48 protein-coding genes, 1 pseudogene and 1 riboswitch (2 of these 50 running past the window's edge) are annotated in these 57,366 nt (G+C 73.0%); of the genes and pseudogenes, 17 read left to right on the top strand and 32 right to left on the bottom strand.

The window, feature by feature from the left end; all coding sequences use genetic code 11:
- From pgeF to rsmH, 12 genes are all read right to left on the bottom strand, one after another.
- On the bottom strand, nt 1–316 hold the 5' portion of the coding sequence (pgeF, locus tag AB0G74_RS12485) for a peptidoglycan editing factor PgeF (RefSeq protein WP_361144107.1). 449 nt of this gene lie to the left of the window's left edge; only the first 316 of its 765 coding nucleotides appear in the window; the start codon lies at nt 314–316; the stop codon falls past the left edge of the window.
- Nucleotides 313–1,518: a cell division protein FtsZ gene (ftsZ, locus tag AB0G74_RS12480; RefSeq protein ID WP_361144103.1), complete on the bottom strand. Its 1,206-nt coding sequence runs from the start codon at nt 1,516–1,518 to the stop codon at nt 313–315. Before ftsZ ends, pgeF begins: the two co-directional genes overlap by 4 nt.
- Before the next feature lie 277 nt (nt 1,519–1,795).
- On the bottom strand, nt 1,796–2,584 hold the full coding sequence (locus AB0G74_RS12475; RefSeq protein ID WP_361144101.1) for an FtsQ-type POTRA domain-containing protein: 789 nt from the start codon (nt 2,582–2,584) through the stop codon (nt 1,796–1,798).
- A gap of 48 nt (nt 2,585–2,632) precedes the next feature.
- A complete protein-coding gene (gene murG, locus AB0G74_RS12470; protein WP_358823770.1) occupies nt 2,633–3,721 on the bottom strand; it encodes an undecaprenyldiphospho-muramoylpentapeptide beta-N-acetylglucosaminyltransferase in 1,089 nt (362 codons plus the stop codon).
- A 6-nt stretch (nt 3,722–3,727) separates the two neighbouring features.
- Nucleotides 3,728–5,161: a putative lipid II flippase FtsW gene (gene ftsW, locus AB0G74_RS12465; RefSeq protein WP_361144097.1), complete on the bottom strand. Its 1,434-nt coding sequence runs from the start codon at nt 5,159–5,161 to the stop codon at nt 3,728–3,730.
- An 81-nt stretch (nt 5,162–5,242) separates the two neighbouring features.
- Nucleotides 5,243–6,664 (bottom strand): UDP-N-acetylmuramoyl-L-alanine--D-glutamate ligase, encoded by a 1,422-nt coding sequence (gene murD / locus AB0G74_RS12460; protein WP_361144094.1) that lies wholly within the window; start codon nt 6,662–6,664, stop codon nt 5,243–5,245.
- Nucleotides 6,661–7,731 carry a phospho-N-acetylmuramoyl-pentapeptide-transferase gene (gene mraY / locus AB0G74_RS12455; RefSeq protein ID WP_361144091.1) on the bottom strand — a complete coding sequence of 357 codons (1,071 nt, stop codon included), beginning with the start codon at nt 7,729–7,731 and terminating at the stop codon, nt 6,661–6,663. The genes murD and mraY overlap by 4 nt, the downstream gene beginning before the upstream one ends.
- Nucleotides 7,728–9,158 carry a UDP-N-acetylmuramoyl-tripeptide--D-alanyl-D-alanine ligase gene (gene murF / locus AB0G74_RS12450; protein WP_361144088.1) on the bottom strand — a complete coding sequence of 477 codons (1,431 nt, stop codon included), beginning with the start codon at nt 9,156–9,158 and terminating at the stop codon, nt 7,728–7,730. Before murF ends, mraY begins: the two co-directional genes overlap by 4 nt.
- 4 nt (nt 9,159–9,162) lie before the next feature.
- A complete protein-coding gene (locus AB0G74_RS12445) occupies nt 9,163–10,848 on the bottom strand; it encodes a UDP-N-acetylmuramoyl-L-alanyl-D-glutamate--2,6-diaminopimelate ligase (RefSeq protein WP_361144169.1) in 1,686 nt (561 codons plus the stop codon).
- A 65-nt stretch (nt 10,849–10,913) separates the two neighbouring features.
- Nucleotides 10,914–12,917, bottom strand: a complete 2,004-nt coding sequence (locus AB0G74_RS12440) for a penicillin-binding protein 2 (RefSeq protein WP_361144085.1) — start codon at nt 12,915–12,917, stop codon at nt 10,914–10,916.
- A gap of 4 nt (nt 12,918–12,921) precedes the next feature.
- Complete coding sequence (locus tag AB0G74_RS12435; RefSeq protein WP_361144166.1) at nt 12,922–13,452, bottom strand: cell division protein FtsL; 531 nt, start codon at nt 13,450–13,452, stop codon at nt 12,922–12,924.
- 301 nt (nt 13,453–13,753) lie between these two features.
- On the bottom strand, nt 13,754–14,719 hold the full coding sequence (gene rsmH, locus AB0G74_RS12430; RefSeq protein WP_361144082.1) for a 16S rRNA (cytosine(1402)-N(4))-methyltransferase RsmH: 966 nt from the start codon (nt 14,717–14,719) through the stop codon (nt 13,754–13,756).
- Between the two features lie 408 nt (nt 14,720–15,127).
- Between rsmH and AB0G74_RS12425 the strand changes: the two genes are divergently transcribed.
- From AB0G74_RS12425 to AB0G74_RS12410, 4 genes are all read left to right on the top strand, one after another.
- On the top strand, nt 15,128–15,670 hold the full coding sequence (locus AB0G74_RS12425) for a carbonic anhydrase (protein ID WP_361144079.1): 543 nt from the start codon (nt 15,128–15,130) through the stop codon (nt 15,668–15,670).
- Between the two features lie 338 nt (nt 15,671–16,008).
- The gene (locus AB0G74_RS12420; protein ID WP_361144076.1) at nt 16,009–17,052 is read left to right on the top strand and encodes a MoxR family ATPase; all 1,044 of its coding nucleotides are present in this window, start codon (nt 16,009–16,011) and stop codon (nt 17,050–17,052) included.
- Nucleotides 17,052–18,488 (top strand): DUF58 domain-containing protein, encoded by a 1,437-nt coding sequence (locus AB0G74_RS12415; protein WP_361144074.1) that lies wholly within the window; start codon nt 17,052–17,054, stop codon nt 18,486–18,488. The genes AB0G74_RS12420 and AB0G74_RS12415 overlap by 1 nt, the downstream gene beginning before the upstream one ends.
- The gene (locus AB0G74_RS12410) at nt 18,485–20,902 is read left to right on the top strand and encodes a DUF3488 and transglutaminase-like domain-containing protein (RefSeq protein WP_361144071.1); all 2,418 of its coding nucleotides are present in this window, start codon (nt 18,485–18,487) and stop codon (nt 20,900–20,902) included. Before AB0G74_RS12415 ends, AB0G74_RS12410 begins: the two co-directional genes overlap by 4 nt.
- A gap of 273 nt (nt 20,903–21,175) precedes the next feature.
- Here AB0G74_RS12410 and AB0G74_RS12405 read toward each other — a convergent pair whose 3' ends face one another.
- The 3 genes from AB0G74_RS12405 to AB0G74_RS12395 all read right to left on the bottom strand — a co-directional run bounded on the left by AB0G74_RS12405 (nt 21,176) and on the right by AB0G74_RS12395 (nt 23,462).
- Nucleotides 21,176–21,592 carry a DUF3040 domain-containing protein gene (locus AB0G74_RS12405; protein WP_361144068.1) on the bottom strand — a complete coding sequence of 139 codons (417 nt, stop codon included), beginning with the start codon at nt 21,590–21,592 and terminating at the stop codon, nt 21,176–21,178.
- A gap of 256 nt (nt 21,593–21,848) precedes the next feature.
- Nucleotides 21,849–22,631 carry a methyltransferase gene (locus tag AB0G74_RS12400; protein ID WP_361144065.1) on the bottom strand — a complete coding sequence of 261 codons (783 nt, stop codon included), beginning with the start codon at nt 22,629–22,631 and terminating at the stop codon, nt 21,849–21,851.
- 267 nt (nt 22,632–22,898) lie between these two features.
- A complete protein-coding gene (locus AB0G74_RS12395) occupies nt 22,899–23,462 on the bottom strand; it encodes an SAV_6107 family HEPN domain-containing protein (RefSeq protein WP_361144062.1) in 564 nt (187 codons plus the stop codon).
- A gap of 175 nt (nt 23,463–23,637) precedes the next feature.
- Here AB0G74_RS12395 and AB0G74_RS12390 point away from each other — a divergent pair, with 175 nt between their 5' ends.
- The 4 genes from AB0G74_RS12390 to AB0G74_RS12375 all read left to right on the top strand — a co-directional run bounded on the left by AB0G74_RS12390 (nt 23,638) and on the right by AB0G74_RS12375 (nt 29,395).
- Complete coding sequence (locus AB0G74_RS12390; RefSeq protein WP_361144059.1) at nt 23,638–24,465, top strand: ATP-binding cassette domain-containing protein; 828 nt, start codon at nt 23,638–23,640, stop codon at nt 24,463–24,465.
- Complete coding sequence (locus AB0G74_RS12385; RefSeq protein ID WP_361144057.1) at nt 24,437–26,524, top strand: YhgE/Pip domain-containing protein; 2,088 nt, start codon at nt 24,437–24,439, stop codon at nt 26,522–26,524. The genes AB0G74_RS12390 and AB0G74_RS12385 overlap by 29 nt, the downstream gene beginning before the upstream one ends.
- 180 nt (nt 26,525–26,704) lie before the next feature.
- Nucleotides 26,705–27,313: a TetR/AcrR family transcriptional regulator gene (locus AB0G74_RS12380; protein WP_361144054.1), complete on the top strand. Its 609-nt coding sequence runs from the start codon at nt 26,705–26,707 to the stop codon at nt 27,311–27,313.
- 588 nt (nt 27,314–27,901) lie between these two features.
- Nucleotides 27,902–29,395, top strand: coding sequence for an NAD(P)/FAD-dependent oxidoreductase (locus tag AB0G74_RS12375; RefSeq protein WP_361144051.1), 1,494 nt, complete (start codon nt 27,902–27,904; stop codon nt 29,393–29,395).
- Between the two features lie 375 nt (nt 29,396–29,770).
- Here the strand turns inward: AB0G74_RS12375 and AB0G74_RS12370 are convergent, their stop codons facing one another.
- From AB0G74_RS12370 to AB0G74_RS12345, 6 genes are all read right to left on the bottom strand, one after another.
- Complete coding sequence (locus tag AB0G74_RS12370; protein WP_361144049.1) at nt 29,771–30,778, bottom strand: hypothetical protein; 1,008 nt, start codon at nt 30,776–30,778, stop codon at nt 29,771–29,773.
- A 39-nt stretch (nt 30,779–30,817) separates the two neighbouring features.
- Nucleotides 30,818–31,735, bottom strand: coding sequence for a methylenetetrahydrofolate reductase [NAD(P)H] (metF, locus tag AB0G74_RS12365; RefSeq protein WP_358823791.1), 918 nt, complete (start codon nt 31,733–31,735; stop codon nt 30,818–30,820).
- Between the two features lie 69 nt (nt 31,736–31,804).
- Nucleotides 31,805–32,485 carry a thiamine phosphate synthase gene (gene thiE / locus AB0G74_RS12360; protein WP_361144163.1) on the bottom strand — a complete coding sequence of 227 codons (681 nt, stop codon included), beginning with the start codon at nt 32,483–32,485 and terminating at the stop codon, nt 31,805–31,807.
- Nucleotides 32,486–32,849: 364 nt separating this feature from the next.
- A complete protein-coding gene (locus AB0G74_RS12355) occupies nt 32,850–33,215 on the bottom strand; it encodes an Rv2175c family DNA-binding protein (protein ID WP_358823792.1) in 366 nt (121 codons plus the stop codon).
- 119 nt (nt 33,216–33,334) lie between these two features.
- Nucleotides 33,335–34,615 (bottom strand): FAD-dependent oxidoreductase, encoded by a 1,281-nt coding sequence (locus AB0G74_RS12350; RefSeq protein WP_361144044.1) that lies wholly within the window; start codon nt 34,613–34,615, stop codon nt 33,335–33,337.
- 317 nt (nt 34,616–34,932) lie between these two features.
- Nucleotides 34,933–35,274 carry a hypothetical protein gene (locus AB0G74_RS12345; RefSeq protein WP_361144041.1) on the bottom strand — a complete coding sequence of 114 codons (342 nt, stop codon included), beginning with the start codon at nt 35,272–35,274 and terminating at the stop codon, nt 34,933–34,935.
- 81 nt (nt 35,275–35,355) lie between these two features.
- Nucleotides 35,356–35,468, top strand: a riboswitch (TPP riboswitch).
- Here AB0G74_RS12345 and thiO point away from each other — a divergent pair.
- The 5 genes and pseudogenes from thiO (at nt 35,466) to AB0G74_RS12320 (ending at nt 41,043) form a co-directional block, all read left to right on the top strand.
- Complete coding sequence (thiO, locus tag AB0G74_RS12340) at nt 35,466–36,662, top strand: glycine oxidase ThiO (RefSeq protein WP_361144039.1); 1,197 nt, start codon at nt 35,466–35,468, stop codon at nt 36,660–36,662. It overlaps the preceding riboswitch by 3 nt.
- Entirely contained in the window at nt 36,659–36,874 is a 216-nt protein-coding gene (thiS, locus tag AB0G74_RS12335; protein WP_361144036.1) for a sulfur carrier protein ThiS, read from the top strand. The genes thiO and thiS overlap by 4 nt, the downstream gene beginning before the upstream one ends.
- 6 nt (nt 36,875–36,880) lie before the next feature.
- Nucleotides 36,881–37,717: pseudogene (locus AB0G74_RS12330) on the top strand (thiazole synthase); the annotation flags it as partial.
- A gap of 340 nt (nt 37,718–38,057) precedes the next feature.
- On the top strand, nt 38,058–40,106 hold the full coding sequence (pknB, locus tag AB0G74_RS12325) for a Stk1 family PASTA domain-containing Ser/Thr kinase (RefSeq protein ID WP_361144033.1): 2,049 nt from the start codon (nt 38,058–38,060) through the stop codon (nt 40,104–40,106).
- A gap of 67 nt (nt 40,107–40,173) precedes the next feature.
- On the top strand, nt 40,174–41,043 hold the full coding sequence (locus AB0G74_RS12320; protein WP_361144029.1) for a deoxyribonuclease IV: 870 nt from the start codon (nt 40,174–40,176) through the stop codon (nt 41,041–41,043).
- A gap of 92 nt (nt 41,044–41,135) precedes the next feature.
- Here AB0G74_RS12320 and AB0G74_RS12315 read toward each other — a convergent pair whose 3' ends face one another.
- The gene (locus AB0G74_RS12315) at nt 41,136–41,768 is read right to left on the bottom strand and encodes a sulfite oxidase-like oxidoreductase (RefSeq protein ID WP_361144026.1); all 633 of its coding nucleotides are present in this window, start codon (nt 41,766–41,768) and stop codon (nt 41,136–41,138) included.
- Nucleotides 41,769–41,926: 158 nt separating this feature from the next.
- On the opposite strand from AB0G74_RS12315, the gene bfr reads away from it, so the two are divergent.
- Nucleotides 41,927–42,406: a bacterioferritin gene (bfr, locus tag AB0G74_RS12310; RefSeq protein ID WP_361144023.1), complete on the top strand. Its 480-nt coding sequence runs from the start codon at nt 41,927–41,929 to the stop codon at nt 42,404–42,406.
- Between the two features lie 138 nt (nt 42,407–42,544).
- Here the strand turns inward: bfr and AB0G74_RS12305 are convergent, their stop codons facing one another.
- Both AB0G74_RS12305 and AB0G74_RS12300 read right to left on the bottom strand, forming a co-directional pair.
- Nucleotides 42,545–42,925, bottom strand: a complete 381-nt coding sequence (locus AB0G74_RS12305; protein ID WP_361144020.1) for a (2Fe-2S)-binding protein — start codon at nt 42,923–42,925, stop codon at nt 42,545–42,547.
- A 253-nt stretch (nt 42,926–43,178) separates the two neighbouring features.
- Complete coding sequence (locus tag AB0G74_RS12300; RefSeq protein ID WP_361144160.1) at nt 43,179–44,525, bottom strand: class II 3-deoxy-7-phosphoheptulonate synthase; 1,347 nt, start codon at nt 44,523–44,525, stop codon at nt 43,179–43,181.
- Nucleotides 44,526–44,987: 462 nt separating this feature from the next.
- Between AB0G74_RS12300 and AB0G74_RS12295 the strand changes: the two genes are divergently transcribed.
- Nucleotides 44,988–46,964: an anthranilate synthase family protein gene (locus tag AB0G74_RS12295; protein ID WP_361144017.1), complete on the top strand. Its 1,977-nt coding sequence runs from the start codon at nt 44,988–44,990 to the stop codon at nt 46,962–46,964.
- A gap of 382 nt (nt 46,965–47,346) precedes the next feature.
- On the opposite strand, the gene AB0G74_RS12290 is transcribed toward AB0G74_RS12295, so the two are convergent.
- The 5 genes from AB0G74_RS12290 to AB0G74_RS12270 all read right to left on the bottom strand — a co-directional run bounded on the left by AB0G74_RS12290 (nt 47,347) and on the right by AB0G74_RS12270 (nt 52,743).
- The gene (locus tag AB0G74_RS12290) at nt 47,347–48,354 is read right to left on the bottom strand and encodes a 2-hydroxyacid dehydrogenase (RefSeq protein WP_361144014.1); all 1,008 of its coding nucleotides are present in this window, start codon (nt 48,352–48,354) and stop codon (nt 47,347–47,349) included.
- A gap of 164 nt (nt 48,355–48,518) precedes the next feature.
- Nucleotides 48,519–49,547, bottom strand: a complete 1,029-nt coding sequence (locus tag AB0G74_RS12285; protein ID WP_361144011.1) for a 6-phosphofructokinase — start codon at nt 49,545–49,547, stop codon at nt 48,519–48,521.
- Nucleotides 49,548–49,872: 325 nt separating this feature from the next.
- Nucleotides 49,873–50,607 (bottom strand): response regulator transcription factor, encoded by a 735-nt coding sequence (locus AB0G74_RS12280; protein ID WP_361144008.1) that lies wholly within the window; start codon nt 50,605–50,607, stop codon nt 49,873–49,875.
- Complete coding sequence (locus AB0G74_RS12275) at nt 50,604–51,851, bottom strand: DUF5931 domain-containing protein (RefSeq protein ID WP_361144005.1); 1,248 nt, start codon at nt 51,849–51,851, stop codon at nt 50,604–50,606. Before AB0G74_RS12275 ends, AB0G74_RS12280 begins: the two co-directional genes overlap by 4 nt.
- Before the next feature lie 151 nt (nt 51,852–52,002).
- Nucleotides 52,003–52,743 carry a lysophospholipid acyltransferase family protein gene (locus tag AB0G74_RS12270; RefSeq protein ID WP_361144002.1) on the bottom strand — a complete coding sequence of 247 codons (741 nt, stop codon included), beginning with the start codon at nt 52,741–52,743 and terminating at the stop codon, nt 52,003–52,005.
- A 263-nt stretch (nt 52,744–53,006) separates the two neighbouring features.
- On the opposite strand from AB0G74_RS12270, the gene AB0G74_RS12265 reads away from it, so the two are divergent.
- Complete coding sequence (locus AB0G74_RS12265) at nt 53,007–53,786, top strand: alpha/beta fold hydrolase (protein ID WP_361143999.1); 780 nt, start codon at nt 53,007–53,009, stop codon at nt 53,784–53,786.
- The gene (locus tag AB0G74_RS12260) at nt 53,779–54,360 is read left to right on the top strand and encodes a hypothetical protein (RefSeq protein ID WP_361143996.1); all 582 of its coding nucleotides are present in this window, start codon (nt 53,779–53,781) and stop codon (nt 54,358–54,360) included. The genes AB0G74_RS12265 and AB0G74_RS12260 overlap by 8 nt, the downstream gene beginning before the upstream one ends.
- Nucleotides 54,361–54,375: 15 nt before the next feature.
- Here AB0G74_RS12260 and AB0G74_RS12255 read toward each other — a convergent pair whose 3' ends face one another.
- The 3 genes from AB0G74_RS12255 to AB0G74_RS12245 all read right to left on the bottom strand — a co-directional run.
- Entirely contained in the window at nt 54,376–55,146 is a 771-nt protein-coding gene (locus AB0G74_RS12255; protein ID WP_361143993.1) for an endonuclease/exonuclease/phosphatase family protein, read from the bottom strand.
- A 547-nt stretch (nt 55,147–55,693) separates the two neighbouring features.
- Nucleotides 55,694–56,644, bottom strand: coding sequence for an ROK family glucokinase (locus AB0G74_RS12250; RefSeq protein WP_361143990.1), 951 nt, complete (start codon nt 56,642–56,644; stop codon nt 55,694–55,696).
- A 212-nt stretch (nt 56,645–56,856) separates the two neighbouring features.
- Nucleotides 56,857–57,366 carry the 3' portion of a DUF5304 domain-containing protein gene (locus AB0G74_RS12245; protein ID WP_361143987.1) on the bottom strand. It continues 18 nt past the right edge of the window, so only the last 510 of its 528 coding nucleotides appear in the window; its start codon lies beyond the right edge, outside the window; its stop codon occupies nt 56,857–56,859.

The raw sequence follows: 57,366 nt of genomic DNA, 5'->3' as shown, positions 1-57,366 counted from the left end.
CGGTCAGTACGGCGAGCGCCAGCCCCGGGCGGGCGGTGACCACCGCGTCCACCGAGGGCACCGGGCCCTCGCCCCAAGGGCCTTCGACCACGGCCACATCACGGCCGTGGACCTGGTTCATCCAGACCACCCGGGCCGGGTCGAGCCCCAGCGACTTCGCCGCGATCGCCCGGTTGGCCGTGACGGCCGCCGGGTCGTCGCCGACCGCGCCGCCGAGGTTCAGCTCCTCGTACGGAACGGCGCTCACCCCGCCCCACCGGTCGGTGAAGGCGAAGCGCGCGCCGTTCTCGTCTATCGCGTCGTGCCCCACGGTCACTTCAGGAAGTCCGGCACGTCCAGCTCTTCGGCGGAGGTGTCGCTGTAGGAACGGGTCGAGGGGACCTGCGGCGCCGGGGCCGGGGACTCGTCGCGGACCGGGACCGGCTCGGGGGCCGGGGACTCGTCCCGGACCGGGACCGTACCGAGGCCGCCGGAGCGGACGGCCGACTCGGCCGGACGGGACGGAGCCGGGGCGGGCTCGTCGCGCTTGGCGGAGGACGAGCCGAGTACGGTGTCACGGCGGGCGGGCGGCTGGCCGCCGTCGAATCCGGCCGCGATCACGGTGACCCGGACCTCGTCGCCCAGCGCGTCGTCGATCACCGCGCCGAAGATGATGTTCGCCTCGGGGTGGGCGGCCTCGCTCACCAGCTGGGCCGCCTCGTTGATCTCGAAGAGACCGAGGTCGGAACCGCCGGAGATGGAGAGCAGCACCCCGCGGGCACCGTCGATGGACGCCTCCAGCAGCGGCGAGGAGATGGCCATCTCGGCCGCGGCCACCGCGCGGTCGTCGCCGCGCGCCGAGCCGATGCCCATCAGCGCCGATCCGGCCTCCGACATCACGGACTTGACGTCGGCGAAGTCGAGGTTGATCAGACCCGGGGTGGTGATCAGGTCGGTGATCCCCTGGACGCCGGAGAGCAGTACCTGGTCGGCCGACTTGAACGCGTCGAGCACGCTGACCTGGCGGTCCGAGATGGAGAGCAGCCGGTCGTTGGGGATGACGATGAGGGTGTCGACCTCTTCGCGGAGTTCGGCGATGCCGTCCTCGGCCTGGTTGGCCCGGCGCCTGCCCTCGAAGGTGAAGGGGCGGGTCACCACACCGATCGTCAGGGCGCCCAGGGAGCGGGCGATATTGGCCACGACGGGCGCGCCGCCGGTGCCGGTGCCGCCGCCCTCGCCCGCGGTGACGAAGACCATGTCGGCCCCCTTGAGGACCTCCTCGATCTCCTCCCGGTGGTCCTCGGCGGCCTTGCGGCCGACGGCCGGGTTGGCCCCGGCGCCGAGCCCGCGGGTGAGTTCCCGGCCGACGTCGAGCTTGACGTCGGCGTCGCTCATCAACAGCGCCTGGGCGTCCGTGTTGATCGCGATGAACTCGACGCCCTTGAGGCCGACCTCGATCATTCGGTTGATGGCATTGACACCACCGCCGCCGACACCGATGACCTTGATGACTGCGAGGTAGTTCTGCGGTGCTGCCACGTCGAAGGCCTCTCGCCTCGAAAATATGTGTTGCCGTGGTGCGGTCGCGCACCCCGGCGACGGATGCCGATGGGACGGTCCGGAGCGCCGACCCGAACCCTAACGTTGAAGTTTAGGGTTATCTGTGTGTCCGTTCCCTGGACTCCTCCGAACAGGACACTAAGTCGACACGTGGCGCGCGTTCAATGAACACGCCGAACGTCCCGTTTTTCTTTTCACCCTATGTGATCAGCCGTTGCGCGCACCACCCAGGGGGCCGGGCCTGGGCATTTGTGCGTCAACTCCCGGACACCGCCGGTGCGGTGGGAGCGCTGACGTCGTACTCGCGGGCCTTCGGCGCGGCCTTCATGAGCGCCGTCAGGGCACGGGCCTTCTGCTCGCCCTGTTCGGGGCCGCCCCAGAAGACGCTCCGCCCCCCGGCCAGCTCCGCGGTGATGTCGTCGTATGAACGGACCACCAGGGTACGGAGGTCGGCGGCGGCCTTCGGCGGCAGTTCGCCCCGGACCCGGACCGCCTCGGCGACCAGCCGGTCCGCGCCGAACCGCCGCAGACTGGGCGATCCGGACGCTTCCAGGCGTAGCCGGGGTACGCCTCCGGGCGCCCGGTCGACGGTGGCGAACCGTACGCCCTTCTGGTCCACTTCGACGAACCGCGCGCCCTGTTCCAGGACCAGGACGGGCCGTCGTTCGACCACGTCGAGGACGATCCCGTCCGGCCAGGACCGGGAGACCACGACCGAATCGATCCGGGGCAGCCGGTCGGCCAGCCGGGCCTCGACCGCGTCGGTGTCCACGGAGACCAGCGGCCCGCCGGTCGGCACCCGGGCCGCCTCGACGACCTGTTCCGGGGTCAGCACCCGGACCCCGGTGGCCTCGACGGTACGGACCCGGAGCCAGGAGGAGCCGTAGAGGGCCCACAGCACCCCGCCGGCCAGGGCGAGGACCAGGAGGGCGATCAGCAGGGTCCTGGGGCCGCCGGGGATCCGGGCCAGCCGGCCGGGCGGGCGCTCCGGCGGTCCCGTCGGCGGTGTGCGCACCCCGCGGTCCGCGGTGGTCGGTCCGGCCACGCTCCCCGTCTCCTTCCGGCTGGCTCCCAGCCCCGGCGGCGGCGACGCCTAACGGCGGGCCGCGATCGCCTCGTACACCATGCCGACGAGGAGGTCGTCGGCGTCCCTGCGGCCGAACTCGGCGGCTGCACGGGACATCTCGTACAGCCGGTGCGGATCGGCCAGTACCGGAAGGACGCTGTCCTGGACCCACTGGGGCGTCAGTTCGGCGTCGTCGACCAGCAGTCCGCCGCCCGCCTTGACCACCGGCTGGGCGTTGAGCCGCTGTTCGCCGTTGCCGATGGGCAGCGGGACGTAGGCGGCGGGCAGCCCGACGGCGGACAGCTCGGCGACGGTCATCGCGCCCGCGCGGCAGAGCATCATGTCGGCCGCGGCGTACGCGAGGTCCATCCGGTCCACGTACGGTACCGGGATGTACGGCGGCATTCCGGGCATGTTCTCGGCGCGCGGCAGTTCGTTCTTGGGGCCGACCGCGTGCAGGATCTGGATTCCGGAGCGCTGGAGCACCGGGGCGATCTGCTGGACCACCTCGTTGAGCCGGCGCGCGCCCTGGGAGCCGCCGGAGACCAGCAGGGTGGGCAGCTGCGGGTCCAGACCGAAGGCGGCGCGCGCCTCGGGGCGCACCCGGGCGCGGTCGAGGGTGGCGATGGAGTGCCGGAGCGGGATGCCGATGTAGCGGGCACCGCGGAGCTTGCTGTCCGGGGTGGCGACGCCGACCCCGGCCGCGTACCGGGAACCGATCTTGTTGGCGAGACCGGGCCGGGCGTTGGCCTCGTGGACGACGATGGGCACCCCGCGCCGCTTGGCGGCGAGATAGCCGGGCAGTGCGACATAACCACCGAATCCGACCACGCAGTCGGCCTTGGTGCGCTCCAGGATCTGCTCGGCGGCCTTGATGGTGCCGCGCAGCCGTCCGGGGACGGTGATCAGCTCCGGGGTCGGCTTCCGGGGCAGCGGTACGGCGGGGATCAGGGCCAGCTCGTAGCCGCGCTCCGGGACGAGCCTGGTCTCCAGGCCGCGTTCCGTGCCCAGTGCCGTGATGCCCACGGTCGGGTCCTGCCTGCGCAGGGCGTCCGCGAGGGCGAGCGCGGGCTCGATGTGGCCGGCGGTCCCCCCACCGGCGAGTACGACATGCACCGAAATTCACCGCTCTCCGGACGGACGCCTGGTGACGCGCCGTCTCATCGTCTTCCATCTCACGCCTGGCGTACGTACCGCCAGGGCGGCCTTCGCCGCGGGCTCGGCCCGGGCGAAGGCGATCAGCAGCCCGATCGCGAACATGGTCGGCAGCAGGGCCGACCCTCCGTAGGAGAACAGCGGGAGCGGAACCCCGGCGATCGGCAGCAGTCCGAGGACCGCACCGACGTTGACCACGGCCTGCACCGTGATCCAGGTGGTCACACCTCCCGCGGCGTACCTCACGAAGGGGTCCTCCGTGCGTCCGGCCACGCGGATACCCGCATAGCCTAGAGCCGCGAACAGGGCGAGCACCGACAGCGTCCCCGCCAGGCCCAGCTCCTCACCGGCGATGGCGAAGATGAAATCGGTATGGGGCTCCGGCAGTTGTCCCCATTTTTCCACACTGGCCCCGAGGCCGGAACCGAACCATCCGCCGGAGGCCAGGGCGTAGATCCCGTGGACGGCCTGCCAGCACTCCCCCTGGGGGCCGAGGTCGATGGCGCCGATGCACTCCAGCCGGGACATCCGGTTCTCACTGGTCCGGATCAGTACCAGCCCGACCAGGGCGGAGACGCCGAGCACCCCGGCGAAGAGCCGGGTGGGGGCGCCCGCCAGCCAGAGCAGTCCGAAGAGGATCGCGGCGAGGATGATCGCGGTGCCCATGTCGCCGCCCAGCATGATCAGCCCGAGCAGCAGAAACGTCACCGGCACCAGCGGTACCAGCATGTGCTTCCACTGGGCCAGCAGCCGCCGGTCGTGTTTGCGGGCGAGCAGATCGGCGCCCCACAGGATGAGCGCCAGCTTGCCGAACTCGCTCGGCTGGATCTGGAACGAGCCGCCGAGGGAGAGCCAGTTCTGGTTGCCGCCGACCGAGACCCCTATCCCGGGGATCTGCACCAGCGCCATCAGACAGACCGTGGCGACCAGCAGCGGATAGGACAGGGCCCGGTGCAGCCGCAGCGGTGTCCTGGAGGCCAGCAGCAGCAGTCCGGTGCCGATCAGGGCGGCCAGGAACTGCTTGCGGAAGAAGTAGGAGCCGGGCAGGGAGAGTTCCAGCGCCTTGATCATCGACGCGGAGTAGACCATCACCAGGCCGAGTACGGTGATCAGCAGGCTGCTGCCGAGGATCACGTAGTACGCGGTCAGGGGCCGGTCCCAGGCGCGGCGGGCCCGTTCGTAGAGCCGTCGCGCGCCCCGGCCCCGCGGGGGCCCCGAGGGGCCGCCGGAGCGGGTGGGGCCGCCCGCGCGCGGGACGCGCGGGACCTGTCCGGCGGGGCGGCCCGTGCCACCGGTCCCCCGGGTGCGTCCGCGCGGCGCCCGGCCCGCGCCGCCCGTTCCGGAGCGGGCGAGCACGGGCACCGGCGTGTACCGCGGCCGAAACATCTCCAGCAGGCTCATTCGGCGCTGTCCCCTCCAGTCGGGCCCGGTGCGCCGCCGCACCCCGCGGGCCGGGGCGCGGCGGCGCACAGGTCGGGCCGGTCAGGCGCGCTGGGCGGCGAGACCGCGGACCGCTTCCGCGAAGGACTCGCCCCGCTTGTTGTAATTGACGAACATGTCCATCGAGGCGCAGGCCGGGGCCAGCAGGACGGTGTCGCCCGGCCGGGCGAGCCGCGCCGCCTCGCGGACCGCGGCGGTCATCGCCCCAGTGTCCGTCCGGTCGAGGTCCACGACCGGGACATCGGGGGCGTGTCGCGCCAGGGCTTCGGCGATCAGGGCACGGTCGGCGCCGATCAGTACGGCCCCGCGGAGCCGTCCGGCGGCCCGGCCGACCAGTTCGTCGAAGGTGGCGCCCTTGGCGAGGCCGCCCGCGATCCACACGATCGGGTCGTAGGCCGCGAGGGACGCCTCGGCGGCATGGGTGTTGGTCGCCTTGGAGTCGTCGATGTACGCGACCCCGTCGACGTCGGCCACCTTCTCGATCCGGTGAGGGTCGGGCCGGAAGGCCCGCAGCCCGTCGCGTACGGCGCTCGCGGGCACCCCGTAGGCGCGGGCCAGCGCCGCCGCCGCGAGGGCGTTGGCGATGTTGTGCGGTGCCGGGGGCTCGACGTCGGAGATCTCGGCGAGTTCCTGGGCCTGCTCCCGCCGGTTCTCGACGAAGGCCCGGTCGACCAGGATGCCGTCGACGACCCCGAGCTGGGACGGCCCGGGGGTGCCGAGGGTGAAACCGACCGCCCGGCAGCCCTCGACCACATCGGCCTCGCGGACCAGGTCCTCGGTGGCCGGGTCGGCGGCGTTGTAGACGCAGGCGATCTCGTTGCCCTCGTAGATCCGGCCCTTGTCGGCGGCGTAGGCGCTCATCGAGCCGTGCCAGTCGAGGTGGTCGGGGGCCAGATTCAGAACGGCCGCCGAGTGGGCCCGCAGCGACGGCGCCCAGTGCAGCTGGTAGCTGGACAGTTCGACGGCGAGGACGTCGTACGGCTCGTCGGCGAGGACGGCGTCGAGGAGCGAGACGCCGATATTGCCGACGGCCGCCGTGCGCAGCCCGGCCGCCTCCAGGATGGCCGCGAGCATCCGGACCGTGGTGGTCTTGCCGTTGGTCCCGGTGACGGCGAGCCAGGGCGCGGCGCCCGGCTCCCGCAGCCGCCAGGCCAGCTCGACATCGCCCCAGATCTCGACGCCCGCCGCCGCGGCGGCGGCGAACAGGGGCTTGTCGGGCCGCCAGCCGGGGGCGGTGACGATCAGCTCGGTGCCGTCGGGGAGGGTGTCCCCGTCGCCGAGCCGGACCGTGACGCCCTCGGCCGTCAACTCCGCCGCCTGGGCCTTCGCCCGGTCGTCGGCGCCGTCGTTGACGACCGTGACGAGCGCGCCGAGCCGGTGGAGCACCCTGGCGGCGGGGAGCCCGGAGACTCCCAGCCCGGCCACGGTGACCCGCTTGCCCGCGAACTCCTCGCGCTTGCTCACTTGTCGGCCGCCCAGCCCGCGTAGAAGAGACCCAGTCCGACGATCACACACATGCCCTGGATGATCCAGAACCGGACCACCACAAGGACTTCGGACCACCCCTTGAGTTCGAAGTGGTGTTGCAGCGGGGCCATCCGGAAGACGCGTTTCCCGGTCATCTTGAACGATCCGACCTGGATGACCACGGACATGGTGATCAGGACGAAGAGTCCGCCGAGGATGGCCAGCAGCAGCTCGGTACGGGAGCAGATGGCCAGACCGGCCAGCGCGCCGCCGAGGGCGAGGGATCCGGTGTCGCCCATGAAGATCTTGGCGGGTGAGGTGTTCCACCAGAGGAAGCCGAAGCAGGAGCCCATCAGGGCCGCCGCGACCACGGCGAGGTCCAGCGGATCCCGTACCTCGAAACACGCCTCGGGATTGGTCAGTGACGAGGCGTTGGCGCAGGACTCCTGGAACTGCCAGAGGCCGATGAAGGTGTAGGCGCCGAAGACCATCACCGACGCGCCGGTGGCCAGACCGTCCAGACCGTCCGTCAGGTTCACGCCGTTGGACATGGCCAGGATCATGAAGAGGGCCCAGACCACGAAGAGCACCGGGCCGATGGCCCAGCCGAAGTCCGTGATGAAGGAGATCTTCTCGGACGCCGGGGCGTTGCCGCGGGAGTCCTTGAACTGGAGCGCCAGTACCGCGAAGGCGATACCGACGATCAGCTGGCCGGCCATCTTCGCCTTGGCCCGCAGACCGAGCGACCGCTGCTTGACGATCTTGATGTAGTCGTCGAGGAAGCCGACCAGCCCCATTCCGGCCATCAGGAAGAGGACCAGGAGACCGGAGTAGGTGACCTCGCCGCCGGTGAACACCTTCGCCAGGGCGTAGGCGATCAGGGTGGCCAGGATGAAGGAGATACCGCCCATGGTGGGCGTCCCCTTCTTGCTGCCGTGCGTGCGCGGGCCGTCGTCGCGGATGAACTGCCCGTACCCCTTGCGGGCCAGCAGCTTGATCAGCAGCGGCGTACCGATGAGCGACAGGAAGAGCCCGATGGCCCCCGCGAAGAGGATCTGCCTCATCGGCCGGCACCCCGCCCATCCGCGGGCGCCGCCGCGTCATCGATCAGCGTCTGCGCGAGCCGTTCCAGACCTGCCGATCTGGACGCCTTCACCAGCACGACGTCTCCTGGGCGCAGCTCACTGCGCAACAGGTCGGCCGCCGCCTGTGCGTCGGACACGTGCACCGACTCCTCACCCCACGAACCCTCGTTATATGCGCCCAGTTGCAACCAGGACGCTTCCCTGCCCCCGACTGCGACGAGCTTGCTGACGTTGAGCCGGACGGCGAGCCGTCCGACCGCGTCGTGCTCGGCGAGTGCCTCGTCACCGAGCTCGGCCATGAGACCGAGCACCGCCCACGTACGTCCCCCCCGGCCGCGCGCGTCCTGTCCCATCGCGGCCAGTGCGCGCAGCGCGGCCCGCATGGATTCGGGGTTCGCGTTGTAGGCGTCGTTGACGATCGTCACGCCGTCCGGACGCTCGGTGACCTCCATACGCCAGCGGGAGAGGGTGCCGGCCTCGGAGAGCGCGCTGGCGATCTCGTCGACGGGCATGCCCAGCTCATGGGCGACGGCGGCCGCGGCGAGCGCGTTCGACACGTGGTGCTCACCGTACAGCCGCATGGTCACTTCGCCGCACCCGGTGGGGGTGTGAAGCGTGAAGGCGGGGCGACCTTGCCGGGTGAGCCGGACATTCTCGGCACGTACGGCGGCGTTCGGCGCCTCGCCGAAGTACACGACCCGGGCCCGGGTCCGGGCGGCCATCTCGCGGACGAGGGGGTCGTCGGCGTTGAGGACGGCGACGCCGTTCTCGGGCAGCGCCTCGACGATCTCGCCCTTGGCCTCGGCGATCTTCTCCCGGCCGCCGAACTCGCCGATATGGGCGGTGCCGACGTTGAGGACGACGGAGATCCGCGGCGGCACCAGTTCGGTCAGATAGCGGATGTCGCCGACGTAGCGGGCGCCCATCTCCAGGACCAGGTGCTCGGTGGTGGTGTCGGCGCGCAGGGCGGTCAGCGGCAGGCCGATCTCGTTGTTGAGATTGCCCTCCGGGTAGACCGTGGGGCCCTTGCGGGTCAGCAGTTGGGCGATCAGGTCCTTGGTGCCGGTCTTGCCGACGGAGCCGGTGAGGGCGACGGTGGTGGCGCCGAGGCGTTCCACGACGTCCCGGGCGAGGGCGCCCAGGGCCGCGGTGACATCGGGCACGACGATCGCGGGCACACCGACGGGACGGGTGGCCAGGACGGCCGATGCGCCGTCGGCGACGGCCCGTTCGGCGAAGTCGTGGCCGTCCGCGGTGGCGCCCGCGAAGGCGGCGAAGAGGGCGCCGGGTACGACGGCACGGGAGTCGATGACGACCGGTCCGGTGACGGTGACGGCCGGATCCGGTATGTCGTACGGCTGCCCGCCGACGACTGCGGCGATCTCGGCGAGGGAGAGGGTGATCACTGGGTCATCCCCGGGAGTTCTCGGGCGTGGTGGCGCGGATGGCGTCGGCCAGGACACGGCGGTCGTCGAAGGGGCGGACGACTCCGGCGACGTCCTGGCCCTGTTCGTGGCCCTTTCCGGCGACCAGGACGGTGTCGCCGGGTTCGGCGCGGGCGACGGCGGCGGCGATGGCGGCGGCCCGGTCCTCCTCGACGAGTACCCGGCCGCGTTCGTGGGCCGGGACGGAGGCGGCTCCGGTGAGCATGGTGGCGAGGATCGCCAGCGGGTCCTCGGAGCGGGGGTTGTCGGAGGTCAGTACGGCGGTGTCGGCGAGCCGGGCCGCAGCGGCGCCCATCGGGCCGCGTTTGGTGACATCGCGGTCGCCGCCGCAGCCGAGGACGATGTGCAGCCTGCCCTCGGTGACCTTCCGCAGGGACCTGAGCACCGATTCGACGGCGTCGGTCTTGTGGGCGTAGTCGACGACGGCGAGATACGGCTGGCCCGCGTCGACCCGCTCCAGCCGGCCCGGGACACCGGGGACGGCGGCGACGCCGTCGGCGGCGGTGGCCGGGTCGATTCCGGCGGTGGCGAGGGTGACCACGGCGGCAAGGCTGTTGGCGACGTTGAACGCGCCGGGCAGCGGGGACGCGGCCGGGATCCGCCGCCCGTCGGGGGCGACGACGGTGAAGGTGGAGCCCATGGAGCCCAGTTCGACGTCTTCGGCGCGCCAGTCGGCGTCCGGGTCGCCCTCGGCGGAGAAGGTGGTGACCGGGACGGTCGCCTCACCGGCCAGCCTGCGGCCCCATTCGTCGTCCAGGTTGACCACGGCCCGGCGGCTGCGGGCGGGGGTGAACAGGCCCGCCTTCGCCCGGTAGTAGTCCTCCATGTCGGTGTGGAACTCCATGTGCTCCGGGCTGAGGTTGTTGAAGACGGCGACGTCGAAGACGCAGCCGTCGACCCGGCCCAGGACGAGGGCGTGGCTGGAGACCTCCATGGCGACCGCGTCGACACCGCGTTCGCGCATCACCGCGAAGAGGGCCTGGAGGTCGGTGGCCTCGGGGGTGGTCCGCTCGGATTTGACGCTCTCGCCGCCGATCCGGGTCTCGACCGTGCCGACCAGTCCGGCCGGGCGGCCCGCGGCCCGCAGACCGCCCTCGATCAGATAGACCGAGGTGGTCTTGCCGGAGGTGCCGGTGACGCCGATCTGGAGGAGCCCTTCGCCCGGGTGGCCGTAGATCTCGGCGGCCAGCGCGCCCATCCGGGCCCGGGGGGCGTCCACCACGAGGGCGGGCAGTCCCGCGGCGGCGGCGCGCTCGGCGCCCGCCGGGTCGGTGAGGACGGCGGCGGCGCCGAGCTTGGCGGCCTGGTCGGCGAAGTCGGCGCCGTGGAGCCGGGCGCCGGGCAGGGCCGCGTACAGATCCCCGGGGCGTACGGCACGGGAGTCGTGCGTGATGCCGGTGACCAGGACCGGTTCCGGGGTGTTCGGGGCGCTCACCCCCAACAGGGCCGCCAGCTCCGCGAGGGGCGTCGGGTGGGGCCGGTCCGGACGGGGCGCTCCCGGCTGCGACGGCGGGGCGGCTGCGGACTGCGGGGTGTTTCCGTACTGATCAGGGTGGGGCACGGCGGTGAGCGTACCGGGCTCGGTGCGCGCGGGGCCAAAAGAGGCCGGTCCCGGGTCGTGGTTCCCGGGTTCGGGGGTGATCGTCGTCACTGGTGGCACGGGGGTTGTCCTCGGGGCTCGGTGGTCCGGCGGCCGGTGGCGCCGGGTCGTTCGGGTCAGTCGCCCGGCCGGAAGGTGACGGGCAGCCCGGCGGGCTCGTCACCGGTCGGCGGGACCTGGAGGGTCTTCAGGGCGAATGTCATGACCTTCTGGTAGACGGGGCCGCAGATCTGGCCGCCGAAGTAGCTGCCCTTGGTCGGGTTCTGGATGGCGCAGTAGACGGTGACGCGGGGCTTGTCGGAGGGGGCGAATCCGGCGAAGGAGGAGGTGTAGCCGCGGTAGCGGCCCAGCTCCGGGTCGACCCGGTTGGCGGTGCCGGTCTTGCCCGCGACCCGGTAGCCGGGGATCCGGGCCTTGGTACCGGTGCCCTCCTCGTTGCCGACGACGGATTCCAGCATCTGGGCCAGGGTGGTGGCCGTCCGCTCGCTCACGACCCGGGTCTTCCGGGGCGCGGGCGCGGCGGTGAAGCGTCCGTCGGGGCCCTTGGCGCCCCGGACGAGGGTGGGTTCGATCCGTACGCCGCCGTTGGCGACGGTGGAGTAGACCGAGGCGGCCTGGAGGGCGTTGAGGGAGAGTCCCTGGCCGAAGGGGATCGTGTACTGCTGGGACGTGGACCAGTCGGCGGGCGCGGCGAGGATGCCGGGGGTCTCGCCCGGATAGCCGAGGCCGGTGGGCCGTCCGAGGCCGAACTTCCGCAGATAGCCGTGGAGCACCCGGTTCGCCTCCGCCTGGGTCTTCCCCAGCTGTCCGGTGGCCAGGATGGTGCCGATGTTGCTGGACTTGGCGAGGACTCCGTTGAGCGTCAGGTACCAGGTGGGGTGGTCGATGTCGTCCTTGAAGAGCCGGTCGCCCCGGTGCAGCCGGTTGGGCACCACCACATGGGTGTCGGGGGTGGCCGCGCCCTCCTCCAGAACGGCGGCCATGGAGATCACCTTGGCGGTGGAGCCGGGTTCGAAGGCGTCCTGGACGGCGGCGTTGCCGAGTCCGGCGGCGTCGGCGCGGGCGATGTCGTTGGGGTCGAAGCCGGGGGCGTTGGCCATGGCCAGGATCTCGCCGGACCGGGTGTCCTGCACGATCACATAGCCCCGGTCGGCCTTGGACTTCTCGACCTGGTCGCCGATCGCCTTCTGGGCGGCCCACTGGATGTCCCGGTCGATGGTCAGCTCGATGTCGGAGCCGGGGACGGCCGGGGTCTCCCGGGTGCCGCCCGCGGTGGGCACCCGGCGTCCGCCGGACTGGGCGTAGGTGATCTCGCCGTCCTCACCGGCGAGCTGCCGGTCGAGCATGGACTCGATACCGCCGCCGCCCCGGCCCTCGGCGTTGACATAGCCCAGTATCCCGGCGGCGAGTTCGCCGTTCGGGTAGACGCGTCGGCTGCTGCGCTCCTGGAAGACCCCGGCCAGCACGCTGACGCCGGGCCCGCCCTTCACCTTGTCCTCGCGCGCCTTCTCGGCGAAGACGCCCTTGAGGTCCTTGATCTGGTTCCAGACCTGGGGGGTCTGGCGGCGGGCCAGGACTGTGTAGCGGGACTTGGGGGTCCGCAGCTTCTTCACCAGGTCCGGTACGGGGACTTTGAGGATGGGTGCGAGGAGCGCGGCGGCCTGCTCGGGCGCGTCGCCGATCTCGCTCTCCTCGCGGGTGAAGAGTTTCGGGTCGGCGGTGATGTCGTACGCGTCGACGCTGGTGGCCAGGGCGATCCCGGTCCGGTCGGTGATCTCGCCGCGCTCGGCGGCCAGCTCGACGCTGAGGTAGCGGCTCTTCTCGGCCTTGGCCGCGTACGCCTCGGCGTCCACGGCCTGGACCTGGAGGAGCCGGACCACGAAGGCCAGCATGACCAGGGTCAGTCCGAAGCCGACCAGCCGGAGCCGGGGGCGGGGGGAGCCCAGCCGCAGGGCGCGGGGGCCCCGCGGTCCCCCGGGGCCGCCGGTGCGGCGGGGCGCGGGGCGGGACGGCCGGGGCCTCGGGGACCTGGGGGCCGGTCCCGGGACCCGGTTGCGGGAGGGCGCGGCGTCCCGGTCGCGCCCGTCGCGGCGCGGGCGTGGTTCCTGGTGGGAAGGCACTGCGTCACCTGCCGGGGGGCGTCGGGGTCGGCTGTACGGGGGCGCCCGGAGGCGGCGGTACCGGGGTGCCGGGCGAGGCGGCGGGGGTGCCGGGCGGGGTGGTGCCGGGTCCGGCGGACGGGGCGGGAGCGGCGGGGCCGGAGAGTGTGGCGGGCGGACCGGCGGCGCCCGCGGGCGAGGGGCCGCCGGCGGTGTTCGAGGGCTCCGGGTCGGGCGGCGGGGCGGAGGCCCGCTCGGGGACGCCCTTGACCGTGCCGTCGGGGTCGATGAAGGCAGGGCCGCCGCCGGGGACCATACCGAGTTCCCCGGCCCGCTTCTCCAGCGCGTCGGGGGCCGAGCGGGCGTCCACGTCCCGTTGCAGGGCCTGCTGTTCGTCGGTGAGTTCGGTGGTCTCGCGTTTCAGCTCGCTCAGTTCGAACGAGCCCTCGTTGAGGGACGAGTTCAGCAGCAGCAGGGTGATCAGACCGCCGCCGAGGAGGACCACGACGAGCAGGACGAAGGGGGTCCGGGCGGCGGTGCTGGGACCGGCGGGCATCAGCCGGGCGAGTCTCGCCGCACGTCCCTTGAGCTGCTTGCCGGCTGTGCTCACCGTGGCCTCCCGCCTGCCGTGCTCCGTGTCTCGGCGGACGGCCGTCGGCCGTCCGCGGGGTGCCCGGGTCCGCCGCCGGGGCCGGGCCGGGCCGCCGCGGGTCCGGTGGGTCCCGGCGCTCCGGCGGGATCCGGCCGCCGGAGCGGGCCGGGTCCCGGGACTCCGGTCCCCTTCGGGGATCCCCGGAACCGGACGTCACCCGGGCCGGGGCGTCGGCCGCCCGGTCCGGGGCCGTACCGGATACGACTCACCGCGCGTCCTCACGGATGCGTTCCGCTCCCCTCAGACGCGCGGGCGCCGCCCGGCGGTTCTCGGCCACCTCTTCCTCGGTCGGCAGTTCGGCGCCCCGGGTCAGCAGCCGCAACCGCGGCTGGTACTCCTCGGGCACCACCGGCAGGCCGGGCGGAGCGGTGGTGGCGGCGCCCGCCGCCAGGACCTGCTTGACCAGACGGTCCTCCAGGGACTGATACGAGAGCACCGCGATCCGGCCGCCGACCGCGAGCGCCGCCACCGCGGCCGGGACCGCCCGCTCCAGCACGCTCAGCTCGCCGTTGACCTCGATCCGCAGTGCCTGGAAGGTCCGCTTGGCCGGATTCCCGCCGGTCCGCTTGGCCGCCTGGGGCAGCGCGTCACGGATCAGCTGGACCAGCCGGGCGCTGGTGGTGAAGGGCTCCCGCTCCCGCTCGCGGACGACCGCGGAGACGATCCGCTTGGCCTGCTTCTCCTCGCCGTACATCCGCAGGATCCGGACCAGCTCGCCCGGCGGATAGGTATTGAGGACCTCGGCGGCGGAGACCCCGGTCGTCTGGTCCATCCGCATGTCGAGCGGGGCGTCCTGGGCGTAGGCGAATCCCCGGTCGGCCTCGTCGAGCTGCATCGACGACACACCCAGATCGAACAGGACGCCCTGGACCCGGGGGACGCCGAGCCGGTCGAGGACCTCGGGCAGTTCGTCGTAGACGGCGTGGACCAGGGTCGCGCGGTCGCCGAACGGGGCGAGCCGTTCCGCCGAGAGCCGCAGCGCCTCCGGGTCGCGGTCCAGGGCGATCAGCCGTACGCCCGGGAACCGGGTCAGCAGCGCCTCGCTGTGTCCGCCGAGACCGAGGGTGCAGTCCACGACATGGGTCGTGGCGCCGTCCGGCGCTTCGAGGGCGGGGGCCAACAGGTCCAGGCACCGCTGGAGCATCACCGGGACGTGTCGGGTCTGGCTCAAGGGGCCCTCTCAGGTCCGGCGCGGGGCTGGTGCGACCGGCGAGCGGTAAGGAAGGCCGAGCCGTGCGCAGACCGCACACGCGGGGGAAACAGTGCTGGATACGGTACGGATGGGGAAGGGGTACAGGCCCCGGGGACCGTGGTCCCCCGGCGGTCCACGGTCCGCCGGGCGCGCGTACGGCGGGGCGGATCAATGGACTGCGCGTCACTCTAGTCCACGGCCGATCGCGGTCAATCAACCGGTGGACGGCGTGGCGCCGGGCCCGCGGAGCCACCGGGCGCGCTTCCGGTTCGCCCGCCCGGACGACGGTACGTCCCCACTGTGGGTTACCTCACAACAAGCTCCGTTGATGTTCTTTGTCCCTTCCACGACGCGCCCGGGGCCCGGCCTGCCGTTACCGTCGGCGGTATGACGACTTCCGCGCACCCCGCCCCCGGCCCGTCGGAGACCGGAACCGAGGTCACCGACCGGCTCGTCCGGGCGAACGAGCGCTATGCCGCCGACTTCGAGGACCCCGGGATGGACGCCCGTCCCGTACTGCGGGTGGCGGTCGTCGCCTGCATGGACGCCCGGCTCGACCTGCATGCCGCGCTCGGCCTCGAACTGGGCGACTGCCACACCATCCGCAACGCCGGCGGCGTCGTCACCGAGGACGTCATCCGCTCCCTCACCATCAGCCAGCGGGCCCTGGGCACCCGGAGCGTCATCCTGATCCACCACACCGGCTGCGGTCTGGAGTCGCTGACCGAGGACTTCCGGCACGAGCTGGAGGACGAGGTCGGACAGCGCCCGCCGTGGGCCGTGGAGGCGTTCCGCGACGTCGACCAGGACGTCCGGCAGTCGATGCGCCGGGTGCGCACCTCCCCCTTCCTGCTGCACAAGGACGATGTGCGCGGCTTCGTCTTCGACGTCAAGAGCGGTCTGCTGCGGGAGATCGAGGCGCCCCAGTAGGGGATTCCGCCCTCCGCCCCGCTCTCCGCTCCGCCCTCCGCCGACACCCCTCGATCCGGCCCCCGCGGCCGGTTCACCACCGTGATGAGGGGTGTCGGAACCTTTCGCCGGTGGAGAACGTGTGAGGGGTGTGCGCGTGTCCTGCCGGACGCCACGGGAAAACCCGGCCAACCCGGCAAAACCCATGCGGTTGTCCACAGGCGAGTGACACGGCGCGCCGACGACAACAAGAATGCTGCTGTGGCACCCCCCGGGGAACGGGCCGGGGACGGGTGCCTGTTTCGGGGTGGGCCGGGCGTTGTGTCCCCGGTCCGAATGAACGGGCCGAGGAGGGCCGGGTGACGACCTATGACGATCGAGCAGGTCTCACGGATCTGACCACCGCTGTGGACCGGGTCCGCAGATCGGTCGAGAGTGTGATCGAGGGGAAGCCCGAGGTGGTGCGGCTCTCGCTGACCGTCCTGCTGGCCGAGGGGCATCTGCTCATCGAGGACGTGCCGGGCGTGGGCAAGACGATGCTCTCGAAGGCTCTGGCGCGCTCGCTCGACTGCTCGGTACGACGGATCCAGTTCACACCGGATCTGCTGCCGTCCGACATCACGGGCGTCTCCATATTCGACCAGCAGCAGCGCGACTTCGAGTTCAAGCCCGGCGCGATCTTCGCCCAGTTCGTGATCGGCGACGAGATCAACCGGGCTTCGCCGAAGACCCAGTCGGCGCTGCTGGAGTCGATGGAGGAGCGGCAGGTCACGGTCGACGGGGTGACGTACGAACTGCCCGCCCCCTTCATGGTGGTCGCCACCCAGAACCCGGTGGAGATGGAGGGCACGTACCCGCTGCCGGAGGCCCAGCGCGACCGGTTCATGGCCCGGGTTTCCATCGGCTATCCGAGTGCGGACGCCGAGCTGCGGATGCTGGGGGTCCACGGCGGGGTCTCCCCGCTGGACGACCTCCAGCCGGTGGCGCACGCCCATGACGTGATCAAGCTGATCGAGACCGTGCGCCAGGTACATGTCGCCGAGTCGGTCCAGCGGTACGCGGTGGAGCTGGTCTCCGCCACCCGCGGCCATCCCGATCTGCGGCTGGGGGCGTCCCCCCGGGCGACCCTGCATCTGCTGCGCGCGGCCAAGGCGGAGGCCGCGCTCAACGGCCGGGACTACGCCCTGCCGGACGACGTCCAGGCACTGGTGGTGCAGGTGCTGGCGCACCGGCTGCTGCCGACGGCCCAGGCCCAGCTCAACCGCCGTACGGCCGAGCAGGTCGTGCTGGAGATCCTGCAGCGGACCCCGGTCCCGACCGCCGACGGCGCCCGGGCCGCCTACGGTTCGGCCGGCCGGGCCGCGCCGCTCTACGGCCAGCGGCCCGGCGACCGGCGGCTGTGATGTCCGACGGGCCCCCCGTCGCGGGGGACGGCCGGGGGCCGGGCGACGACGGCAGCGGCCCCGGCCCGGCCCCGGCCGACCGGGGCAAGGGGGCGGTACGGATCGCCCTGTCCGGGCTCACCACCCGCGGCCGGTCCTTCGTCGCCGCCGGGCTCGCGGCCGGTGTCTGCGCCTATGTCCTGGGCCAGGAGGACCTGCTGCGGGTCGGACTGCTGCTCGCCGTACTGCCGCTGATCGCGGCGGCCGTGCTCTACCGCACGCGCTACCGGGTCGCGGGCAGCCGGCGGCTCTCCCCGTCCCGGGTGGTGGCCGGGGAGGAGGCCCGGGTACAGCTGCGGATGGAGAACGTCTCGCGGCTGCCGACCGGTCTGCTGATGCTCCAGGACCATGTGCCCTACGTACTGGGGCCCCGCCCCCGGTTCGTACTGGACCGGATGGAGGCGGGCGGGCGGCGCGAGGTGTCGTACCGGGTCCGCTCCGATCTGCGCGGCCGGTATCCGCTCGGCCCGCTCCAGCTCCGGCTGACGGACCCGTTCGGCCTCTGCGAACTGACCCGCTCCTTCAGCGCCTTCGACCTGCTGACGGTCGTCCCGCGGACGGAGGAGCTGCCGCCGGTCCGGCTGACGGGCGACGGTTCGGGCCACGGGGACGGCAGGCTGCGGTCCCTCGCGCTCGCCGGTGACGACGACCTCATCCCCCGGCCCTACCGGCACGGGGACGATCTGCGCCGGGTCCACTGGCGCTCCACCGCGCGCTTCGGCGAGTTGATGGTCCGCCGCGAGGAGCAGCCCCGGCGGGCCCGCTGTACGGTCCTGCTCGACACCCGGGCCGTCGCCTACCAGGGCTCGGGCCCCGGTTCGGCCTTCGAGTGGGCGGTCTCCGGCGCGGCGTCCGTACTGACGCATCTGGCGGCGCGGGGGTTCGCGGTCCGGCTGATCACGGACGAGGGCGGGGCGGTCTCGGCCGACTCCGCCACGGCCGGGTTCTCGGCCGCGACCGGGGAGTCGGCCGACTCCGTGGGAGTGCTGATGGATCTGCTCGCGGTCGTGGACCACTCCGAGCGGGAGGGCTGCGAGGCGGCGTACGAGGCGCTGCGGGAGCCCGGGGGCACCGGCGGTGCCCCGGAGGGACTGCTTGTGGCCTTCGTCGGCGATCTCGATCACGAGCAGGCGGCGCTGATGGCGCGGATGCGGCGGCGCAGCGCGACCGCCGTCGTCTTCCTCCTCGACAGCGACGCCTGGCAGACGGGGACCGGCGGGGTGCCGCGGGAGCGGCTGAGGGTGCTGCGGGAAGCGGGCTGGACGGCGCTGGCGGTACCGCCGGGCGCGTCGCTGGCCGGGCTGTGGCAGCACGCGGGACGGGAGCGGGCCGGGTCCGGTGACGTCCCGGGACTCTTCGGGGCCGGACCGGCCATGACGTCTGGGGGTCGGGGATGAGTGGCCGGGGACGGCTGACGCTCTGCGCGTACGCAGCGACGCTGATGGCGGCGAGCGCGATGCTGCCGCTGCTGGACTCGCCGGGCTGGCTGGCGCAGGCGGCGTTCCTGCTGGCGGTCCAGAGCGGCGCGGGGGCGCTGGCGCGGCGGGTTCCGCTGCCGTCGGCGCTGACGATCGGCGTCCAGGCGCTGGCCGCGGCCGTGCTGCTGACCCTGGCGTTCGCCCGGGAGCAGGCGCTGCTGGGGCTGCTCCCGGGGCCCGACGCGGTGAACCGGTTCGGTGAGCTGCTGGGCGCCGGTGGCCAGGACATCGAGCGGTACGCGATACCGGCGCCCGCGTCCGACGGCATTCAGCTGATGCTCGTCGGCGGGGTATTGGTGATCGGTCTGATGGTCGACACGATCGCGGTCACGTTCCGCAGCGCCGCCCCGGCCGGGCTGCCGCTGCTCGCCCTCTACTCGGTGGCGGCCGGGCTGGCCGGGGGCGCCGCGAGCGCGCTGTGGTTCCTGCTCGCCGCCGCCGGTTATCTGCTGCTTCTGCTGGCGGAGGGCCGGGACCGGGTCTCCCGGTGGGGCCGGGTCTTCGCCGGGACCCCGTCGGCCCCGCCGCGCGGGGCGGCCGCCTTCGACCGGGGTGGCGCTCCGCGCGGCGGGGTGCGGACCGGCCGCCGGATCGGGGCGCTGGCCCTTGGCGTCGCGCTCGTCGTGCCCGCCGTGCTCCCCGCGCTCGACGGCGGACTCCTCGGCGACCGGAACAGCGGCGACGGCTCGGGCAACGGCACCATCAACGCGGTCAATCCGATGGTGTCCCTCCAGAACAATCTGAACCAGCCCGGTGAGCGGGAGTGGCTGCGGTACCGGACGAACTCCGACGACACCGGCGGACTGTATCTGCGGATGCTGGCCCTGGACCGGTTCGACGGGTCGCGGTGGCTGACGTCGGAGCGCGAGGTCGAGTCCCTGCCCGACGAGCTGCCCCGGCCGGAGGGGCTGAGTTCATCGGTCCGGGCCGACAAGATCGAGACCAACATCACCGCCGCGGTGACCTTCGAGGACAAGTGGCTGCCGATGCCCTATCCGGCGGCGGGTGTCGAGGTCGAGGGGCGGTGGCGGTTCGAGCCGAAGGGCCGGTCCCTGGTCGGTGACGGCGACCAGACCACCCGGGGCATCGACTACACGGTACGGAGTCTCGCGGTCCGGCCCACGGCGGAGCAGCTGGCGTCGGCACCGCGTCCGTCCTCGACGATCGTCTCGGAGTACACCCGGCTGCCCGCGTCGCTCCCGAAGGTCGTGGAGGACACCGCCCGCCAGATCACCACGGGCGCCGAGAACGACTACGAGGCGGCGGTCCGGATCCAGGACTGGTTCACCACCACCGGCGGCTTCACCTACGACACGGAGGTGAACTCCGGCAGCGGTCCCGGCGCCATCGCCCGTTTCCTGAAGGACAAGGAAGGCTTCTGCGTCCACTTCGCCGCCTCGATGGCCGCCATGGCCCGCACCCTGGGCATTCCGGCCCGGGTCGCGGTCGGTTTCACCCCGGGCACGCCGCGTGGCGGCGGGGTGATGTCGGTGACCAACCGCAATGCCCACGCCTGGCCCGAGCTGTACTTCGAGGGGGTGGGCTGGACCCGGTTCGAGCCGACACCGAGCATCGGCAGCGCCCCCGAGTACACCCGGTCCCAGCTGCCCACCGACAACGCTTCGACGGCCCCGGCGCAGCCCGCGGAGACCGCGACGCGGGCGCCCGCCCCGACGGCCTCGGCCGAGGACACCTGCCCGGCCGACCGGCGGCAGCGGGGCGAGTGCGCGAGCGACGCCCCGGCCGAGACGGTCGCCGCGACCGGGTCCGGCGGACCGCCCTGGCGGCTGATAGCGCTGGTCGCCGCGGTCGTGGTGGTGGCGGCGCTGCCACTGCTGCCGATGGTGTGGCGGGCCCGGGTGCGGGCCCGGCGCCTCTCCTCCCGAGGTCGTACGGACGAGGACACGGCCGCCAGGACCCTGCTCGTCTGGCGGGAGGTGACGGATACGGCGTGGGATCACGGGATCGCGCCCGACGAATCCCTCACGGCCCGCCGGGCGGCCGTCCGGATCGTGCTGCTGGGCCGGCTGGAAGGGGAGGCGGCCGCTGCCGTGCACCGGGTCGCGGACGCGGTGGAGCAGGTGCTGTACGCTCCGTCGCCGCGTCCGGCGACCGGTCTGGTGGACGAGGTGGCCCGGATCCGGGCCGGGCTGGCGGCGGGGGCGGGCCGTGGACCCCGGGTCCGGGCCCGGCTGCTCCCCCGCTCCTCCGTCCGGGTGGTCTGGGCGCTGTCGGCCCGCTGGAACGGGCTCGCCGACCGGGTGACGGGTCGGCTGCGCGCCTGGTCGGGGCGGTTGACGCGGGTGCGGAAGCCGTCCGGGCAGCGCGGCTGACAAAGCCGGAAGATCTGTTGAGAGGGGCCGCCCCGCGGTTGCGGGGGCGGCCCTCTCACGGTTCCACGATGTGCGCGGCGAGCGGGGCCGGGTGGCCGGGGCCGTACGGGTGCGGAGGGTGACACGGCCGGGCCGGGGCAGGAGAAGACCCCGTCACCTGGGGGGACGGGGTCTCGGGAGAACTCCGGACCGGGCCGGTGCCGAGGGCGTGGCCCACCGCACGGAGGTGATGCGGACCGGGCCGCGCCTACCGTTCGCGCGGAACGGATCGTCTCAGTGGCCCTGCTCGTCGCGGCGGCGCTGCCACCGCTCCTCGATACGGTTCATCATCGACTTGCGCTGACGGCTCTGACGGGGATGGCGACGGGGGTCGGTGCCGCCCGTCGCGTTACCCAGGGGTGGCTTCTCGCCCGGCTTGGGCGCCTTGCGCCAGCCGGTGACCGCGAGAGCCGCACAGCCCAGCATGACGAGGAAGCCCACCACGCTGATCCAGATCATCTGCTGTGCGACCATTCCGGCCATGAGGAGCGCGATACCCACCAGGAAGCCGGCAATCGCCTGGTAGACCCGTCGCCGGGTGTACGTACGCAGCCCGCTTCCCTCAAGCGCTGTCGCGAATTTGGGATCTTCGGCGTACAGCGCTCGCTCCATCTGCTCGAGCATTCGCTGCTCGTGCTCCGAGAGCGGCACGGAGTCCTCCTAGTCGTCGGCCGCGGGGGCGACCGTATGCGGCCCTTTCAGGATAGGCAGGGAATCGCCCCCGTGAAACCCGCCCTCTAAGTCAGTACGTCAATTCGCTGGTTCGGGCCGCCACGGCGGCTCGGCTGTTGAGGCGTTGATTCCCCGACCTCCGATCCGTCATGCCGGATGGTGTCCCTCGATCATACGGTGCGAACGACTCGTTCGGGGGGTCCGAGGCGTACTCCGTCTGCGGTTGCGTCGCTGATCAGCCCGGCTTCCGGGCCAGGACGTGCAGCTGGGTGGCGACGGAGTGGAAGGCGGGCAGCTCGGCCGCGGCGGCTTCGAGGGAGAGCAGGGCGTCCAGCGCGCCCGGCTGGGTGTCCACCAGGACCCCCGGGACGAGGTCCGCGAAGACCCGTACGCCGTGGACGGCGCCGGGCTCGGTCCCGGCGCCCTCGGCGAGTCCGGTGAGCTGCTCGGCGGTGAACCGGCGGGGCACGGCGTCGCCCTCGCCCCAGCGGCCCGCGGGGTCGGTGAGGGCCCGGTGGGCCTCGGCGAAGTGTCCGGCGAGCGCCCTGGCGAGCACGGCGCCGCCCAGTCCGGCGGCGAGCAGGCTCAGCTCGCCTCCGGGGCGCAGCGCGTCGACCGCGTTCCGTACACCCTCGGCCGGGTCGTCCACGTACTCCAGGACACCGTGGCAGAGCACCACGTCGTAGGCGTCGCGCTCCACGACGTCGAAGAGGCCGTGCACATCGCCCTGGACGCCGCGGACCCGCTCGGCGACCCCGGCCTCGGCGGCCCGGCGCTCCAGGGCGAAGAGGGCGTTCGGGCTGGGGTCGACGACGGTCACCCGGTGGCCCAGCTGGGCCAGGGGCACGGCGAAGGCGCCACTGCCGCCGCCGGTGTCGAGCACGTCGAGTACGGACGATCCGGTGGCCTGGGCCCGGCGGTCGATGGCGTCCTTGAGCACCTCCCACACGACGGAGGTGCGCAGGGAGGCGCGGGGCGGGCGCGACGGGTTCTCCCCACGGAGGGCCTGGTCGGGCACGGCAGTTGACTCCTCGGGCGGTTCCGGCCCGGTCGCGGTGTACGGCCGGGCGGGCGGCGGACGGCGCGCGGCCGGCTGGCGGCGGCCACGCTGGTGTTCGTCCGGCGGACGACGAACCCCACCCTATGGCCTCGAACCGGCCGCGCCCCGGTACGCGCCCCCGCCGACCACGGCCCGCGGCTTCACCGCCTCCCCGGCACCCGGGCCGCGCGCGGGGGCTGAAGCATGTTCGCGCCGCCCGGCGCGGCCCGGATGGCGGGGCGCCGGTCAGGCGGGGTGGTCGGGTGGCGAGAGGTCACCCCTCGGGCGTGGCAGCGGGGGCCGGAGCAGCAGCAGCCGTTCGGCGACCCGGAGGAAGAGGCCCGCGTCCCGCAGCAGGGACTCGGCGTCCCCGGGGCCGGCCGCGCCCCGGATGCCCGCCTCGGCCCGGGCGCGGCGGCCCGCGCCCGCCGCGAAGTGCGCGCTCCATTCGGACAGCTCGGGGGCCGCCTCGGGCAGCAGCTCCCACGCGCTGCGGATCGCCCCCCGGCGGCCCCGGCGGGGCGTCGCGCCCCGGGCGGGCGGCGGATTGTCGGGATACCCCCGGGCGGCGAGCACCGCGGCGGCGGTACGCAGGGCGGCGAGGTGCGCGGTGGCGTAGCGCTCGTTCGGAGTCGGGAGGCCCTCGGCCTCCGCCAGTCCGGCCCTCGCCTGGGCGAGCAGGTCGAGGGCGGCGGGCGGGGCCGATGAGCGACGGAGCACGGGGTGCACATCGCTCGCGGGTCCGGTCAGTGAGGGGACAGGGCCGGTGGCACGGCGCCGGTGCGCGGCTGCCGCGTGGTGACTGGCCATGACGAACCTCCTGTCGTCGTGTGACGGCTCGGTGGCCGTTGGTGTCCATGGTGGATGCCACCACTGACAATCCGGCCTGACCTGCGCTTTTGGCCTGGATCATGGTTCGCGATAGTTTTTGCACTGACCAGTCAGTTCAAAAGCTGGCCGACTGCTTCCAGGAGGGGGAGAGCCCATGACCGGCCCCGGAGGGGCGGCCGTCGTCGCCGAGGACTTCGGAGTGAGGGGCCCGCGCGGCTGGGCCTTCCGCTCGGTCGGCATCGACGCCCCGCCCGGTTCCCTGATCGCCGTCGAGGGCCCGTCCGGCTCGGGCCGCAGCTGTCTGCTGCTGGCGCTCACCGGCCGGATGCGGCCTACCGAGGGCCGGGCCGAGATCGGCGGGCTGCCGCTGCCCCGGAAGATGGCCGCCGTCCGGCAGAGCAGCGCCCTCGGCCCCGTACCCGGTGTGAGCGAGCTGGATCCGGCGCTCACCGTCGACGAGCATCTGCGGGAGCGCGCCCTGCTCCAGCGGCGGTTCGACGACTCGCTGCGGTCCCTGCTGCGTCCCCGCGCCGAGCGCGCCGCCGCCGCGCGGACCCGGATCGCGGCGGCCCTGGAGGCCGCCGGTCTCGACCCGGCCGCGCTGCCGTCGGCGGAGCGTACCCCCGTACGGGATCTGGCCCGGCTCGAGGCGCTCCGGCTGTCGATCGCGCTGGCGCTCATGGGCCGGCCCCGGCTGCTGGCCGTCGACGACACGGATCTGAAGCTCCCGGCCGCCGACCGGGCCGCCGCCTGGGCCCTGCTGCGGTCCGTGGCCGACGCGGGGACCACCGTCCTCGCGGTGTGCAGCCAGGCCGGGGCCGCCGAACGCACCACGGTCGTCCGTACCGGCGTTCCCGCGCACGACGCGCCGGTCCGGCCGGACGGCACCGGCACCGACACCGACACAACAGAGGACACCGGGTCCGGCGGAGACCACGGGGAGGGGACGCCCGATGCGCACGCCGAGGCTGGCCGCGCTTGAGCTGAAGCGGTTCGGGCGGGGCAGGCTCCCCCGGGCCGCGATCGTGTCGATCGTGCTGCTGCCGCTGCTCTACGGCGCGCTGTACCTGTGGTCCTTCTGGGATCCGTACGGCAGGCTCGACCGCGTCCCGGTCGCCCTGGTCAACGCCGACACCGGGACCACCAGCGGCAGTGAGCGGGTGGCGGCGGGCGACGAGATCGCCGGGCGGCTCCGTGACAGCGACGTCTTCAGCTGGCACGAGGTCGGGGCGGACGAGGCCCGGAAGGGCGTGGAGAACGGGACGTACTACCTGTCGCTGACCGTCCCCGAGGACTTCAGCCGCCGGGTCGTCTCCGGTGCCGGGGACACGCCCGAGACCGGCGCCCTGGAGGTGCGGACGAACGACGCCAACAACTACATCGTCGGCCAGCTCTCGCGGACCGTCTTCTCCGAGGTCAGGACGGCCGCGTCGACCGAGGCGTCCCGGTCGTTCCTCGACCGGATCTTCATCTCCTTCTCGGACATCCACGACCGCACCGAGAAGGCCGCCAAGGGCGCGGACGACCTCAAGGGCGGCATCGGGGCGGCCAAGAAGGGCTCGGCCGATCTCGCGGACGGTCTGAAGAACGCCGAGAACAGCGCCGGAAAGCTCTCCGGTGGGCTGACCCGGCTCGCCGACGGCGCCCGGGACGTGGAGTCCGGCAGCCGTAAGCTCGCCGAGGGCACCCGCGCGCTGTCCGACAAGGTCAACGGGCTGGCCGCCGGGGTCCGCCCCTATCTGAAGGACGACGGAGCGGCGATCGGCGGCGCGGCCCGGCTGGTCGACGAGACCGCGGGCACCCTGCGGACCCGGCTGGCCGAGCTGGCGAAGAACGCGCCGACGGCCGCGGCCGGGGCCCGTACCTCGGCCGCCGATCTAACCGCCGCGCACACCGCCCGCTGCGAGCGGGGCGAGACCCCCGACCCCGCCCTGTGCGACACGCTCCGGCGGGCCCGGGACGCCGCGGTCGCCGTCTCCGGTGTCGCCGACGACGTCGAGTCGGTCGTCAACGGGAACAAGGCGGGCCTCTCGAAACTCGACGGCGAACTGGCCGACCTCCAGAAGAAGGCGGCCGGGTTCGCCGCGTCGGCGCCCCGGCTGGACGAGGACCTCGCCGCCGCCGTCTCCCGGGTCGCCGCCCTGGACACCGGCGCGAAGAAGGTCGCCGACGGCGCGAAGACCCTGCACGGCGGGCTGACGAACGCCGCGTCGGGCTCCGCCGAGCTGAACAGCGGCGTAGGCAGGCTCAAGAAAGGCGCCGGAGATCTCGACGGCGGTCTGTTCAAGCTGGTCGACGGTTCGTCGGAGCTGGCCGGCGGGCTGAACGACGGCGTGGGGAAGATCCCCGACCACGACAAGGGCGACCGCGACCTCCGTACCGAGGTGATGGCCGATCCGGTCAAGCTGGCCAACAGCTCCCTGCACGCGGCACCCAACTACGGCACCGGCTTCGCGCCGTACTTCATCCCGCTGGCCCTCTGGGTCGGCGCCATGGTCGCGTACATGATCATTCAGCCGATGAACCGGCGCGCCCTGGCCGCCGGGGCCTCCCCGTGGCGGATCGCCTTCGCGGGCTGGCTGCCCGTACTGGGGATCGGTCTCGCCCAGCTGGCCGCGCTGATGGCGGTCCTCCGCTGGGGGCCGGGGCTCGAACCCGTCCGGGGCCTCGCCACGATCGCCTTCCTCACCCTGGTCGTCGGCTGCTTCGCGGCGATCGTGCAGTGGCTCAACGCCCGCTTCGGCGCGGCGGGCCGGATCCTCGTCCTGGCCGTGCTGATGCTCCAGCTGACCTCGGCGGGCGGTACGTATCCCGTGGAGACCAGTCCCGGGTTCTTCAACGCGATCCATCCGTTCCTGCCGATGAGTCATGTGGTCGAGGCGCTGCGGCGGCTGATCACCGGCGGTGATCTCCAGCCGGTGTGGCAGGCGACGGCGGTCCTGCTCGCCTTCACCGCCGGGGCCCTGGCGCTGACCGCGCTCACCGCGCGCCGTAAGCAGGTATGGACGCTGGACCGGCTCCATCCCGAGCTGAGTCTGTGACCCCGCGCCCCGCCGAACGGCCGGTCCGGCACCCGCCCGGGTGCCGGACCGGGCTGGTCACAGGCTCGCCGCGGTGCCGGGCCCGGCCGTACGGCGGCCCCGGTATCACCAGATGAGACCGGCAGCGCAAGGCGTGCTACCGGACCTGGGGGACCTGTGAGAATCGGCACCATGGACGCCATGGACAGCACCAGTACCCGCCGCCGGGCGACCCGGGCCAAGCTCTACGAAGCCGCGGTGACCCTCATCGCCGAACAGGGGTTCTCCGCCACCACGGTGGACGAGATCGCCGAGCGTGCCGGGGTCGCCAAGGGCACGGTCTACTACAACTTCAAGAGCAAGACCGAGCTGTTCGAGGAGTTGCTGCGATACGGCGTGGGCCTGCTGACGGCGTCCCTGCAGAACGCCGCCGACGAGACCGCGGCCCGCGGCGGCTCCAAGGTCGAGGCGCTGGACGCGATGATCCGGGCCGGACTGGTCTTCATCGACCGCTACCCCGCCTTCACCCAGCTCTACGTCGCCGAACTGTGGCGCACCAACCGGGCCTGGCAGGACACGCTGCTGGTGGTGCGCCAGCAGGCGGTGGCGGTGGTGGAGACGGTGCTCTCGGAGGCCGTCGAGGGCGGCGAGCTGAGCGCCGAGATCGATGTGCCGCTCACCGCTGCGGCCCTGGTCGGCATGGTGCTGGTGGCGGCGCTCGACTGGCAGTCCTTCCAGCCCGAGCGGTCCCTGGACGAGGTGCACGCGGCGCTGTCACGGCTGCTGCACGGGCGGGTCGGCGGCCGCTGACGACGGTACGGGCGGCGGTGCCGCGGCGAGGCGGCATACGCCCCGTTGTCGCGAGGCGGCCGGGAGTCGGGCGCGGACGACCGCGAGTGTGTCGGAACGCCCGGGAAGGGGCGGGTGACGGACGGCCGGAAGCCCGTGCGGCCGGATTCCGGTGGCCGCACGGGCGACGGTGCCGGTCCGCCCGGGCTCGCCGTCCGTGCCCGGGTGGACCGGCACACGGCCGTTCCCCCTGTTTTCCCGCTGCCGGGCGTCCTTCCTTCCGGATCCCCGTGGACCCCCGGCCCCCCGTGACCGCTGTTCCCCCGCGGTCTCGGAGAACCTCCGGGGAGGTTCTCCGTACTGCACCCCGTTACCTCCGGGAATCGCACCGTTCCGCAGCCCCGTGTCGGCGGTTCCGGCGCTCTCCCCTTCGGTGTCTCCACTCTCTCCCGGCGAGCCCGGCCGCCCCATCCGCGCCCGTACTCATCTGCCCGGCTAGGTATCCGTACTCAGACCTCCGTCGTCCCACCCGGCACACGCGTAGGCCCGGCCACCGGGCCGGACGGGTGGGCGGCCGGGTTGTCAGTGGCGGTCGATAGAGTCACGGGCATGGCAAGGATTGCGGTGATCGGCGCCGGGATGGGCGCCATGGCGGCCGCCGCCCGGCTGGCCGTGGCCGGCCACCGGGTGACGGTGTACGAACGCTCGGGGACGTACGGCGGCGCGCTCGGCGTGCTGGAGCGCGACGGTTTCGCGTTCGACACCGGCCCCGGGCTCGTCCAGCTGCCCGCCGTCTGGCGGGACCTCTTCCTGAAGACCGGCCGGGAGCCGCTGGAGGAGTGTGTCGGACTGGTCCCGGTCTCCCCCGCGAGCCGCCATCTCTTCGCCGACGGCACGGCCGTGGCCCTGCCGGACGCCTCGCGCGCCGGGGTCGTCTCGGCGCTGGAGACGGCGCTCGGCGGCGGCGCGGGCGAGCGCTGGGGCGACTTCCTGTCCCGGGCGAGGGATGCCTGGGACCGCTCCCGGCGCCCGCTGCTGGAGGAACCCCTCTGGTCCGACTGGCGGGTGCTGGAGCGCGATCCCTATCCCGCGCCGCGCCGCCGGGCGCTGCTGCGGACCCGGCAGGCGTCGACTATCGCCGAGATCGGCGCGTGGGAGCTGGCCGAGCCGCGGCTGGCCGCCCTGCTGTCCTGGTACGTGTTGGCGTACGGTCTCGACCCCCGGCACGCTCCGGGCGGGGCCGCGCTCCTGCCGTACATGGAGCAGACGTTCGGGACCTGGTACGTCGAGGGCGGGCTGCGCGAGCTGGCCCGCGCGGTCCACGACCGGTGCCGTAAGCGCCGGGTGGAGTTCGTCTTCGACACCGAGGTGGCGTCGATCGAGGTCCGGGACGGCAGAGCCGCCGGGATCGTCCTCGCTGACGGCACGGCCGTCGAAGCCGACCATGTGGTCGCCGGGGCGGATGTCGCCGCGGCTCTCGCCGGGCGCGACCTCTGGGCCGACGACGACGTCCGGCCGCGGGGGCCCGGGCTGCCGGGCCGGTTCACCGTACTGCTGGCGCTGCGGGGCGCGGCCGGGGACGGGGTGGCCCATCGCAGTGTCGTCCACTCCCCCGACCCGGCGGCGGAGGCGGCGGCCGTCTTCGGCGGGCGGCTCGCCGACCGGCCGACGGTGACGGTGCTGCGCCCCCGCGACCCGCGGACCCGTCCGGACGACGGCCATGAGGCCGTGACCCTGACGGCGACGGTCACCGGGCCGGGTACCGGCCCGGACTGGACGGACAAGGCACTGCGCGAGCGGTACGCGGAGGTGCTGATCGACACGGCCGCCGCCGACCCTGATCTCGGCGGTCCGGCCGCCCTGCGGGAGCGGCTGCTCTGGCACGAGGTACTGACGCCCGCCGAGACGGGGACAGTGCCGCCGCCCGCCCTGGCCGGGCCGGGGGGCCGCTGGCTCCACCCGTCGAACACCACCCGGCTGCCGGGACTCCATCTGGTCGGCGGCCGGGCCCATCCGGGCGGCGGTCTGCCGCACGCGGGCATGTCCGGGGCACTGGTCGCGGGGCTGATCGTGGAGGGACCCGGCTTCCAGGGCTCCCGCTAGGCCGTGTCTTCAAAATGGCGCCGTCCGCCCGAAGGGCGGGGCCCGCGGCGTCCGGTGCGTGCAGTCGCAAGGCGGAGGGGTTCCCTCGTACTGGACGTACTTGGGAAATCCCGACAACGCGGCGAATGTGCGTGCCGGGCGTCGCGGGCCAGGCGGGATTTTGAAGACACGGCCTAGGGCGCGGGCCGGGGCCCGGCGGGTGTGACACCCCACGGGCGGGCCGTTTTCGGGCGGGCCGGGCCGAACGCGTAGGGGCGGGTGGCTTGTCGCCTGCCCCCGGCACGGGTCGGCGCCTTCCGGCTGCCGCGGGCCGTCGGGAGTGCCCGTCTCCGGCCCCGGACCCGAGGGGCCGGGACCGGGCGACCGGACCGTGGGTCAGTAGCGGTACTGCTGGGGCTCGTTGTCGTGGCCCTGGCCCTGGTCGTACGGCGGCTGTTCCTCGCCGGGCCCGCCGGGGGCCCCGGTGTCCCGCTGCTGCGGCATCCACACCCCGCCGGGCGGGGTGTCCGTGTACCCCTCCTGCTGGTAGTAGGCGGCGGGGTCCTGGCCGTACTGCTGCTGCTGGGGGTTGCCGAAGCTGTCGTAGCCGCCGCCGTCGTAACCGGGGGCGTACTGCTGCTGGCCACCCGCGTAGGGGTCGGTATAGGCCGGGTACTGCGGGGGATCCGGGGCGAAGTCGTAGCCGCCGGGGGCTCCGGCGCCGCCGTCGGGGGCGGGCTGCTGGGCGTAGTAGGGGTCGTAACCCCCGTCGTAGGCGCCCGGATCGCCGTCGTACGAACCCGGGTCCTGCCCGGGTTCGGTGTGGCCGCCGTCCTGGTGGGCGGCGGTCCCGTAGGAGCCGTCGCCGTAGACCCCGTACTGGCCGGTGTCGTCGGGCATGGGCTGCGGCTCGTAGACGGGTGCCGGTCCGGAGTCGGGGCCCGGCGCCCGGTCGTGGTCCTGATCATGGTCGACGGCCGGGAAGCCGTGGACCATCGTGTCCCCGGCGGACGCCGCGCCGGCCCCCGGGGCACCGGACGGGTGGAGCGCGTCGGGCCCGTCGTCGTACCGCGGCCGGGTCTCCTCGACGGAGCTGACCTCCAGCGACGGCTCCCTGGGACCGTCCTTGCGGCGGCGGCTCGCCCCCGGACGGCCGCCGAGCGCCCAGCCGGTGGAGAAGCCCTTCCGGAACGAGAGCGTCACATACGTCTGCCCCACCGCGAAGGCGATCGTGCCGAGGGCGATCACCACACGGGACGCCACCAGGACGCCCAGGACGACGGTGAGGAAGCCGCCGAAGGCCAGCAGCCGCCAGCGCAGCCGGGCCTTGTACTGCAGCAGCACCTCACCCAGCAGCCACAGCGCCACGACGCCGAACGCGATGTAGAGGACCGTAAGACCCATCCCCGCCCCTCTCCTCCGGCCGCTGTCGGGTACGGCCGATCACACCTGCTCGTGCAGTCCGAGATTCTCGTAGATCTCGAGCGTCGCCGTGGAGTTGTTGAGGGTGATGAAGTGCAGCCCCGGCACACCCTCCGAGAGCAGCTCCGCGCAGAACTCCGTCGCGAACTCGATACCTATGGAGCGTACAGCGGCCGGATCGTCCTTGGCCGAGAGGATCCGTTCTTTCAGCTCCGAGGGGATCGCGGCATTGCTGAGCTGGGCGAATCGCTCCAGTTGTCCGACGCTGGTGATGGGCATGATCTCGGGGATGATCGGGGTGTCGCAGCCCCGGGCGGTCACCCGCTCGCGCAGCCGGAGATAGTCCCCGGGCCGGAAGAACATCTGGGTGATGGCGTAGTCGGCCCCGGCGCGGCACTTGTCGACGAAGTGCCGGATGTCGGTGTCCCAGTCCTCGGAGCGGGGGTGCATCTCGGGGAAGGCCGCGACGCCGACGCAGAAGTCGCCCGACTCCTTGATGAGCCGGACCAGTTCGGCGGCGTAGGTGACCCCCTGGGGGTGCGGCACCCACTCCCCCATCGGGTCACCCGGCGGGTCGCCCCGGACGGCGAGGATATTGCGGATACCGGCGTCCGCGTACTGGCCGATCATGTTCCGCAGTTCGGCGATGGAGTGGTTGACCGCGGTGAGATGCGCCACGGGGGTCAGGGTGCTGTCCGAGGCGATCTGCTCCGTGGCCCGGACCGTGCCCGCGCGGGTCGAACCGCCCGCGCCGTAGGTGACCGAGACGAAGCTCGGCGCCACGGCCTCGACGCGCCGCAGCGCGTTCCAGAGGTTCCGCTCACCCTTCTCCGTTTTGGGAGCCCAGAACTCGAAGGAGTAGGAGGTCCGGCCGGTCGCGAGCACATCGCGCACGGTGAGCGCGCGGTCCGTCCGGGTCGATGCTGTTCCTAGGGCCATAGTCGCAGGCTAGCCGGGGTGCGGGGGTCGCCCAACCCGAGTCCGCCCCTCGGACACCCCTGTTTTACATCATGGCTGCTGGGAGCGGGTGCGTATCCGTCGGCTGAGACGAGCCGCCGCGGCGCCCGGGTCGTCGGACTCGGTGATCGCCCGGACCACGACGATCCGGCGGGCGCCCGCGTCGAGCACCTCGTCCAGGTTCTCCTCGTCGATGCCGCCGATGGCGAACCAGGGCCGGTCGGTCCCGAGGGCGGCCGTCGTCCGCACCAGGTCGAGCCCGGGGGCGTACCGGCCCGGCTTGGTCGGGGTGGGCCAGCACGGTCCCGTACAGAAGTAGTCGACTCCGGGCTGGACGGCGGCGGCCTCGGCCTCGGCCCGGCTGTGGGTGGAACGGCCGATCAGCACCCCGCCACCGTCGCCGCCGCTACCGCCGCCGAGGACGGCACGGGCGGCCGGTACGGGCAGATCGCCCTGCCCGAGATGGAGGACGGCGGCACCGGCGGCATGCGCCACATCGGCCCGGTCGTTCACGGCGAGCAGCGCGCCGTGGCGGCGGCAGGCGTCCGCGAAGACCTCCAGATGCCGCAGTTCCTCGGCGGCCTCCATGCCCTTGTCCCGGAGCTGGACGATGTCGACGCCGGAGGAGAGCACCGCGTCGAGGAATTCGGGGAGATCGCCCTGGCGGGTGCGGGCGTCGGTACAGAGGTAGAGCCGGGCGTCGGCGAGCCGGGCGCGGCGGTCGGAGGTCATGGACATCGGGGTCCCCCCAGGGGTGATGGATCGGCGGGCGGCCGGGGCGGGCGGGCCCGGTGTCGGCGGGACACGGTGCGGGCGCGCCGGTGGGACGCGGTTTCCGCGCGGCGCGCTCGGACACACGTCAAAGGCGCACCGGCAGACGAGCCCGGAAGCCGGCCCGGAACGTGCGGCGGGCGTACGAGGCGGGGCGCGCGAGGCCGTCGCGGGGCGGCACCCCTGTCGGTCGGGGTGCGGCCCCGCGACGGACGGCCCGTCCTTCGCACCCGGCGTCGGGCCCGCAGGCCGCGCGGCACGGGAAGAGTCACGGGCACGGGCGCGTGTTCCGGGGCGCCCCGGAACACGTACCCGGATCGTCTGATCAGACGGCGAGAGCCTGGGCCCGGCGCTTCACCTCCGTACCTCGGTTCTCCCCGAGGGCCTGCGCGGGCGTACCCGGCAGGGAGGGGTCCGGGGTGAAGAGCCACTCCAGCATCTCTTCGTCGGAGAAGCCGTCGTCCTTGAGCAGGGTCAGGGTCCCGGAGAGGCCCTTGACGACCTTGTCCCCGCTGATGAAGGCGGCCGGGACCTGGAGCACCCGGTTCTCCCCGCGGCGCACCGCGATCAGCTGGCCCTCCTTGACCAGCTGCCTGACCCGCGTCACCTCGACGTTCAGCTGCTCCGCGATATCGGGCAGGGTGAGCCAGGCGGGGACGAGGGCATCGATCTTTGCGTCAATCTCGGTCACAGGACAAGCGTGCCATCTGGGACCGACAGTGGGTAGCGGGAGTCCCGTCCGGCGGCGGCCATCCGGCCCACGCCGCCCCTGGAACACCAGGTCGGCGCGGGCCCGGAGGGATCAGCCGGTCAGCGGGCCGCCGTCTTGAGAGAGATCTCGGGATCGGCTGCCGCCACCGGATCGAGCCGTCCGCCGGACTGCATGATCCGGCGGCCCTGGGAGAGATCCCGGGGCCTGTCGACGGCCAGTACGGCGCGCAGGACGCCGTCCCGCAGCCACAGAACCGACCAGGTGGCGGCGTCGGCCGGGTCGCCGCGCCACAGCAGGGTGTCGGCGTCGGCGTGGTCGCCCGCGTACTGCACGAACCGGCCGAACTGCTCGGACCAGAAGTACGGCACCGGGTCGTAGACCGCCGGAGCCACGGCGGGCTCCGGGGGCGCGTCGGCCGCGGTGGTGGCGGCCCGGTCGGCCGCCTCCTGGTCGGCGAGGATATTGGCGGCGACGGTACGCGGCCCCTGGAGGGCGTTGTCCCAGTGGTGGACGAGCATCCGGCGGCCGTACCGGTCCGACGGGAAGGAGGCGCAGTCGCCGACCGCGTACACACCGGGCACTCCGGTCCGCAGCCCCTCGTCGGCGGTGACCGAACCGTCCGGGCCGGTCTCGATACCGGAACCGGCCAGCCAGGCCGTGGCGGGCCGGGCGCCGACCCCGACGACGACGGCCCCGGCCGCGATCCGGCGGCCGTCCGCCAGAACGACCGTCCCGGGCTCGACGGCCGCCACCCGGACGCCGGTGACCAGCTCCACCCCGGCCTCGGCGTACCACTTGCCCATCGGGGCCGTGACCTCGGCGGGGAGCGCGCCCGCGAGCGGTCGCTCCGCGGCCTCGACGACCGTGACCGCGCAGCCCGCGGACCGGGCCGCCGTGGCGAACTCCGCCCCGATCCATCCGGCGCCCACCACGACGATGTCGTGCCGCCGCTCCAGCACCGGGCGCAGCCGGGCCGCGTCGTCCAGGGTCCGCAGCAGATGCACCCCCGGGACCGCCTCCGTACCGGGCAGCGTGAGGGGTTCGGCGCCGGTCGCCACGACGAGGAAGTCGTACGGGACCGGGCCCGCCTCCGTGTCCAGTTCGCGCACGGCGGGCCGGACACCGGTCACGGCGGTACCGAGGCGCAGTTCGACGCCGAGCGCCTCGAAGTCCACGTCGAAGGCGGAGCCCTCGGCGGTGCCGAGCAGCACCGCCTTCGAGAGCGGCGGCCGGTCGTACGGCTGATGGGGCTCGGCCCCGATGACCGTCACGGGCCCGGTGTGCCCCAGCTCCCGCAGGGCGACGGCGGTCTGCACTCCGGCGATCCCGGCGCCGACGACGACCACGCGGGGAGTTCTGGGGGATGTCTGATGGCTCACGGCTCCACGATAAGCACCCGCCCGGGACTGCCCCCGGCGGCGGGTGCCCCTTCCTCTCGACACCGGGCCGCGCGCGGTGGGGCGCTCGCGCGGTTCCCCTCGGTTCCCCGCGCCCTTGAGCCCCTCGCCGTGGGCGATCGGGCATGCTGGGCGGCCGCCGGCCGCCTGTGGTCGCTCGCCCGGTTCCGCCCCCTATGCCTTCGGCAACGGGGGGATCCCCAGCGCCCCCTGGTTGACCCTCTCGCCGCCCTTGCGATGAGGCGAGCCCCTGTTCAAGGGCGGAGCCGGGTCGGAGGCGCGCGCCTGATGGGACGGGACTAGTGGGGGAGTTCCTCCACCGTGCTCGTGCCCGCGCCCCGCTGGGATTCCCAGGTCCAGGTCTCCTCCAGGCGGACCCGGCCGTCGGGGAGGTCGATCACCCGGGAGACGCAGTGGCCCGATGCGGTGGCGCCGTCCGTCTTGAGCTGGACGTAGCGGAAGTCGAGGCGGTCGCCGTCCCTGGTGCCCACCAGATGGCCGCGGACGACGTCGCCGCCGGTGTACTCCGCCCAGATCCGGCCGTCCTCCTCGTGGTAGGTGAACCGGGTGGCCGTGCCGACCTGGCCGGGGGCCTGGTCGGTGACCGGGGACAGCACCAGTCCGTCCAGCGATCTCGCCATGCTGAGGGCTCCTTGCTCTCGGGGCGCGGCCCGTCCGTCCGCCTTACCGGGCGTCGGAGACGGGGGTTAGGGTGGCCACCGTAAAGCACTCGCGGGAGCCCGGACGCACCGGGCTGAGAGGGAGGCTGGCCGGCCTCCGACCGTACGAACCTGATCCGGGTCATGCCGGCGAAGGGAGGGGCTGGACGCCCATGTCGCATACCTCCGAACCGTCTTCGGCCACGAGCGGCGGGACCGATGTGCTGGTCGTCGGGGGCGGGATCATCGGGCTCGCGGTCGCCTGGCGGGCGGCGCAACGCGGGCTCGCGGTGACCGTCGCCGATCCGGACCCCGGCGGCGGCGCGGCCGAGGTGGCCGCCGGGATGCTCGCGGCGGTCACCGAACTGCATTACGGCGAGCAGACCCTGCTGGCCCTCAATCTGGAGTCCGCCCGGCGCTATCCCGCCTTCGTCGCGGAGCTGGAGGAGGTCAGCGGGCGGTCCGTCGGCCATCGGTCCTGCGGCACGCTCGCCGTCGCGCTCGACGCCGACGACCGGGCCCATCTGCGGGAGTTGCACGCCCTTCAGCTGCGGTCCGGGCTGGAGTCGCAGTGGCTCACCGGGCGGGAGTGCCGCAGGCTGGAGCCGATGCTCGCCCCGGGGGTGCGCGGCGGGCTGCGGGTCGACGGGGACCATCAGGTCGACCCCCGGCGACTGGCCGCCGCCCTGGTGGTGGCGTGCGAGCGAGCCGGGGTGGAGCTGCGGCGGGACCGGGCGGACCGGCTGCTGGTCGAGGGCGACCGGGCGGTGGGCGTGGCCTTCGCCGACGGGCGTGAACTGCGGGCGGAGCGGACCGTACTCGCCGCCGGGAGCCTGAGCGGGCGGCTCGGGGGGCTGCCGCCGGACGCGCTGCCGCCGGTACGCCCGGTCAAGGGGCAGGTACTTCGGCTGACCGTGCCCCCCGCCTACGCCCCGTTCCTCTCCAGGACCGTCCGCGCCGTGGTCCGCGGCAGCCAGGTCTATCTGGTGCCCCGGGCCGACGGCGAACTCGTCGTCGGCGCGACCAGTGAGGAGCTGGGCTTCGACACCACGGTCACCGCGGGCGGGGTCTACGAACTGCTCCGCGACGCCCATGAGCTGGTGCCGGGGATCACCGAACTGCCGCTGACGGAGGCCAGGGCCGGGCTGCGCCCCGGCTCTCCCGACAACGCCCCGCTGCTGGGTCCGAGCGCGCTGCCCGGACTGCTGCTGGCCACCGGCCACTACCGCAACGGCGTACTGCTGACCCCGGTGACCGGGGACGCGATCGCCGAGACGCTCGCCACCGGTGTCCTTCCCGAGGAGATCCATCCCTTCACCCCCGACCGATTCCGTTCCGCCGCCCCCGTCTCCCAGGAGCAGCTCGTATGAACAGCGTTCCCCCGGTCGTCTCGGTCAACGGCGAGTGGCGTGAACTCGCCAGCGGTACGACGCTCGACGCTCTCGTCGCCACCGTCGCCCCGGCGCCCTCGGGGGTCGCCGCCGCGGTCAACGAGGCGGTCGTTCCCCGTGGTCAGTGGCCCGGCACGCTCCTCGGCGACGGTGACCGGGTCGAAATCCTCACCGCCGTCCAGGGGGGCTGAGCGACCATGTCCGAACTCGCCCCGCCCCGCTCCGGCCGACCGTCCCCCGACTCGACGGACGCCACCGGAGGACCCGCCGCCGGGCGCGACCCCCTCGTGATCGCCGGGACCGCCTTCGGCTCCCGGCTGATCATGGGCACGGGCGGCGCCCCCAGCCTCGACGTCCTCGAGCGCGCCCTGGTCGCCAGCGGTACCGAACTCACCACCGTCGCCATGCGCCGGGTCGATCCCACCGTCCACGGCTCGGTGCTCTCCGTCCTCGACCGGCTGGGCATCCGGATCCTGCCGAACACCGCGGGCTGCTTCACCGCGGGCGAGGCGGTCCTCACGGCCCGGCTCGCCCGGGAGGCCCTGGGCACGGAGTGGGTGAAGCTGGAGGTGGTGGCCGACGAGCGGACCCTGCTGCCGGACCCGGTCGAACTCCTCGACGCCGCCGAGACCCTGGTCGACGACGGTTTCACCGTCCTCCCGTACACCAGCGACGACCCGGTGCTGGCCCGCCGGCTGGAGGACGCGGGCTGTGCCGCGATCATGCCGCTGGGCTCCCCCATCGGCTCCGGTCTCGGGATCCGCAATCCGCACAACTTCCGGCTGATCGTGGAGAACGCCGGGGTGCCGGTGATCCTCGACGCGGGCGCCGGTACCGCGTCCGACGCGACGCTCGCGATGGAGCTGGGCTGCGCTGCGGTGATGCTGGCGTCCGCCGTCACCCGGGCCCAGGAGCCGGTCCTGATGGCGGAGGCCATGCGGTACGGGGTCGACGCGGGGCGGCTGGCGTACCGCGCGGGGCGGATCCCGCGCCGCCACTTCGCCCGGGCGTCCTCCCCGACGACGGGCGTCGCCTCCTTCGCCCCCGACGAGGAACACGAGGGTCACGGGACGACCGGAGCCGGGGTCCCGGCCGGTGCCGGGCACGGTACGGGCGGCACGCGCGGCGCCGGACCGGCGGCGGTCGACCCGGAGCGCCCGGCGTTCTAGGGAGTTTCATGCGTGCCGGGGCAGGCGAGCCCGGCGAGATCCACAAGAGACGGACCCGGCCCCTCCCGAGCCGTGTCGCGGACGGCGGGCCCGGCGGCCGGAGCATCACAGCTCGGCATCGGTACTGGCCCGATCCTGCCCCGGTCCCGGCCGCCCCCGCACCGGCGGCGGCCGGGTTGTCGGTACCGGCTCGTAGAATCGCTGCGTGGACACGACCCTCCAGGACCCCCTCGTCGGGCAGCTGCTCGACGGCCGATACCGCGTGGACGAGCGGGTCGCCGTCGGCGGGATGGCCACGGTCTACCGCGCGCTGGACACCCGGCTCGACCGTGAGCTGGCGCTGAAGGTGATGCATCCGGCGCTGGCGACGGACGCGACGTTCGTGGAGCGGTTCATCCGGGAGGCCAAGTCCGTCGCACGGCTGTCGCACCCCAATGTGGTGGGCGTCTTCGACCAGGGCGCGGAGGGCGCCTATGTCTATCTGGCCATGGAGTACGTGGCCGGATGCACCCTGCGGGACGTGCTGCGGGATCGGGGCGCGCTCCGGCCGCGCGCGGCCCTGGACATCCTGGAGCCGGTGCTGGCGGCGCTCGGCGCCGCGCACCGCGCGGGCTTCGTCCACCGTGACGTCAAGCCGGAGAATGTGCTGATAGGGGACGACGGCCGGGTGAAGGTCGCCGACTTCGGTCTGGTCCGGGCGGTCGGTTCGGTGACGAACACGACCGGCTCCGTCCTCGGGACGGTCTCCTATCTGGCCCCCGAGCAGATCGAGGACGGCACCGCCGACACCCGGTCCGATGTGTACGCCTGCGGTGTGATGCTGTACGAGACGCTGACCGGCGCGAAGCCGTACGCGGGCGACACCCCCGCCCAGGTGCTGTACCAGCATCTGAACGCGTCGGTGCCCGCGCCGTCCGGCCGGGTCCCGGGGCTCGCGGTGGAGCTGGACGAGCTGGTGGCGAGTGCGACCGCGCGCCGTCCCGATGTCCGTCCGTACGATGCCGTGGCCCTGCTCTCGCAGGTCAGGACGGTACGGGCGGCCCTGGGTGACGAGCAGCTCGATCTGGTGCCGCCCGCCGCCCGTGAGCCCGGTGAGGCCCCCGGGTCCGGGGAGGCCCAGGAGCCGGGTGGGGCGGGCGCGACCGCCGAGGGCACCGGCGGCCGGAGCCGACGTACCGGACGTCACGGCGGCGGGACCGGCCGACGGGGCCGGAGCGCCGGTTCCGAGGAGCGTACGGATGTCATCCCGCGGGTCTCCGGCGGGCTGCCGGACGAGCAGCGGGTCCAGCACACGGCCCGGTTCACGGCCCCGCCGACGCCCCCGCCCGGGGAGCCGCGCCGAAGGTGGTCGCCGCTGTCGGGGCTGCCCCGGCGCGGAGTGGTCACGATCCTGGTGGCCGTGCTCGCGGTGCTCGGGATCGGTGCGGGCGTCTGGTACATCAACTCGGGCCAGTTCACCCGCGTCCCGGCCGTCATCGGCAAGTCCGAGGCCGAGGCGAAGCAGCGGATCGAGGGCGCGGGGCTGGGTGTGAAGGGCGTCCGGCGGGAGTTCAGCGACACCGTCGAGCGGGGTGCGGTCATCGGCTCCGACCCGGCGACCAATGAGCGGATCCGGGGCAACGGCTCCGTGACGATCGTCGTCTCGCGGGGCCCGGAGATCGTCCGGGTGCCCGCCGTGAAGGGCGAGCCGCTGGCGAAGGCCGAGGAGAGACTGCGGGGGGTCGGGCTGGCGCCGGGTGTGGTCACCCGGGAGTTCAGCGCCGAGGTCCCGCAGGGCGCGGTGATCCGTACGGAGCCGGGCGCGGGCGCCGGACGCAGCCCGGACTCGGCGGTGGCCCTGGTGGTCAGCCGGGGCGCGCCCGTCGAGGTGCCGGATGTCACGGGCGACCCGGTCGCCGAGGCGACGGCCGAGTTGGAGGGCGTCGGCTTCGAGGTGGTCGTCGCGCCCGAGCAGGTGAACGCCCCGCAGGAGGCCGGTACGGTCGCCCGGCAGTCGGCGCCCGAGGGCACCCGGCTGGCCGGTGGCGACACGGTCACCCTCACGGTCTCCAAGGGGCCCCGGATGGTCGTGGTCCCCGATGTCGGCGGGGACTCGGAGGGCGAGGCCCGCCGGAAGCTGGAGGCCGCGGGCTTCCGGGTCAAGGTGGAGAAGTCGTTCCCGTTCCTCGGCGAGACGGTCGCCCGTCAGTCGCCCGGCGCGGACGAGCGGGCCCCCGAGGGCGGCACGGTCACCATCACCCTGAAGGGTCTCTGACCCGCTCCGGCGGGCCGGTGAGAGCGAGCGGCACCCCCCGGGGCCGCGAAAGGACGATCGAACACCCATGCGCAACCCCGTCGGCGGCCATGTACCCGTGGCCGGGGGACTCGCCACGACCGGACTGGGCACCGCCCGTGAGATCGGCGCCGAGACCGTTCAGGTCTTCGTCGCCAATCCGCGCGGCTGGGCGACGCCCGCGGGCCGCCCCGACCAGGACGAAGCCTTCCGCGAGCGATGCGCGGCCGAGGGGATCCTGCCGTGGATCCACGCCCCGTATCTGATCAATTTCGGCTCGCACACCGAGGAGACCGCGCGCCGTTCCGTGGTGTCGATGCGGCACTCCTTGCGCCGGGGCCGGGAGATCGGGGCGCCGGGAGTCGTGGTGCACACCGGTTCGGCGACCGGGGGCCGCTCCCGGGAGACGGCGCTGGCGCAGGTCAGGGAGCTGGTGCTGCCGCTGCTCGACGAGTTGACGGCGGACGACGATCCGATGCTGCTGCTGGAGGGCACGGCGGGCCAGGGCGCGTCGCTCTGCTCCCGGATCGAGGACCTCGGCCCGTACTTCGAGGCGCTGGACTTCCATCCCCGGCTCGGGGTCTGTCTCGATACGTGTCATGTGTACGCGGCCGGACACGACCTGGCCGCTCCGGGCGGGGCGGCCTCGGCCCTGGACACGCTGGTGGCCACGGTCGGCCGGGGGCGGCTGCGGCTGATCCACGCCAATGACTCCAAAGAGGCCCACGGCTCCCACAAGGACCGGCACGAGAACATCGGCGCCGGTCATATCGGCGAGGACGCGTTCCGGGAGCTGTTGCGGCATCCGGCGACCGAGGGCGTACCGCTGATCATCGAGACACCGGGCGGCCCGGAGCGGTACGCGGCGGACATCGCCCTGCTCAAGAGGCTGCGCGAGCGGCGGCCCGGCGCCGGATAGGGCGGCCCGGGCCCCCGCCCATCGCTCCGAAGCCGCTGCCGCCCGGCCTTTGACACGAGTCAATCAAATGGCCGAAAGGCGGCCCCGGGCCGTCACAGCTCGGGGCCGTCCCCTGGCTCCTCCTGGTAGGAGTAGCGCTGCTCCCGCCAGGGGTCGCCGAGATTGTGATATCCCCGCTCCTCCCAGAAGCCCCGGCGGTCGGCCGTCATGTACTCCACTCCCCGGACCCATTTGGGGCCCTTCCAGGCGTAGAGCTGCGGCACCACCAGACGGAGCGGGAAACCGTGCTCGGCGGTGAGCAGTTCACCGTCCTTGTGCGTGGCGAAAATCGATCGTTCCGCCAGGAAGTCGGCGAGCCTCATATTGGCGCTGAAGCCGTACTCGGCCCAGACCATCACATGGGTGACCTCGGGCGCGGGCGGCGCGAGACCGGCGACGACCCGTGTGGGGACCCCGCCCCATTCGGCCCCCAGCATGCTGAATTTCGTCACGCAGTGGAGGTCCGCCACGACCGTGGAGAAGGGCAGCGCCGAGAACTCCTCATGGTTCCAGCAGCGCTTGTCGCCGTCGGCGGTGGCCCCGAAGACCCGGAACTCCCAGCGTTCGGGACGGAACTTCGGCACGGGTCCGTAATGGGTGACGGGCCAGCCCCGCTGCAGTCGCTGGCCCGGCGGAAGCTCGGATTCCACAGCTGCTCGGTGATCCCTGCTCTCCGGCTGACCCATGTCCTAATGGTGACAGACCGGGAGGGGTGGTCATGACCGGGTCTGGGCCGATTCGGGCAACTCCCACTAAGGCGGAACTTACTGGACGGCCATCGACCACGATGCGAGGATGCGCGCACCTGCCCACACCCACCACTCCTGTGGAAGGAGCCGCCGCGATGCAGGGCGACCCCGAGGTCATCGAGTTCCTCAACGAGCAGCTGACCGCCGAGCTGACCGCGATCAATCAGTACTTCCTGCACGCCAAGATGCAGGACAACTTCGGCTGGACGAAGCTCGCCAAGTACACCCGCGCCGAGTCCTTCGACGAGATGAAGCATGCCGAGGTACTGACCGACCGGATCCTCTTCCTCGACGGGCTGCCGAACTACCAGCGGTTGTTCCATGTCCGGATCGGTCAGACCGTGACCGAGATGTTCCAGGCGGACCGGCAGATCGAGGTGGAGGCGATCGACCGGCTCAAGCGGGGCGCGGAGGTGATGCGGGCCAAGGGCGACATCACCTCGGCGAATATCTTCGAGTCCATCCTGGAGGACGAGGAGCATCACATCGACTATCTCGACACCCAGCTGGATCTGATCGAGAAGCTCGGCGAGCCGCTCTACATCGCCCAGCTGATCGAGCAGCCCGAGAGCTGACCGGCGATCCGGCCGACGACGGCCGGATAGCGGGGACCGTACGGAAGCCCCGGCGGGACCGGGAGGCACGGAAACGCTCCCGCCGTCCGGACCCCGATAGCCACATTCTCGAACCCGGCGCTCCGGATCCGGACCGCCTCAGGCCGCCTCGTCCAGCTCTGCGGTCCCCCCGGCACCGGCGATCCCGGACCGGCCGGGAGCGGTGGCGGCGGCGGGTACACCCGGGATCCCGGGGATCTTGGGGATGCCCGGGACGCCGGGCACCGTGGTGGCCGGATCGGAGACGGACACATCGGCCGGTGCGTCCGTGACCGCCGCCAGGGCGGGCCGGCCCTGGTCGATCAGCTCGCGCCGGGGACAGGCCCCCCGGCCGAGGATGGACTGGATCTTGCGGACGCAGGAGCCGCAGTCCGTACCCGCCTTCGAGGCGGAGGCGATCTGCCGGGGCGTACACGCGCCCGCCGCCGCGTGCTGCTTGATCTGCTGCTCCGTAATGCCGAAGCACGAGCAGACGTACACGCGGTTCACCTCCGACGAACTTTTGGGGGCCTGGTGCGCCGGGGCCCGTCCGCCCAGGGCGTCCGGGTCATCCGGGAACGCCCGGATCCGGGACCCGAGGGGTTGTGCCCTTTCCGACGCAATCAACCCGATTCATCGGTGAGGCTAACCTAACCTTACCCGCCTCTGCCAGGGGGCAAAAGCACGATGGGGCGCGAATCACAAGGATTCGCGCCCCATCGTCGGGTCGTAGGACCATCGGTCCACAGCGCCGTTACTGGTCCCGGTACATCTCCGCGACCAGGAACGCCAGGTCCAGGGACTGGCTGCGGTTCAGCCGGGGGTCGCAGGCCGTCTCGTACCGCTGGTGCAGATCGTCGACGAAGATCTCGTCGCCGCCGCCCACGCACTCGGTGACATCGTCACCGGTCAGCTCGACATGGATGCCGCCGGGGTGGGTCCCCAGCTCCTTGTGCACCTCGAAGAAGCCCTTGACCTCGTCCAGGACGTCGTCGAAGCGGCGGGTCTTGTGCCCGGAGGCCGCCTCGAAGGTGTTGCCGTGCATCGGGTCGGTCACCCAGGCCACGGTGGCACCGGACGCGGTGACCTTCTCGACCAGGGCCGGAAGCCGGTCCCGGACCTTGTCGGCGCCCATCCGGACGATGAAGGTCAGCCGGCCGGGCTCCCGGTCGGGGTCCAGCCGGTCGATGTAGGTCAGCGCCTCGTCGACCGTGGTCGTCGGGCCCAGCTTGATCCCGATCGGGTTGCGGATCCGGGCGGCGAACTCGATGTGCGCCCCGTCCAGCTGGCGGGTCCGCTCACCGATCCAGACCATGTGGCCCGAGGTGTCGTAGAGGTGGCCGGTCCGGGAGTCGGTCCGGGTCAGCGCGCCCTCGTAGTCGAGCAGCAGCGCCTCGTGGGAGGCGAAGAACTCCACCGCGCGGAACTCGGCCGGGTCGGTGCCGCACGCCTTCATGAAGTTCAGCGCGTTGTCGATCTCCCGGGCGAGCTGCTCGTACCGCTGGCCCGACGGGGACGACTTCACGAAGTCCTGGTTCCAGGCATGCACCTGCCGCAGGTCGGCGTAGCCGCCGGTGGTGAAGGCGCGGACCAGGTTCAGCGTCGAGGCCGAGGCGTGGTACATCCGCTTCAGCCGCTCGGGGTCCGGGACCCGGGACGCCTCGGTGAAGTCGAAGCCGTTGACGGAGTCGCCGCGGTAGGTCGGCAGCGTCACGCCGTCGCGGGTCTCGGTCGGCTTGGAGCGCGGCTTGGAGTACTGTCCGGCGATCCGGCCGACCTTGACGACCGGGACGGACGCCGCGTAGGTCAGGACGGCGCTCATCTGGAGCAGCGTCTTCAGCTTGGCCCTGATGTGATCGGCCGAGACGGCGTCGAACGCCTCGGCGCAGTCTCCGCCCTGGAGCAGGAACGCCTCGCCCCTGGCGACGGCGCCCATCCGCGCGCGCAGCTGGTCGCACTCGCCCGCGAAGACGAGCGGCGGATAGCTTTCGAGCTCGGCGATCACATCGCGCAGAGCCTCGGCATCCGGGTACTCGGGCTGCTGCGCCGCGGGCAGGTCTCGCCAGGTGTTGCCACCGGAAAGGGTGGTCTTAGCGTTCACGGTCACATCGCCAACAGTACGGGGTCCCGGGAGCGCCCCGGTCCGGCGCCCACCCAATGAGACGTACAGTCCAGCATTCCGTCACACAGATCACATCAGTCGCATCGAACTCATAGATCAACATCCGACCGGTGCGGTGACACCCGATCCGGAACCCCCGGACCGATCGGAGCGTTGTGGCGCACGCCACACCCTCCGCACCGGGGAGCCGTGCGCTACAGTTCGCCGCATGAATCAGACGCAGCACCGCACCCAGTGGTGGTGGACCGCTCATCCGGCGGCCCACTGACTGCGCGTTTCCGAGACAGTCGAGCAGAAACCAGGCCGCCCGAGGGGCGGCCTTCGTGTTTCTCCGACCGTCCGGTCCATCCGGACCCGGACCCGGCCGCTCCTCTCCCCGGGGGTCCCCCGGCGCACGGTACGTACCGGCGCCGAGGCCCCCCGCCCGGAAAGGAACCCCGGATGTCCCAGCACACCCCGTCCGCAGCGGAGGTCGTCGCCCGTCTGCTGGACGGTGACCGGCCCTTCGCCCTGCTGCGCCGCCGCACCCCCGGCCGTGACCACGACACCGTCGAGGTACTGGCCGGACCGGTCCTGGAGGCCGCGACCCTGGGCGAGCTGCCCGTCTTCACCGACCGCCCGACCCTCGCCCTGGTCCCCTTCCGGCAGATCCGGGAGCGGGGCTTCGATGTCCGCGACGACGGCACACCGCTGAGCGCGCTGGTCGCCGAGGAGACGTACGAGCTGCCGCTCGACGACGTACTCGACGCGCTGCCCGGCCACGCGGTCCGGGTCGAGGACGGTGGTTTCGACGTCTCCGACGAGGAGTACGCGGACATCGTCGCCCGGGTGATCGAGGACGAGATCGGCGGCGGCGAGGGCGCGAACTTCGTGATCCGCCGTACGTACACCGGCCGGATCCCCGGCTTCGGCCGGGCCGACGCGCTCGCCCTGTTCCGCCGGCTGCTGGCCGGTGAGCGGGGCGCGTACTGGACGTTCGTGGTCCACACCGGCCCGGGCGGCCGGGTCCTGGCCGGCGCCAGTCCCGAGGTGCATGTCCGGATGAGCGGCGGCACGGTCGTGATGAATCCGATCAGCGGCACCTTCCGCTATCCGCCGCAGGGCCCGGACCCCGAGGGGCTGCTGCGGTTCCTCGACGATCCGAAGGAGCGCGACGAGCTGTCGATGGTCGTCGACGAGGAGCTGAAGATGATGTGCACGGTCGGCGACCGGGGAGGGGTGGTCGTCGGGCCCCGGCTCAAGGAGATGGCCCATCTCGCGCATACCGAGTACGAGCTGCGGGGCCGCTCGTCGCTGGACGTCCGCGAGGTGCTGCGGGAGACCATGTTCGCGGCGACGGTCACCGGGTCGCCGGTGCAGAACGCCTGCCGGGTGATCGAGCGGCACGAGGTGGGCGGCCGGGGCTACTACGCGGGCGCCCTGGCCCTGCTCGGCCGGGACGGCGGCGGCGCGCAGTCGCTGGACTCGCCGATTCTGATCAGGACCGCCGACATCGCGGCGGACGGCGGGCTGCGGGTGCCGGTGGGGGCGACGCTGGTCCGGAACTCGGTACCGGGGAACGAGGTCGCCGAGACCCATGCCAAGGCGGCGGGTGTGCTGACGGCGCTGGGGGTCGGTCCCGGGCGGGCCCCGGCAGCGCCGACGGGAGTCCGGCTGGCGGACGATCCCCGGGTCCGGGCCGCGCTCGACGCCCGCCGGGCCGGTCTCGCGCCGTTCTGGCTACGGCTCCAGGAACCGGCCGACGGGCCCCTGACCGGCGAGCGGGCCACGGCATCGGCGTCCGCGGGCGGTACGGCGCGGTCGCGCGGCGGACGGTTGCCCGCCGGCCATGCCCTGATGGTCGACGGCGAGGACACCTTCACCGCGATGCTGGCCCATCTGCTGCGGTCCACGGGTCTGGAGGTGACCGTACGCCGGTTCGACGAGCCGGGGCTGCGGGAGACGGTCCGCGACCATCACGGCCCGGTCGTCCTCGGTCCGGGCCCCGGTGATCCGGCGGATCCGGCGGATCCCAAGATGCGGGTGCTGCGGACGATCGCCGCCGAGCTGCTGGACGGCCACTCCCACGGGGTGCTCGGGGTCTGTCTCGGCCATGAGCTGATCGCCCACGAGCTGGGGCTGCGGCTGGTCCGCAAGGCCACCCCGTATCAGGGCGCCCAGGAGCGGATCGACTTCTTCGGCCGCCCGGAGACCGTGGGCTTCTACAGCAGTTTCACCGCCCACTGCGACGACGCGTCGGCCCGGCGGCTGGGGTCGCGGGCGATCGAGGTGGCGAGGGACCCGGCGACGGGCGAGGTCAGCGCGTTGCGCGGGCCCGGGTTCGCGTCGGTGCAGTTCCATCCGGAGTCCGTACTGACGCTGGACGGCCCGGGGCTGGTCGCCGAGCTGCTGCGGGAGTCCGTCCTGGCCGGGGGCTGACGGCCGGACGACCTCGGGCCGGGCGGCGGCCCCGGCCGACGGGGCCGGAGCCGTCGGCGCACCCGATCCCGCCGGAACCGGGGCGGCCGGAACGGTCCCGGCCCGCGAAGGGGCGCCGTCCGGCCGGACAGCGGGCCACGACGTCCGGTACGGCTGTCGCGACGGCGGCGAGTTCCCCGCCGGAGCCGGGGACGGTCTCCCTCGTACGGACTCATACGGACTCGTACGGAGCACGTCCTCGGTCCCGGCGGCGCGGGAACGGCTCCCCGTGTCCGACGGGCCGTAAGGGCGGAGTGCGCGTACGGGACACGGCGGACCGGACGGCGCTCCCGGTCCCGGTCCGGCGCCCCGACCGGCTCGGTGCCGGGGCCGGGCAGTGGGGTCAGGCCGTCTCGGGGGCCGCCGGGATCAGGACGTTTCCGGACCGGCGGCCCGCCGCCCAGTCCGCCACGTTCCGGGCGGTGGTCTCCACGATCTGCCGGACCGCTTCCTCCGTGTAATACGCCTGATGCGAGCTGACCAGCACATTCGGAAAGGTCATCAGCCGGGCTAGGGTGTCGTCGGCGACGGCTTCCAGGGACTTGTCGAGGAAGAAGAGACCGGCCTCCGCCTCGTAGACGTCGAGCCCCACCCCGGCGAACCGGCCCTTGCGCAACTCCTCCACCAGGGCCTCGGTGTCGACCAGCCCGCCCCGGCTGGTGTTGACGAGGACGGCGTCGTCCTTCATCGCCGCCAGCGCCGCCGCGCCGACGATACGCCGGGTCGCGGGCAGCAGCGGCACATGCAGACTGATCAGATCGGCCTCGGCGAAGAGCCGCTCCTTGTCGGTGTACGTCATCCCGAGCGCCGCGCACTCGGGGTTCTCGGCGACGTCCCAGCCCAGCAGGCGCATCCCGAAGCCATGGGCGATCCGGGCGAAGGCGGCGCCGATCCGCCCGGTGCCGAGGATTCCGGCGGTCCGGCCGTGCAGATCGCGGCCCATCAGCCCGTCGAGCCGGAAGTCGAAGTCACGGGTACGGCCCGCGGCCCGGACGATCCGCCGGTTGACGGCGGTGGCCAGGGTCCAGGCGAACTCTGCGACGGAGTAAGGGGAGTAGGTCTCCACCCGGGCGATGGTGAAGCCGAGTTCGGCGGCGACGTCGAGATCGATGTTGTTGAAGCCGGTGGAGCGCTGGGCGATCATCCGGGTGCCCCCGGCGGCCAGGGTCCGCAGCACCCCGGCGCCCAGATCGGCGTTGACACTGGTGGAGATCGCCTCGTGGCCCGCGGCGATGGGCGCCGTGTCGGCGTCGAGGAAGACTTCCAGACAGCGGACCTCGAACTCTCCGGCGAAGGCCCGTTCGATCAGGGGCTTCTCGTCCGCCTGCACTCCGAAGGCGAGGATCTCCACGCGGTGCTCCCGTTCGCGGTGCGGTCGCGCCCGCGATGGCCGCGGGCCGTCCCCGGCCGACTATACGAATCCCGGGACGGCCCGTGGCCCGGGCGCGCCGGTCGTCCGGCGAGGGTCCGGCTCCGGCGGACGCCGGTGGCCGGGCCGGGCGAGCGGCGCGCCGGTCAGCCGAAGAAGACCCCGACCTCCTCGTACAACGCGGGGTCGACGGTCTTCAGCCGGGCCGTCGCCTCGGCGATCGGCACCCGGACGATCTCGGTGCCGCGCAGGGCGACCATCCGGCCGAAGTCACCGTCCCGGACGGCCTCGATGGCGTGCAGTCCGAACCGGGTGGCCAGCCAGCGGTCGAAGGCGCTGGGCGTACCGCCGCGCTGGACATGGCCGAGGACGGTGGTCCTGGCCTCCTTGCCGGTGCGCTTCTCGATCTCCTTCGCCAGCCATTCGCCGACGCCGGAGAGCCGGACGTGCCCGAACGAGTCGAGCGTGCCGTCCTTGAGGACCATCTCGCCGTCCTTGGGCATGGCGCCCTCGGCGACCACCACGATCGGTGCGTAGGTGGCCCGGAACCGCGAGGTGACCCAGTCGCACACCTGGTCGAGATCGAAGCGCTGTTCCGGGATGAGGATGGCGTTGGCGCCGCCCGCGAGTCCGGAGTGCAGGGCGATCCAGCCCGCGTGCCGCCCCATCACCTCCACGACCAGGACCCGCATATGCGACTCGGCGGTGGTGTGCAGCCGGTCGATCGCCTCGGTGGCGATGCCGACGGCGGTGTCGAAGCCGAAGGTGTAGTCGGTGGCCGACAGGTCGTTGTCGATGGTCTTGGGGACGCCGACGCACTTGACGCCGTATTCGTCGTGCAGCCGCGCGGCGACCCCCAGGGTGTCCTCGCCGCCGATCGCGACCAGGGCGTCGACCTCGGCCTTGGCCAGGTTCTCCTTGATCCGGTGGATACCGTCGGGGGTCTTGAGCGGATTGGTGCGCGAGGAACCGAGGATGGTGCCGCCCCGGGGCAGAATGCCCCGGACGACCGGGATGCCGAGCGGAACGGTGTCGTCTTCGAGCGGTCCGCGCCAGCCGTCCCGGTAGCCGGTGAATTCGTACCCGTACTCCTGGACGCCCTTGCGGACGACGGCGCGGATGACCGCGTTGAGGCCGGGGCAGTCCCCGCCCCCGGTCAGTACTCCGACGCGCATGGAAGAAATCCCTTCGCCAGATGAGCTCTAGGACCGGTCACGCTAATCGTGATCCAGGTCACTACGAGTGGCGGCGAGGGTCAATCCCCCTGCGGTACGGACCCGAGGAGGCCCTGGTCAGCGGGGTGTGCGAGACAGGAGATGAAGGACGCATTCACTCGTACGTGAACGGCGGCGCACCTCTGAGACCTCGTACGCCACCTCAGCACCTCCGGAACACAACCGGCGCACACCCGCGCGCGGCCGTTTCGCCGCACGCCCCCGGACCGCCGAGCCCCGGCCGGGCGGCCGGGCGGCCTGACGACCGGGCCAGCGCGTCCGGCGTTCAGACGGCCGTCGCGCCGCTCTCGGCGGGCCCGTCGTGGAGACCCGGGACGTCCGGGGTGTCGATGCCCTGCTCTATGGCGTACCGCACCAGCTCGACCCGGTTGTGCAGCTGAAGCTTGCCGAGGGTGTTCTGGACGTGGTTCTGCACGGTCCGGTGGGAGATCACCAGCCGCTCCGCGATCTGTTTGTACGACAATCCCTTGGCGACCAGCCGGAGGACCTCGGTCTCCCGCTCGGTCAGCCGGGGCGCCTTGGACTCGCCCTGTTCGGTGGCCGGAGCCGGGTCGGTGGCCAGCCTGCGGTACTCGCCGAGGACGAGACCGGCCAGGCCGGGGGTGAAGACCGGGTCACCGGCGGCGGTCCGCCGTACCGCGTCGGTCAGCTCCTCCGTACTCGCCGACTTCAGCAGATAGCCGGTGGCACCGGACTTGACCGCCTCCAGGACGTCCGCGTGCTCACCACTGGCGGAGAGCACCAGCACCCGCAGTCCCGGCAGGGCGGCCACCAGTTCCTTGCAGACCTGCACCCCCGGCTTCAGCGGCAGGTTCAGATCGAGGACCAGCACATCGGGCGTGACGGCCACGGCCCGGCGGACCGCCTGCTGGCCGTCGCCCGCGGTGGCGACGACATCGAACCCCGCCGCCCCCAGATCCCTCGCCACGGCGTCCCGCCACATCGGATGGTCGTCCACGACCATCACCCGCGTCGTCCGCTCCGGTGTCGATTCCGTCATGACCGGTCCTTCCCCCCTGCCGCTCCCGCCTGTCGCGGGACCTTCAATTCCACTTCCGTGCCCTGTCCGGGAACCGAGATCAGCTCGGCCGTGCCCCCCAGATCGCGCAGCCGCCCCCGGATGGAGAGCGCGACCCCGAGCCTGCCCTCCCCCTCGGCCTGGGCGAGCCGCCCCTCCGGGATCCCCGGGCCGTCGTCCCGGACGGTGACGATCACCTCGTCCGGCCAGTCCTCGACCAGGATCCAGGCACGGGCGCCGTCACCCGCGTGCCGCTCCACATTGTCCAACGCGGCACCGACGGCCGCCGCCAGCTCGGCCGCGGCGGCGGCCGGCAGCAGTACCGGGGCACCGGGCTCGGAGAGGGTGACCCGGGCACCGGTCCGGGGCGCGAGCAGCGACCGCAGATCGCGGTCGGCGTCCCCGGCATACGCGTCACCGGGGCGGGCGGCATCGTCTTCATCGTCTTCTACGGAGCGGACGATCGCGCCCTGGGTGACGTCCTCGGACGCCCGGCTCGCCGGGACCAGCCCCGACGAGACCAGGGTACGGAGGGCGATCTCCTGCTCCCCCGCCATCCGGCCCAGCTCGGCGGCCTCCCCGCCGATCGCGTTGCCCCGGCGCTGGACCATGGCCAGCACCTGGAGCACCCCGTCGTGGATGTCCCGGGCCAGCCGCTCCCGTTCCCGGGTCGCCGCCTCGATCTCCAGCGCGCGGGCCAGGGTCCGCTCGGAGGCCCGGGCCACCTCGACCACGTAGCCGATGGCGATGGACGCCACCCAGACCAGCAGGACGTTGTGGAAGGTGTCCCCGGTGGGGTCGCCGCGCTCGACCATGTTGGCGACGGCGACCAGCGACGACGCCAGGCCCGCCCAGCGCCAGCCGCCCTTGATCGCGAAGGCCAGTACGGAGCCCGCCGTCCAGATCGACGGCAGGGTGGGGCCGTCGGTCTGCTGGGCCTGGAAGTCGGCGAGCGGGGTCAGCATGATGCCGGTGACGGCGATCGTCAGATCGGCGGCCAGGAACGGCCGGGTACAGCTCGCGGCGTTCCGGACGAAGGGCAGTGTGGCCAGGGTCCACACCCCGAGGAAGGCCAGGAAGACATACGCCACCCAGGGGCGTTCGAACTTGTCCGGGTTGAGCGGAATGAGCAGGATCGCGTAGAGCATGGTGAGGACGCGGTAGCCCGCGAGCGCGCGCCACAGCGGCAGCTCGACCGACATCCGTACGACCCGCTCGCGCGCCATCTCCCCCGCTCCCCCGCCCGCCTTGCGTTCCCGCCGCGACGACACGGCCCCTTGCTTTCCGGACGCCCCCGCGCCCGGCCCCGGTTCTCCCCCGCCGGGAGATCCCCGGCCCCGCCCCGTACGGCCCGCGATCCGGACCGGACCCGGCGGATCAGGCGGCGCGCTCCGCCGCCTTCCGCTCCGCGGCCTGCTTCTCGGCCGCCTTCTTCGCGTCGGCGAGCTGCCGCTTGGCGGCGGTCGCGTAGATGTCGACGTACTCCTGGCCCGAGAGCTTCATGATCTCGTACATCACCTCGTCGGTCAGGGACCGCCGGATGAAGTGGTCGTTCTCCAGGCCCTGGTAGCGGGTGAAGTCGAGCGGGGCGCCGATCCTGATGCCCGGGCGCATCAGTTTGGGCACCACCTTGCCGGGCGGCTGGATCTTCTCGGTGTCGATCATGGCGACCGGGATGACCGGGGCGCCGGTGGCGAGCGCCACCCGGGCCAGACCGCCGGACTTGCCCCGGTAGAGCCGGCCGTCCGGGGAGCGGGTGCCCTCGGGGTAGATCCCGAAGAGCCCGCCGTTCTCGACCACCTTGATCCCGGCCTGGATCGCCGCCTCGCCCGCGCCGCGCGCGCCCGAGCGGTCCACCGGGAGCTGACCGACCCCCTTGAAGAAGGCGGCGGTCAGCTTGCCCTTGACCCCGGGGGAGGTGAAGTACTCCTGCTTGGCGATGAAGGTGACCTTCCGGTCCAGCACCGCGGGCAGGAAGAAGGAGTCGGAGAACGACAGGTGGTTGCTCGCGAGGATGGCCGGACCGTCGGCGGGAACGTTCTCCAGTCCCTCCACCCAGGGTCTGAACGCGAGCTTCAGACTCCCCCCGACGGAGAACTTCATAGCGCCGTAGATCAACTCGAGTGCCTCCTGTTGCTGTAGTCCAGACCTTAACCCGAGGTGGGCCCGGTCTCCCCGCACAGGGGCGGGTGGCGCCGTACGGCCCACCCGGGCGGGCCGCGAGTGATCCCGGCCGCCGCGAAGCGGCGGATCTGGTCGGTGTCAGCCCGGTCGCGTACCGTGAAGCAGACCCCCCGAGCCGCCGTGCTACGCCACCCGACCGGGGCCCCGCTGCCGCCCGGTCGGCACCGCTGCGGCCCCGACCCCGAAAGGAGACCCCGGTGCCGGTCCTCCCCGGAGCCGAGCCCTACCGCCACGACGGCGGTGACATCGGTGTCCTGCTGTGCCACGGCTTCACCGGCTCCCCGCACTCCCTGCGCCCCTGGGCCGAACATCTCGCCGGACACGGCCTCACCGTCTCGGTGCCGCTGCTGCCGGGACACGGCACCCGCTGGCAGGACATGCAGCACACCGGCTGGCAGGACTGGTACGCGGAGGTGGACCGGGCGCTGCGGGACCTCACCGACCGCTGCTCCCGGGTCTTCGTCTTCGGGCTCTCCATGGGCGGCGCGCTCACCCTGCGGCTCGCCGCCCGGCACGGCTCCGCGATCAGCGGCATCGTCCTGGTCAACCCGCTGAACCGGCTGCACGGCCTGGCCCCCCGGCTGCTGCCCGTCCTGCGGCATCTGGTGCCCTCGTCGCCGGGGATCGCCAGCGATATCGCCAAGCCGGGCGTCGTGGAGGTGGGGTACGAGCAGGTGCCGGTCCGGGCCGCGTACTCGCTCCGGCAGTTCACCCGGCTCGTCGACGGCGAGCTGCCGCAGGTCACCCAGCCGCTGCTGCTGTTGCACAGCGCCACCGACCATGTCGTGAACCCGGCCGACTCGGCGCGGATCCTCGCCCGGGTCTCCTCGACCGATGTCACCGAGGTCGTCCTGGAACAGAGTTACCACGTCGCGACGTTGGACCATGACGCGGAGCAGATCTTCGACCGAAGCCACGCGTTCATCAACCGGCTCGCTCCGCGCGCGCAGACGAAGGGGAGCCCGACCGGTGACTGAACAACACGACGCGGACCGCGAGCCGCAGCCCATCGACGAGGAAGCCGCCTGGGCGGCGATCGTCGCCGGTTACGGAACGGAGCCGGCCGACCCGCCCGGCGCCAAGCCGTTCAAATCGGTGGAGGACCTGGCCCGGCTCGAAGCCATCGCCGACGAGAAGCCGGGCAAGCCCGAGCCGAAGCCCGAACCCGGCGACACCGCCGGGCCCGCCGACCCGCCCCGGCTCGGCAGCTCCATCACCTTCGCCCCCGGAGTCGGCGGCGCCGGACCCCGGGACTACTCGCCCGCCGAGGCCAAGGAGGACGACCTCGACGAGACCGACGAGGGCCACTTCGTCCCGCCCGAGCCGCCGCCGCTGCCGGAAGCCGACACCACCGCCAAATTCGCCTGGCTCGGAGTGATCGGCGGACCCGTCCTCATGCTGATCGCCGTCATCCTCCGCTGGGACATGTCCTGGTGGCTGACGACGGTCTGCGTCGGCGGCTTCCTCGGCGGCTTCGCGACCCTCGTGGCCCGGATGTCGGACGGCGAGGACGACGAGGACCCGGACCCGGGGCGCGGCGCCGTCGTCTGACCGCGCGACCAGGCGTTACGCGGTACCGGCGGCGGCAGCGGGCAGCGAGAGCGCGGCCAGGACCGGCAGATGGTCCGTGGCCGCGCCCAGATCCGCCGCCGACACCCCCGGCAGCGCCGTCGGCACCCCGCAGGCCAGCACCTCCACGCCCCGGGTGGCGAAAACCGCGTCGATCCGCTTACGGGGCCCGGTCGCCGGAAATGTGTACTCACCGCCCCAGGGGGCCGTGACCCAGCCGTCCCGGAGGCCCGCCGAGAGCCGGGCGAACCCCGGCCGGCCGGGCTCCTCGTTGACGTCCCCGGCGGCGACGGCGTACGGAGTCCCCAGACCGGCGACCCGGTCCAGCAACATCCCCGCCTGAGCGAACCGCTCCCTCGGATGCAGGCTCAGATGACAGCTGACCGCCCCCAGCGGCACCGAGCCCCCGAACCGGACCACGGCGGTCGCGAAACCCCGGCGGTGCTGGCCGCGGGTGAGCGGCAGCAGTACGTCCTCCGTACGGTCCACGGTCGCCCGCAAGGAGCACAGCAGCAGCGGCCCGGCGGCTGTCGCCCCGCCCGACAACACCACGAGATCCGTCTTCGCCGCGAGCCGCGCGGCATGCTTGCGCCACCGGAAGAACCGCGGCGCCTCCTGGACGAACACCAGGTCGGGGGCGCAGGCGCGGATGACGCGGGCGAGCGCGTCCTCGTCGTCCCTCAGGGACCGCACGTTGTAGCTGAGGACGCGGACGACGGCGGATCCGTCGGGATTCGTAACGGAGTTGGGCATGACGCTGATCGACATGCCCCCATTCTTACGGGGTCGCCTCCCGCTGCGGGATCCCTTCCCGGGGCCGCGCGCCCCGAGGCCCCTCAGAAGGGCCCGCCACTCCGGAGCGCCGCGCCCGGGCCGCGCCCGGCAGCCTTATGTTGTCGGCGGTCTGCGGCCCGCCTGTGGCTTGTCTCGCAGTTCCCCGAGCCCCTAAACGCCCGGGCCGCACCCGGCGGCCTGATCTTGTTCGCGGCCTGCGGACCGTGGCTGGCTTGTCGCGCAGTTCCTCGCGCCCCTGAATGCTCTTCCCGGCACCGACCCTGAAAAGTGGGACCCGTCTCTCCACTAGGGCGGACAGCAGGGCAACCAGGGGCGCGGGGAACTGCGCGACAAGCCACGGGCGGGCAGCAGACCGCCGACAACATCAGGGCGCCGGGCGAGACCCGGGTAGTTCGAGGCGGCAACCCGGAGGGCCAGGGCCCCGGGGCCCCCGGAGACCGGGGCGCAAGCGACTCGCCTGGGCACAGGCAACCCGAGGGCAAAGCCCCCCGGACACCAGGCACCCCGCAGCGGGAGGCGGCTAGCCCTGGCGGGCCAGGTCCGCCGCGCCGACGAGGCCCGCGCGGTTGCCGAGTTGGGCCGCGAGGACCTGGGCGTGGGGGCGCCACTGGGAGCCCACGAGGCGGCGGCGGAACGACTTGCGGATCGGTTCGAGGACGAGTTCCCCCTCGTCGGAGACGCCGCCGCCGACGATGAACGCCGACGGGTCGAAGAGGGACGCCAGGTCCGCGAGCCCGGCGCCGGCCCAGCGGGCGAGTTCGCGGAAGGAGTCGACGGCGACCGAGTCGCCCTGCCGGGCCGCCGCGCTGACGTGCTGGCCCTGGATGCCGTCGGCGGTGCCGTCGCCCAGGCCGAGGAGGATCTTCGCCTGGTCGGGGGTGGCGGCGGCGCGCTGCCGGGCGTAGCGGACGAGGGCGCGCCCGGAGGCGTACTGCTCCCAGCAGCCCTGGCTGCCGCAGCCGCAGAGGAGCCCGTCGGGTACGACCCGGACGTGTCCGAACTCCGCGGCGACGCCGAACCGGCCCCGGCGGAGCTTGTTGCCCATGATGATGCCGCCGCCGAGCCCGGTGCCGAGCGTGATGACGATGACGTCGTGGTGGCCGCGGCCCGCGCCGAAGCGGTATTCGCCCCAGGCGGCGGCATTGGCGTCGTTCTCGACCACGACGGGGAGTCCGACGCGCTGTTCGACCTTGTCCTTGAGCGGTTCGTGGCGCCAGTCGATGTTGGGCGCGAAGATGACGGTGGCCCGCTTGTCGTCGACGTAGCCCGCCGCGCCGATACCGATGGCCTCGATGTCGCCACCGCCGGTGTTCGACCGGGCGCCGTCGACGGCCGCGCAGATCGCGTCGACGATGCCTTCGGGGCTCGACGGGGTGGGCACGGTATGGGTGTCGAGGATGGTGCCCTCTTCGTCGACCACGCCCGCCGCGATCTTCGTTCCGCCGATGTCGACGCCGATCGAGAGTGCCATATGTCCCCGCGTCCCTGTCGTGCTCGTGGTGCTCGTCGTATCTGCCGGGCTCGCCGGGCCGCGCGAAGCGGTCCGGCCCGGCCACCGTACCGGAGGCGGGACCGGTTCCGGCTGTCCTTGATCACCGGCGGCACGGTCGTGATCACTTGGAGATCGAGCGGGGCGGCGGAGGCCGGTGACGGGTCGGATCACCACGGTCCGAGCCGGTCGGTTCAGTCGAGGTCGATCTGCTCGCCGGGCGCGGCCCCGTCACCGCGCCGGTCGTCGCCGCGCGGGCTCTCGTCGCGCGGGTCGTCGCCGGGGCGGTCGCCGGCGCCGGCGTCGGCCTGGTCCCGGGGGTCTCCCGGCTTCTTCTCCGTCGTCGCCCGCCGGGTCCACTGGTTCTCCTGGCCCTGGACCGCGGAGCGGTACGCCGCGAGGAGTTCGCCGCCCGCCGCCGCGAGGTGGTCGAAAACCCGGGGGTTGCGTTCGACGACGGGTTCCATCGCGGACTTCGCCTGGTTCACCACCTGCTGGACCGCGTTCTGCGCGGCCATGCCGGGGAGGGACGACTGGAACTCGTTGACCTTGTCGGCGACGGCGCCGAAGAGCTTTCGCAGCTCCTCCCCGGCGCTGCCGGGCGCGGTCCCGTACTCGGCCCGGCGGCGGGCCTTCTCGGCCTCCAGGTCCTCGGCGCACGCGTCGGCCCAGGGGTCGGCGGACGCGTCGGCGTCGGTGGGACG

This window comes from Streptomyces sp. NPDC020875, assembly GCF_040641415.1.
Taxonomy (GTDB): domain Bacteria; phylum Actinomycetota; class Actinomycetes; order Streptomycetales; family Streptomycetaceae; genus Streptomyces.
Note: the sequence above shows the minus strand (reverse complement) of the source record. Positions and strands in the feature narration are given on the sequence as shown.

What these genes read in the sequence shown, in the direction of transcription:
- ftsW (WP_361144097.1), bottom strand. Translation starts at nt 5,161, where the DNA reads ATGAGCCTGCTGGAGATGTTTCGGCCGCGGTACACGCCGGTGCCCGTG.
- mraY (WP_361144091.1), bottom strand. Translation starts at nt 7,731, where the DNA reads ATGAGGCAGATCCTCTTCGCGGGGGCCATCGGGCTCTTCCTGTCGCTC.
- AB0G74_RS12435 (WP_361144166.1), bottom strand. Translation starts at nt 13,452, where the DNA reads ATGCCCGCCGGTCCCAGCACCGCCGCCCGGACCCCCTTCGTCCTGCTC.
- AB0G74_RS12425 (WP_361144079.1), top strand. Translation starts at nt 15,128, where the DNA reads ATGACGACTTCCGCGCACCCCGCCCCCGGCCCGTCGGAGACCGGAACC.
- AB0G74_RS12415 (WP_361144074.1), top strand. Translation starts at nt 17,052, where the DNA reads ATGTCCGACGGGCCCCCCGTCGCGGGGGACGGCCGGGGGCCGGGCGAC.
- AB0G74_RS12410 (WP_361144071.1), top strand. Translation starts at nt 18,485, where the DNA reads ATGAGTGGCCGGGGACGGCTGACGCTCTGCGCGTACGCAGCGACGCTG.
- AB0G74_RS12395 (WP_361144062.1), bottom strand. Translation starts at nt 23,462, where the DNA reads ATGGCCAGTCACCACGCGGCAGCCGCGCACCGGCGCCGTGCCACCGGC.
- AB0G74_RS12390 (WP_361144059.1), top strand. Translation starts at nt 23,638, where the DNA reads ATGACCGGCCCCGGAGGGGCGGCCGTCGTCGCCGAGGACTTCGGAGTG.
- AB0G74_RS12385 (WP_361144057.1), top strand. Translation starts at nt 24,437, where the DNA reads ATGCGCACGCCGAGGCTGGCCGCGCTTGAGCTGAAGCGGTTCGGGCGG.
- AB0G74_RS12380 (WP_361144054.1), top strand. Translation starts at nt 26,705, where the DNA reads ATGGACAGCACCAGTACCCGCCGCCGGGCGACCCGGGCCAAGCTCTAC.
- AB0G74_RS12375 (WP_361144051.1), top strand. Translation starts at nt 27,902, where the DNA reads ATGGCAAGGATTGCGGTGATCGGCGCCGGGATGGGCGCCATGGCGGCC.
- AB0G74_RS12370 (WP_361144049.1), bottom strand. Translation starts at nt 30,778, where the DNA reads ATGGGTCTTACGGTCCTCTACATCGCGTTCGGCGTCGTGGCGCTGTGG.
- metF (WP_358823791.1), bottom strand. Translation starts at nt 31,735, where the DNA reads ATGGCCCTAGGAACAGCATCGACCCGGACGGACCGCGCGCTCACCGTG.
- thiE (WP_361144163.1), bottom strand. Translation starts at nt 32,485, where the DNA reads ATGACCTCCGACCGCCGCGCCCGGCTCGCCGACGCCCGGCTCTACCTC.
- AB0G74_RS12345 (WP_361144041.1), bottom strand. Translation starts at nt 35,274, where the DNA reads ATGGCGAGATCGCTGGACGGACTGGTGCTGTCCCCGGTCACCGACCAG.
- thiO (WP_361144039.1), top strand. Translation starts at nt 35,466, where the DNA reads ATGTCGCATACCTCCGAACCGTCTTCGGCCACGAGCGGCGGGACCGAT.
- thiS (WP_361144036.1), top strand. Translation starts at nt 36,659, where the DNA reads ATGAACAGCGTTCCCCCGGTCGTCTCGGTCAACGGCGAGTGGCGTGAA.
- AB0G74_RS12320 (WP_361144029.1), top strand. Translation starts at nt 40,174, where the DNA reads ATGCGCAACCCCGTCGGCGGCCATGTACCCGTGGCCGGGGGACTCGCC.
- AB0G74_RS12315 (WP_361144026.1), bottom strand. Translation starts at nt 41,768, where the DNA reads ATGGGTCAGCCGGAGAGCAGGGATCACCGAGCAGCTGTGGAATCCGAG.
- bfr (WP_361144023.1), top strand. Translation starts at nt 41,927, where the DNA reads ATGCAGGGCGACCCCGAGGTCATCGAGTTCCTCAACGAGCAGCTGACC.
- AB0G74_RS12295 (WP_361144017.1), top strand. Translation starts at nt 44,988, where the DNA reads ATGTCCCAGCACACCCCGTCCGCAGCGGAGGTCGTCGCCCGTCTGCTG.
- AB0G74_RS12285 (WP_361144011.1), bottom strand. Translation starts at nt 49,547, where the DNA reads ATGCGCGTCGGAGTACTGACCGGGGGCGGGGACTGCCCCGGCCTCAAC.
- AB0G74_RS12280 (WP_361144008.1), bottom strand. Translation starts at nt 50,607, where the DNA reads ATGACGGAATCGACACCGGAGCGGACGACGCGGGTGATGGTCGTGGAC.
- AB0G74_RS12275 (WP_361144005.1), bottom strand. Translation starts at nt 51,851, where the DNA reads ATGGCGCGCGAGCGGGTCGTACGGATGTCGGTCGAGCTGCCGCTGTGG.
- AB0G74_RS12255 (WP_361143993.1), bottom strand. Translation starts at nt 55,146, where the DNA reads ATGTCGATCAGCGTCATGCCCAACTCCGTTACGAATCCCGACGGATCC.
- AB0G74_RS12250 (WP_361143990.1), bottom strand. Translation starts at nt 56,644, where the DNA reads ATGGCACTCTCGATCGGCGTCGACATCGGCGGAACGAAGATCGCGGCG.